At 48.5% G+C, this 57,671-nt stretch carries 46 protein-coding genes and 3 tRNA genes (2 of these 49 only partly in view); 11 read left to right on the forward strand and 38 right to left on the reverse strand.

The window, feature by feature from the left end; translation table 11 throughout:
* The 8 genes from OCV68_RS00545 to OCV68_RS00580 all read right to left on the reverse strand — a co-directional run.
* A protein-coding gene (locus tag OCV68_RS00545) for a YgiQ family radical SAM protein (RefSeq protein ID WP_262570096.1) crosses the window boundary here: on the reverse strand, window positions 1–988 show its 5' end (the start). Its footprint begins 1,031 nt before the window's first position; 988 of the gene's 2,019 nt are visible here — the first part of the coding sequence; its start codon is at window positions 986–988; the stop codon falls past the left edge of the window.
* A 20-nt stretch (window positions 989–1,008) separates the two neighbouring features.
* Window positions 1,009–1,650 (reverse strand): hypothetical protein, encoded by a 642-nt coding sequence (locus tag OCV68_RS00550; protein ID WP_022475635.1) that lies wholly within the window; start codon window positions 1,648–1,650, stop codon window positions 1,009–1,011.
* Window positions 1,651–1,677: 27 nt separating this feature from the next.
* Complete coding sequence (locus tag OCV68_RS00555) at window positions 1,678–4,443, reverse strand: FtsK/SpoIIIE family DNA translocase (RefSeq protein WP_262570099.1); 2,766 nt, start codon at window positions 4,441–4,443, stop codon at window positions 1,678–1,680.
* Between the two features lie 27 nt (window positions 4,444–4,470).
* A complete protein-coding gene (locus tag OCV68_RS00560; RefSeq protein WP_262570100.1) occupies window positions 4,471–5,352 on the reverse strand; it encodes an undecaprenyl-diphosphate phosphatase in 882 nt (293 codons plus the stop codon).
* A 46-nt stretch (window positions 5,353–5,398) separates the two neighbouring features.
* A complete protein-coding gene (locus OCV68_RS00565) occupies window positions 5,399–6,082 on the reverse strand; it encodes a ClpP family protease (protein ID WP_262570368.1) in 684 nt (227 codons plus the stop codon).
* A 388-nt stretch (window positions 6,083–6,470) separates the two neighbouring features.
* Window positions 6,471–6,863, reverse strand: coding sequence for a DUF1893 domain-containing protein (locus OCV68_RS00570; RefSeq protein WP_317259194.1), 393 nt, complete (start codon window positions 6,861–6,863; stop codon window positions 6,471–6,473).
* Between the two features lie 351 nt (window positions 6,864–7,214).
* The gene (locus OCV68_RS00575) at window positions 7,215–7,817 is read right to left on the reverse strand and encodes a precorrin-2 dehydrogenase/sirohydrochlorin ferrochelatase family protein (protein WP_262570101.1); all 603 of its coding nucleotides are present in this window, start codon (window positions 7,815–7,817) and stop codon (window positions 7,215–7,217) included.
* A gap of 4 nt (window positions 7,818–7,821) precedes the next feature.
* Window positions 7,822–8,943: a DUF3810 domain-containing protein gene (locus OCV68_RS00580; protein ID WP_262570102.1), complete on the reverse strand. Its 1,122-nt coding sequence runs from the start codon at window positions 8,941–8,943 to the stop codon at window positions 7,822–7,824.
* A gap of 37 nt (window positions 8,944–8,980) precedes the next feature.
* Between OCV68_RS00580 and OCV68_RS00585 the strand changes: the two genes are divergently transcribed.
* Window positions 8,981–9,502: a phosphatase PAP2 family protein gene (locus OCV68_RS00585; RefSeq protein ID WP_262570103.1), complete on the forward strand. Its 522-nt coding sequence runs from the start codon at window positions 8,981–8,983 to the stop codon at window positions 9,500–9,502.
* Window positions 9,503–9,505: 3 nt separating this feature from the next.
* Here the strand turns inward: OCV68_RS00585 and OCV68_RS00590 are convergent, their stop codons facing one another.
* From OCV68_RS00590 to OCV68_RS00620, 7 genes are all read right to left on the reverse strand, one after another.
* Window positions 9,506–10,108 carry an HD domain-containing protein gene (locus OCV68_RS00590; protein WP_262570104.1) on the reverse strand — a complete coding sequence of 201 codons (603 nt, stop codon included), beginning with the start codon at window positions 10,106–10,108 and terminating at the stop codon, window positions 9,506–9,508.
* 4 nt (window positions 10,109–10,112) lie between these two features.
* Window positions 10,113–12,602: a beta-mannosidase gene (locus tag OCV68_RS00595; protein ID WP_262570105.1), complete on the reverse strand. Its 2,490-nt coding sequence runs from the start codon at window positions 12,600–12,602 to the stop codon at window positions 10,113–10,115.
* Window positions 12,599–13,177, reverse strand: a complete 579-nt coding sequence (locus OCV68_RS00600) for a histidine phosphatase family protein (protein WP_262570106.1) — start codon at window positions 13,175–13,177, stop codon at window positions 12,599–12,601. Before OCV68_RS00600 ends, OCV68_RS00595 begins: the two co-directional genes overlap by 4 nt.
* Window positions 13,178–13,750: 573 nt before the next feature.
* Window positions 13,751–14,746 (reverse strand): YitT family protein, encoded by a 996-nt coding sequence (locus OCV68_RS00605; protein WP_262570107.1) that lies wholly within the window; start codon window positions 14,744–14,746, stop codon window positions 13,751–13,753.
* A 16-nt stretch (window positions 14,747–14,762) separates the two neighbouring features.
* Entirely contained in the window at window positions 14,763–15,482 is a 720-nt protein-coding gene (locus OCV68_RS00610) for a response regulator (protein WP_022474981.1), read from the reverse strand.
* Window positions 15,483–15,486: 4 nt separating this feature from the next.
* Window positions 15,487–16,560, reverse strand: a complete 1,074-nt coding sequence (locus tag OCV68_RS00615) for a sensor histidine kinase (RefSeq protein ID WP_147622393.1) — start codon at window positions 16,558–16,560, stop codon at window positions 15,487–15,489.
* A 108-nt stretch (window positions 16,561–16,668) separates the two neighbouring features.
* Complete coding sequence (locus tag OCV68_RS00620) at window positions 16,669–19,116, reverse strand: extracellular solute-binding protein (protein WP_262570108.1); 2,448 nt, start codon at window positions 19,114–19,116, stop codon at window positions 16,669–16,671.
* 257 nt (window positions 19,117–19,373) lie between these two features.
* Here OCV68_RS00620 and OCV68_RS00625 point away from each other — a divergent pair.
* Window positions 19,374–19,449: transfer RNA gene (locus OCV68_RS00625), tRNA-Thr, on the forward strand.
* A 56-nt stretch (window positions 19,450–19,505) separates the two neighbouring features.
* Window positions 19,506–19,581, forward strand: a tRNA-Thr gene (locus OCV68_RS00630).
* Window positions 19,582–19,632: 51 nt separating this feature from the next.
* Here OCV68_RS00630 and OCV68_RS00635 read toward each other — a convergent pair.
* The 11 genes from OCV68_RS00635 to OCV68_RS00685 all read right to left on the reverse strand — a co-directional run bounded on the left by OCV68_RS00635 (window position 19,633) and on the right by OCV68_RS00685 (window position 33,619).
* Entirely contained in the window at window positions 19,633–20,169 is a 537-nt protein-coding gene (locus OCV68_RS00635; RefSeq protein WP_022474984.1) for a peptidoglycan-binding domain-containing protein, read from the reverse strand.
* Window positions 20,170–20,187: 18 nt separating this feature from the next.
* On the reverse strand, window positions 20,188–21,585 hold the full coding sequence (locus tag OCV68_RS00640; RefSeq protein ID WP_262570110.1) for a peptidoglycan-binding protein: 1,398 nt from the start codon (window positions 21,583–21,585) through the stop codon (window positions 20,188–20,190).
* 20 nt (window positions 21,586–21,605) lie between these two features.
* The gene (locus OCV68_RS00645) at window positions 21,606–22,739 is read right to left on the reverse strand and encodes a hypothetical protein (RefSeq protein WP_262570112.1); all 1,134 of its coding nucleotides are present in this window, start codon (window positions 22,737–22,739) and stop codon (window positions 21,606–21,608) included.
* Window positions 22,740–22,902: 163 nt separating this feature from the next.
* Complete coding sequence (locus OCV68_RS00650) at window positions 22,903–24,234, reverse strand: MATE family efflux transporter (RefSeq protein WP_262570114.1); 1,332 nt, start codon at window positions 24,232–24,234, stop codon at window positions 22,903–22,905.
* A gap of 205 nt (window positions 24,235–24,439) precedes the next feature.
* A complete protein-coding gene (locus OCV68_RS00655) occupies window positions 24,440–25,792 on the reverse strand; it encodes an MATE family efflux transporter (protein ID WP_262570115.1) in 1,353 nt (450 codons plus the stop codon).
* Between the two features lie 13 nt (window positions 25,793–25,805).
* A complete protein-coding gene (locus tag OCV68_RS00660) occupies window positions 25,806–27,065 on the reverse strand; it encodes a glycoside hydrolase family 27 protein (RefSeq protein WP_022474990.1) in 1,260 nt (419 codons plus the stop codon).
* A gap of 4 nt (window positions 27,066–27,069) precedes the next feature.
* Window positions 27,070–28,053 carry a glycoside hydrolase family 25 protein gene (locus OCV68_RS00665; protein WP_262570117.1) on the reverse strand — a complete coding sequence of 328 codons (984 nt, stop codon included), beginning with the start codon at window positions 28,051–28,053 and terminating at the stop codon, window positions 27,070–27,072.
* A gap of 1 nt (window position 28,054) precedes the next feature.
* Window positions 28,055–30,016 (reverse strand): excinuclease ABC subunit UvrB, encoded by a 1,962-nt coding sequence (gene uvrB / locus OCV68_RS00670; protein ID WP_317259190.1) that lies wholly within the window; start codon window positions 30,014–30,016, stop codon window positions 28,055–28,057.
* Between the two features lie 76 nt (window positions 30,017–30,092).
* Complete coding sequence (locus OCV68_RS00675) at window positions 30,093–31,508, reverse strand: MBOAT family O-acyltransferase (RefSeq protein WP_262570118.1); 1,416 nt, start codon at window positions 31,506–31,508, stop codon at window positions 30,093–30,095.
* A 261-nt stretch (window positions 31,509–31,769) separates the two neighbouring features.
* Window positions 31,770–32,336 carry a class I SAM-dependent methyltransferase gene (locus tag OCV68_RS00680; protein WP_262570119.1) on the reverse strand — a complete coding sequence of 189 codons (567 nt, stop codon included), beginning with the start codon at window positions 32,334–32,336 and terminating at the stop codon, window positions 31,770–31,772.
* A gap of 80 nt (window positions 32,337–32,416) precedes the next feature.
* Window positions 32,417–33,619 (reverse strand): cation:proton antiporter, encoded by a 1,203-nt coding sequence (locus OCV68_RS00685; RefSeq protein WP_022474995.1) that lies wholly within the window; start codon window positions 33,617–33,619, stop codon window positions 32,417–32,419.
* A gap of 396 nt (window positions 33,620–34,015) precedes the next feature.
* Here OCV68_RS00685 and OCV68_RS00690 point away from each other — a divergent pair, with 396 nt between their 5' ends.
* The 3 genes from OCV68_RS00690 (at window position 34,016) to OCV68_RS00700 (ending at window position 37,169) form a co-directional block, all read left to right on the forward strand.
* On the forward strand, window positions 34,016–34,909 hold the full coding sequence (locus tag OCV68_RS00690) for a substrate-binding domain-containing protein (RefSeq protein WP_262570120.1): 894 nt from the start codon (window positions 34,016–34,018) through the stop codon (window positions 34,907–34,909).
* A 75-nt stretch (window positions 34,910–34,984) separates the two neighbouring features.
* Window positions 34,985–35,950, forward strand: coding sequence for a GGDEF domain-containing protein (locus OCV68_RS00695; protein ID WP_262570121.1), 966 nt, complete (start codon window positions 34,985–34,987; stop codon window positions 35,948–35,950).
* Between the two features lie 25 nt (window positions 35,951–35,975).
* A complete protein-coding gene (locus OCV68_RS00700; RefSeq protein ID WP_262570122.1) occupies window positions 35,976–37,169 on the forward strand; it encodes a C39 family peptidase in 1,194 nt (397 codons plus the stop codon).
* A 43-nt stretch (window positions 37,170–37,212) separates the two neighbouring features.
* On the opposite strand, the gene OCV68_RS00705 is transcribed toward OCV68_RS00700, so the two are convergent.
* Complete coding sequence (locus OCV68_RS00705; protein WP_262570123.1) at window positions 37,213–38,511, reverse strand: sensor histidine kinase; 1,299 nt, start codon at window positions 38,509–38,511, stop codon at window positions 37,213–37,215.
* Between the two features lie 2 nt (window positions 38,512–38,513).
* Complete coding sequence (locus OCV68_RS00710; protein WP_022474999.1) at window positions 38,514–39,266, reverse strand: LytR/AlgR family response regulator transcription factor; 753 nt, start codon at window positions 39,264–39,266, stop codon at window positions 38,514–38,516.
* A gap of 244 nt (window positions 39,267–39,510) precedes the next feature.
* Between OCV68_RS00710 and OCV68_RS00715 the strand changes: the two genes are divergently transcribed.
* Window positions 39,511–41,019: a glycoside hydrolase family 43 protein gene (locus OCV68_RS00715; RefSeq protein WP_262570125.1), complete on the forward strand. Its 1,509-nt coding sequence runs from the start codon at window positions 39,511–39,513 to the stop codon at window positions 41,017–41,019.
* A 101-nt stretch (window positions 41,020–41,120) separates the two neighbouring features.
* On the opposite strand, the gene cysK is transcribed toward OCV68_RS00715, so the two are convergent.
* The 4 genes from cysK to OCV68_RS00735 all read right to left on the reverse strand — a co-directional run bounded on the left by cysK (window position 41,121) and on the right by OCV68_RS00735 (window position 44,100).
* Window positions 41,121–42,053, reverse strand: a complete 933-nt coding sequence (cysK, locus tag OCV68_RS00720) for a cysteine synthase A (protein WP_022475001.1) — start codon at window positions 42,051–42,053, stop codon at window positions 41,121–41,123.
* 647 nt (window positions 42,054–42,700) lie between these two features.
* Window positions 42,701–42,776, reverse strand: a tRNA-Thr gene (locus OCV68_RS00725).
* Window positions 42,777–43,006: 230 nt separating this feature from the next.
* The gene (locus OCV68_RS00730; RefSeq protein ID WP_262570126.1) at window positions 43,007–43,690 is read right to left on the reverse strand and encodes a PHP-associated domain-containing protein; all 684 of its coding nucleotides are present in this window, start codon (window positions 43,688–43,690) and stop codon (window positions 43,007–43,009) included.
* 14 nt (window positions 43,691–43,704) lie between these two features.
* Window positions 43,705–44,100 (reverse strand): DUF3783 domain-containing protein, encoded by a 396-nt coding sequence (locus OCV68_RS00735; protein WP_262570127.1) that lies wholly within the window; start codon window positions 44,098–44,100, stop codon window positions 43,705–43,707.
* A 233-nt stretch (window positions 44,101–44,333) separates the two neighbouring features.
* On the opposite strand from OCV68_RS00735, the gene OCV68_RS00740 reads away from it, so the two are divergent.
* The 3 genes from OCV68_RS00740 (at window position 44,334) to feoB (ending at window position 50,208) form a co-directional block, all read left to right on the forward strand.
* Complete coding sequence (locus tag OCV68_RS00740) at window positions 44,334–46,367, forward strand: Ig-like domain-containing protein (RefSeq protein WP_262570130.1); 2,034 nt, start codon at window positions 44,334–44,336, stop codon at window positions 46,365–46,367.
* 163 nt (window positions 46,368–46,530) lie between these two features.
* The gene (locus OCV68_RS00745) at window positions 46,531–48,018 is read left to right on the forward strand and encodes a Y-family DNA polymerase (RefSeq protein WP_262570373.1); all 1,488 of its coding nucleotides are present in this window, start codon (window positions 46,531–46,533) and stop codon (window positions 48,016–48,018) included.
* A gap of 54 nt (window positions 48,019–48,072) precedes the next feature.
* Window positions 48,073–50,208: a ferrous iron transport protein B gene (feoB, locus tag OCV68_RS00750; protein WP_262570131.1), complete on the forward strand. Its 2,136-nt coding sequence runs from the start codon at window positions 48,073–48,075 to the stop codon at window positions 50,206–50,208.
* Between the two features lie 139 nt (window positions 50,209–50,347).
* Here the strand turns inward: feoB and OCV68_RS00755 are convergent, their stop codons facing one another.
* From OCV68_RS00755 to OCV68_RS00780, 6 genes are all read right to left on the reverse strand, one after another.
* Complete coding sequence (locus OCV68_RS00755) at window positions 50,348–50,803, reverse strand: GNAT family N-acetyltransferase (RefSeq protein WP_022475007.1); 456 nt, start codon at window positions 50,801–50,803, stop codon at window positions 50,348–50,350.
* 232 nt (window positions 50,804–51,035) lie between these two features.
* Window positions 51,036–51,470 carry a hypothetical protein gene (locus OCV68_RS00760; protein WP_022475008.1) on the reverse strand — a complete coding sequence of 145 codons (435 nt, stop codon included), beginning with the start codon at window positions 51,468–51,470 and terminating at the stop codon, window positions 51,036–51,038.
* 77 nt (window positions 51,471–51,547) lie between these two features.
* Entirely contained in the window at window positions 51,548–52,582 is a 1,035-nt protein-coding gene (locus OCV68_RS00765; protein WP_262570133.1) for an AEC family transporter, read from the reverse strand.
* Window positions 52,521–54,272 carry an ABC transporter ATP-binding protein gene (locus OCV68_RS00770; protein WP_262570134.1) on the reverse strand — a complete coding sequence of 584 codons (1,752 nt, stop codon included), beginning with the start codon at window positions 54,270–54,272 and terminating at the stop codon, window positions 52,521–52,523. The genes OCV68_RS00765 and OCV68_RS00770 overlap by 62 nt, the downstream gene beginning before the upstream one ends.
* 88 nt (window positions 54,273–54,360) lie before the next feature.
* Window positions 54,361–55,989 carry an InlB B-repeat-containing protein gene (locus tag OCV68_RS00775; protein WP_262570136.1) on the reverse strand — a complete coding sequence of 543 codons (1,629 nt, stop codon included), beginning with the start codon at window positions 55,987–55,989 and terminating at the stop codon, window positions 54,361–54,363.
* Between the two features lie 18 nt (window positions 55,990–56,007).
* A complete protein-coding gene (locus OCV68_RS00780; RefSeq protein WP_262570137.1) occupies window positions 56,008–57,099 on the reverse strand; it encodes a FecR domain-containing protein in 1,092 nt (363 codons plus the stop codon).
* A gap of 218 nt (window positions 57,100–57,317) precedes the next feature.
* Between OCV68_RS00780 and OCV68_RS00785 the strand changes: the two genes are divergently transcribed.
* A protein-coding gene (locus OCV68_RS00785; protein WP_262570139.1) for a CCA tRNA nucleotidyltransferase crosses the window boundary here: on the forward strand, window positions 57,318–57,671 show its 5' end (the start). Its footprint extends 975 nt past the window's final position; 354 of the gene's 1,329 nt are visible here — the first part of the coding sequence; it begins with the start codon at window positions 57,318–57,320; its stop codon lies beyond the right edge, outside the window.

The following is a 57,671-nucleotide window of genomic DNA, read 5'->3' on the forward strand; positions in this document are numbered from 1 at the left end:
CCTTGCTTCTTACGGAAATTCGCCTGCCCTGGTGGAGTGCGATGGAACAGAAGTTGCAGTTTCCGAAGCACCCTCTGTTGTGGGTGATGGAGAATTCCACTTCCTTTATTCCGGGAACGCCGCCCTCCGCCTCGTAAATGGGGTGATAGGTTCGCATATAGGGCAGCTCGTAAACGTGGTCAAGCTCGGGCGTGGTAAGGGAAAGGGCAGGGGGAAGCTGAACGAGCATTTTTGAGGTCTGGCGCTGGATAACAGTCTTGCCGTAAACCTCGTCCTGCCAGTCGTATTGTATCTTGCACGCCTTGGCGTATTCTTCCTTATTTTCCCTGCACAGCGCCAGTGAGGGACATTCCGCAGCGCCTAAGGGAGTATCCTTTGGGTCGCACAGATATGCTGTTCCACGGATATCACGCAGGTCATGGATATTCTCGCCCTTTGCAAGGCGGTTGCATATCTCAACTATCTGGTGCTCGCTCATGCCGTACATCAGCAGGTCGGCACCGCTGTCCTCCAGAACGGAGGGGCGGACTGCGTCGTCCCAGTAATCATAGTGGGCAAACCGCCTGAGAGATGCTTCCAGACCGCCCAGCGCCACGGGCATATCATCGCCGTAAATGCGCTTTACCGCCTTGGAATACACTATAGCCGCACGGTCGGGGCGCTTGCCTGCCTTGCCGCCTGCGGTATATGCGTCGTCAGAGCGCTTTTTCTTTGCGGCGGTGTAATGAGCCACCATGGAGTCGATATTTCCCGCCGTTATAAGGAAGGCGTATTTTGGCTTGCCGAGCTTTGTGAAATCCCTGTCGCTGTGCCAGTCGGGCTGAGAAATTATTCCCACGGTAAAGCCCAGGTCTTCTATTATTCGGGAGATTATGGAAATTCCGAATGAGGGGTGGTCAACATAGCTGTCGCCCGTGATGCAGATAAAGTCAAGGGTATCAATACCCCGCTCCTGCATATCGGCTTTTGAAATTGGTAGAAATGGCATATTATCACCCTTTTTTCAAATCAGATTAGGATATCATAATTTACAAAAGCTATTGATACATATACAAAGCCTGCTACTGCCAATAAATACAGCCAGATATTCAGAACAAACATGAATTTCAGCATGATTGTAAACAGAAGATTTTCGCAGTCCGCTTCATATTTTTTCATTGCAATAAAGGAAGCAATACAGCCTCCTGCAAGGCTTAGAGAAATTGTCAGTGCTTTTAATACCGCACTGTGGCTTTTTATTGCCTTAGTGCATATAAACAGGGCAGCCGCATTTGCAACAATCAGCCAGATAAGCAGCTGACGATGACTTATATACAAAAAATACAGCAGGTATATCGAGACTTTGTTTATCAGCAATGTAACTGTTATGCACAGCACTGCTGCGGTAATGTAAACCCGTTTTCCGCCGAAAAAGAACTCTGTAATGGGGAGCCTGAAGCCTTCATCGGGCTTGCCCTCAAAATCCTTCAGCATCAGATGATTTAAAATCGTGGCTGTACTGATGACAACAATAAGCACAAAAACGAAAACAACCTTGCCAAGTACATTTTCAAAAGCATCTGCGTTAATGCTGTACGGTGAGGCTGCTGCTGCAAGTACAAGCAGTGTGATTATAAGAGTGCAGATAACAAGCTTTTTTGAATTGTTCATAATGTCTCCTATAAGCATAAAGCCGATTTATTCCTCAAACGGAAGCTCCTCTGGAACGCCCTCTGAGGGGTCAGCGGAATTGCTGCCCAGCTTTCTCTGTAAAAACATCTCTCTTGTCATAAGCACCTGACGGGGCTTTGCTCCCTCAAATGCTCCCACAACGCCCAGCTCTTCAAGCTCGTCCATAATGCGGGCGGCTCTTGCGTAGCCAAGCTTTAATTTTCTCTGGAAATAGGAGACGGATACACCTGCACCGCCTGCGTCAACGGCACATTCAATGGCTCTTTCGATAACATCATCGTCGGAGCCTTCATAGGTCTTGCCGTTGTCGGCGGGTTTTTCCTTTTCGCCCTTGGGCTGAGGAATGTTCTGCTCGATTTCCTTCATAATATCATCGCTGTAGGTAACGTCACCTGCGCCGTTCTTGATGAAGTTTACCACCGCAGTTACTTCCTTGTCGGAGGTAAAGCAGTTCTGCACTCTGACAGGCTTTGCGTAGCCTGTGGGGAAATACAGCAGGTCGCCGTTGCCCAGCAGCTTTTCAGCGCCTATCTCGTTGATGATAGAGCGTGAGTCGATGCCCGATGCGACCTTGAGCGCAATACGTGAGGGGATATTTGCCTTGATAAGACCTGTGATAACGTCAACGGTGGGACGCTGTGTGGCGATTATCAGGTGCATACCTGCCGCACGGGCCATCTGAGCCAGTCGGCATATGCTGTCCTCGACTTCGCCCGCAGCTGCCATCATCAGGTCGGCAAGCTCGTCTATAACAATGACTATGCGGGGCAGTGGCTCAACGCCGTCAGTCTCCGCAGCCATTTCGTTGTAGCCCTTGAGGTCACGGACGTTATTGTCCGCAAAGAGCTTGTATCGTTTGAGCATTTCCTGCACAGCCCACGCCAGCGCACCTGCCGCCTTTCTGGGGTCGGTGACAACGGGGATAAGCAGGTGGGGGATACCGTCATATATCTTGAACTCAACCACCTTGGGGTCAATAAGCACAAGCCTTACCTCGTCGGGGCTTGCGTTGTAGAGAATGCTCATTATAATGCCGTTGGTGCATACGGATTTACCTGAACCCGTAGTACCTGCGATGATAACGTGAGGGAGCTTAGAGATATCTCCCAGGATTATCTCGCCGTCAATGTTCTTGCCCACGGCAAAGGTGAGCTTGCTCTCGGCGTTCCTGAACTCCTCCGTGTCGATAACGTCACGGAGCGTAACAATGTCCTTTACTCGGTTGGGGACTTCTATTCCCACAGCCGCCTTGCCGGGGATAGGAGCCTGTATTCTTACGCCTGCCGCAGCAAGGTTCAGGGCGATATCGTCCGCAAGACCTGTGATTTTGGATATCTTCACGCCTGCGTTGGGCTGAAGCTCATATCTTGTAACGGTGGGGCCACGGTGGATATCGACGATACGTGTCATTACGCCGAAGCTTTTCAGTGTCTCCACCAGAGTGTCGGCGTTCTGCTTCATCTCGGCTTCCGCTTCCTCAGCATTAAGCTCGTTGGAGGACTTTTTCAGCAGCTCCATGGGCGGGAAAACATATTCAGCGGGAGCGGGGATATTTTCTGCAATCTCGTTCTGGATATCCTGAGCTGTGGTCTCGGGCATATCAAGATCTTCATCATCGCCGATCTTGTTGGAAGCAAGGGTAGAGCCTTTCTTGTCGTTGCGCTTGAAAATGGAAGCAGGCTTTGCGGCGCTGTTTGAAGCCGCATTTGGCGGAGCAATGCTCTGAGAAGTGTTTTTCTGAGCTTCCTCCGAGCTGCCTATGGGCTTTGTTACAGCCTTCTTTATGATAGAAGCCAGATCGTCGGGCTTTTCCGCCTCTGCCTTTGCGGCAGCCTTGGCAGCCTGCTTTTCGGCTTCCTTTTCTTCAATGGAGCGTGCTATTGCGTCAGCTTCGATTTCAACGGCAGACTTAGGTTTTTCAGGCTCAGGCTCTGCTGCGGGAGTGATATCAGCCGCAGGGTCAGGCTTTTTAGCCTTGCTCTTGCCGAAGGGCAGGGGAATGTCGATATTGAACTCCCTGCGCTTTTCCTCCGCAATAGGCTCGGGAACGTCCGCATTGGGGCAGGGCTTGGCAACAGCCTGCTTTGCAGGCTTCTTTTCGATCTTCTTCTGCGCTCCCGGAGGTGGAACAAAGTCCTGAGTTTCCTCATATTCGGGGCGTGCAGCATTGGCAGCCGCAAAAATATTCCTGATGCTCTTGAAAACATCTACGATAGTCTTGTTTGCAAGGAGCATAACAAAAACAAATGTGAGCAGGATAACTATTACCGCCGCACCTGTTTTTCCGAAAAGCTTCAGCAGAGGAACGCCTATTACTATGCTGAAAAATCCGCCGCCCCTGAAAACCTTGCCGTTTTCGTAAAGGTCGGTTATGAGCTTGCCCAGAGTGATATCGGGGTCAAGAGGCTCGGCAAAGAATATCTGTATCACCGCACAGCAGATGAGAATGAGTATGATACCCTGTATCACCTTTCCCGCAATGGTCTGGCGTGTCCTGTCGGCGGCTATCATTATTGATGCGTAGATAAGCACAAAGGGAACCAGCACAGAGGTTATGCCGAAAAGGCCCAGTATAAGATTATGTACCGCAAGCCACGCAGATTCGCCCTCAATGGCTGCAAATGCGGCAATAAGAACGCCCAATGCAAAAAGCACCGTTGACCACAGCACCTTGTCGTTGGCATTCTGTGCTTCCTGCTGAGCCTTTGTGGTCCTGGGCTTTGAAGCAGGCTTTTTTGATTTTGACCCTGTGGTTTTCTTTGCTGCCGCCACTTATAACATTCCTTTCAAAATTGAGAGTTATCCTATTACGATGAGATTTCCGCTGACGTGCTCGTAAATACCGCAGCCAAGCACGATGATTCCGAGGATAAGGGTGTATATCGAGAAGATTCCGAAACGGTCGGACTTCATTAGCCACTTTATGAGAGATATTGCCAGATATCCCGAAACAGCCGCTACTGCCATGCCTATCAGCAGGGGAACGAAGCTTATGCTCACATCGGAGCTGCCCATGTCGAGAAACTGGGAAAGAGCGCCTGCCAGTATTACTGGGATACCTAAGATAAAGCTGTATTCCACAGCGTCCTCTCGTTTCTGACCGCAGATAAGTCCTGCTGAAATGGTCGAGCCTGAACGGGAAACGCCTGGCAGCAGGGCGATACCCTGCATAAATCCGATGAAAAGTGCGTCCTTGACAGTGGTCTCTCCCGCAGTCTTGCCTATGCCCTTTTCACGGTTCTTCTTTGAGAGCTTGTCGCCGATAAAAAGGATAGCAGCAGTGTAAAGGAAGCATACGCCCTCCACTGCAATGTCGCTGTCCGATGCCACGGAGGAGAAAAAGTCCTTGAATATGTAGAAGATGAACAAAGGCAGTATGGATATGATTATCATCATTATCATGCGCCTGTTGGGGTTCATGGTGCTCCACTTGAATTTGCCCGTGAAGATGTCCTTTATCATGCTGAGAGCTTCAAGGATAAGCGCCCATATCTTCTGCCTGAACGCAATGAAAACGGCTATCAGCGTGCCTATGTGCAGTGCAATGGTGGTAAACACCGCTTCATCGCCGCTTACGCCGAAAAAGTGCTGGAAAAGTGAAAGATGACCCGAGCTGGATACGGGGAGAAACTCCGTAACTCCTTGGATAAGTCCCTGTAATATGGCTTCAAGAATTGTCATAATGTGTTTCCTTTCAGATGTTGTGTTTTTTATATGTATCCCCCTGTTATTTTTCGGGGGGGCTGTCGGGATATCTTGGCTCGCTCGTTTCGATAAGCCCGTAAAGCGCTTCAATAGCGTCGGATAAGCTTCCCAGCCTGTCAATAAGCCCTTCCTTTACGGCAGTTTCGCCGTCAATGACAGTGCCCATGTCAAGCACAAGCTCGCCTGTGTTCATCATCAGCTGAGAAAAACGCTCAGGGGAAATGCTGCTGTTGGCGCAGACAAAATCCGTTATCCGCTTCTGCATGGCCTCAAAATAGGTCAGCGTCTGGGGAACTCCAAGCACAAGACCGTTCATGCGTACAGGGTGTATCGTCATGGTGGCGCTGGGAACGATATAAGATATCTTCGCCGATACCGCCAGCGGAACGCCGATGGAATGACCTCCGCCCAGTACAACGGAAACGGTGGGAGTTTTCATGCCCGAGATAAGCTCGGCAATGGCAAGTCCCGCTTCAACATCGCCGCCCACAGTGTTGAGGATAATGAGCAGACCTTCAATGGAACGGTCCTGCTCAATGGCAACAAGAGCAGGCATGATGTGCTCATATTTTGTGGTCTTGTTCGATGGGGGGGCGGCATAATGCCCCTCGATCTGCCCGATGATAGTAAGGCAGTGGATAAGGTGCTTGGAATTTTCCGAAACAGACTGTCCTGTCCGTTCAATAAGCTCTGCTTTTTCGTTCATTTCGGAAGCGGGAGAGGAGTCCTTGTCCTCCGACTGTTCCGAAGAATAATAGTTATGGCTGTTCACAAAAATGCCTCCTGCGGTAATCATAGTATAATGATATTATAATTAAAATTCCCGCAGATATACGTTTTTGCAGCCCATGTGGCTTATTATACCTTAAAAAAGGCATTATTTTTATTATACATCAAATATTTATAAAAGTCAATTATTTTGAAAACAAGATTGCAAGCGGACAAAACGAAAAATTCGTGCTGTTAAGCGCAAAGGTAAAAAGTTTAGCCCACCTTTGTCGTCCTTGCCGCAGGCACGGACAAATTAAATATACCGCAAACAAGCAAGCATTCAGCCATAAAAAAACTGCGGCCGTATGACCGCAGTTTGGGTGTCAGTTGTTTTTCCTCATTTCCTGTATCTGATTGAAAAGCGCATTGTATCCCTCTTCGGGGTCGGAAATGTTTGCCACAGCAGCTTCCATGGGGCAGATGTTGTCACCTGTGCGGTTGATTATCTGCTCTGTCAGCTTGTCATAGCTGTGGGGGATATGATGTGCCTCCAGATATTCCGATGCCGCTTCCGACATGACTTTGCCGTGAACGGCGCATATCCCTGCTTTTACAAAAAGCATCGCCGCTGCCTTGCCGACTATCATGTCCGCTGCGGAATAGCCTTTCAGGTCTTTTCCCATGCTGATGAACTTCATCATGGGGGATATGCCCCTGCCGTCATCGGTGATGATATCTCCGCCAAACTTCTTTTCCGAAATAATCTGACATATTATGACCGTCTTTCTTTTTTGGTAATCATACTATAGCTGAAAATTTTTGATACATCTCTTAAAAAGTGTAAATATTCAGTTTATACTAAGCACCAATTAAAAACTGTACAAAAAATCAAGCATAATCTTGCATTTAGGGATCATGCAATGATTTTTTGTCTATAGTTTTATCGGTGATTAGTTTTAGAACCTGTCTTCACAAGAAATGTGTGCGGATTTTCGAGCATAATTTTGTCTAAGACAAGGCAAAAATCCGCAGGCGGGCTTGCCGCCCGGCAAGGATTTTTAACGCAGTCTAAGGCAAAATTTGCCGAAAAGACGTTCGCATACGCTTGTGAAGACAGGTTCTTATACTCATCTTGCGATTTCTATGAATTTTAGTATCTCTGTCTCGTCAGCGCCGCTTTTGTAGAGCTTCAGGATAACTTTCAGCATATTTTTCCGCTCATGCTCGTCGGATATCCATTCCATAAGGAAGCGGCGGTATTTTCTGATGAACTCCTCCTCGCCGCTGTCATATTCGGAGATAAGACTTTCCGCTTTTTCACGTATCTCCGAGGGTATCACGGGGCCTTTGTCAGCGATGGATATGCCGATTGTGATGCCGTTTTTCATTGCCACATCGGGAAACAAAAATCCGCTGCCCTCTCTGCTTCCCACAGCCTCGGCGGGAATGTTCTTTTCTTTGCACAGCTCTGCTATGCGCATATTGGTGAGCAGGTCGTCAGTGGCAGCTACCACCATAAAAGCGCCCTCGATGTCGCTGTCCTCAAAGGGACGGGCAATGCAGGTCACTGAGTCCATGGAAGATATCTCGCTCATTATGGCAGGGGCGATGACTGTTATCTGCGGCCCGAACTTCACAAGTGTGTTTATCCTGCGCAGTGCGGCAGCTCCGCCGCCTGCCACAACGCATTTTTTGCCGCCTATCTCAATGAAAAAAGGAAAATATCCCATATAATCACTTTCCCTCGATACAATAATGATATTCCAGCAGAAGATTTACCATTCTGCCGTAGCTCTTTTTTCCGTCGGATACACCGTTGAGTTTCAGAGATGCTTCCATAGCCTTGTTGGAAACTGCGCTGACTGTTTTTGTGGATATGACCGCCTTTTCCTCAACGTGCTGCCTGAATTCCTCGCTGACGAATGTATTGTCATAGGACACCATGGGGGATATCCTTGAACGGAGCCTGTTGACCTCGCTTGCAGATGCGTTTTTCCTTACCTCTGCGAAAAGGTAGTTCATGGCGGAAAGATATCCGCTGTACCTTACCTCGGGGATATCCGATTCAAGGCACGCCCTGTATGCGATAAAGCCAGCCTCGTCCTCACGGATAAAGCCTTTAAGGTGGCTCAGCTCGTGCATTGCGGTGCAGGGCACTCTTGCGGGGCTAAGCTCGCTGTTGATGTTTGCCTCCAGACTGAACGGGAAGTATATTCCCTGCAGGTCAAGCTGCGTCATGAACATGGAAGCCTTTATTTTCTTGGGGCTGGGATATTCGCCTTTCAGCTGGGGATATTCCTCCGCCAGCTTGTTCATAACCTTGTAGGCTTCCTTTTCAAGATCATCGGGAACTATCATGTTGCCGTCATCGTCACGGCTGACTATTGCCGCCAGCTCATTTGTCTTTTCAATGGTCTCCTCGCACATCTGTGTCAGCTGCTCCACCGTAAAGCCCGAAGCCCCTGCACTGTGGTGATACTTGGCGGAAAATTCAGTGGTATGGTAAAGCATGAAGCAGTTTATGGTCTCAAGGAAGAACACGGCGATTATCACCCATATGTAAAATATCCCAAGACCCTTGACAAGCCTGCGTTTTTTTCGGATAATAGAAGGTATGAAAATAAACGGAGCAGCCACGCCCATAACTACCCATGAGGCTATCATCAGCTCGCCCAGCGAAAAGGGCAGGCTGCCTGTCACCATGGAGAAAATGTCCGACATAGGTGCGAATATGGCAGAGGCGTAAAAATCCGTAATGCCCGTGCTGAGCCATGAAACGGCGTTAAGTATGAGCATTGCAGCAATGACGATGATCATTGCGGCTGCATTTTTGGATATCTTCTTTTTTTCGTTCATTTCATCAAATCCTTTTGTTTTGTTCGGAGGCGTTATTTTGAATTTCTATGAAAAGCATTGCGAAAAATATCTGAGGCAGTATGAAAAAACAGAAAGCTTTTTCAGGGCTGACGAGAGAAGGATAAAGGCTTTGAAGCTGTTTTCAAAGCTGTCAACATACGCCGTTTATGCGGCATATGTTTTTCTGCTGGTATATCTTGCGGCAAACAAAGATATGCGCATCGTAAGGGCTGTGATAGTCCCTGCGGCGGCATTTCTGCTGGTAACTGCGGTAAGGAGCGGTCTTAACTTCCCCAGACCTTATGAGAAATACCCCATAAAGTCTTTGGTGAGCAAATCCACCAAGGGAAAATCCTGCCCCAGCCGTCATACAGCCTGCGCCGTTATAATAGCGCTGGCGTGTATGTACATAAGCCTGCCTTTCGGCATAGTTATGATGATAATTGCCCTGCTCATTGCCGCTTCACGGCCTGTTATGGGCGTGCATTTCCCGCTTGATGTGGTGTTCGGGACGGTATTGTCACTGGCTGTCGGCGTTGTTGGCTTCTGGGTGATATAGCGGTTATCTTTCAAGGAAATAGCTTGCTTCCATGTCCGCCGCATGGAGAGCATAGGCAAGGGGGAATTTCTCAAAGGCTCTGCCCACAAGGTTGATGTCCTCCGAGCCTGAAAAGCCCATATGGAAGCGGATAGCAAAGGCTTCTTCACGGGTAAGGCGCATAAAGCCCGTTATGATATACACCGATTTTTCCCCGTGACCGTAGGGGAGAGTATCGTCAATGGTGTAATACGGCACCTTTTCCCACACGCCCCGGTCGTTCTTGGCGTTGCGGTAGTCGGTCTTGTAGAAGTTCACCTTGCATATGTCATGGAGCAATGATATGAGGGCTATGGTCTCATCGTCTGCAGTGAGGTTATAAAGCTCCTTTACACGGGGGCGGTCCATATAGTCCCGCAGGCAGTCGTAAACGTTAAGGCTGTGCTGCAAAAGTCCCCCCTCGTATGAGCCGTGATAGCGGGTGCTGGCGGGGGCTGTGAAAAAGTCGCTTTTGGGAGAGAGCAGGTAGTCAAGAAGCTTATCTGCTCCCTCTCTTTTTATATTTGTTTTGTAAATATCCAGGAATCGCTGCTTTAAGGCGGCGATATCATGCTCTTCATTCTGCATCGGATCATTCCTTTCCTGAAAGGTGCAGTGCCTCGTAATATGAGACTATGCTGAGGTTTTCCTTGAATTTCTTTGCAGTGATCTTTTCGGGAAGATTTGCCTTGCTTGCATAGACCGTCACGCTGCCGCTGTGCATATCGAACCAGTTGTCCGAGAACAGGCAGTCGCCTTCCGTAAGGTCAAGGCACACGCCCTTTGCAAAGGCTTTGGCGTTAATGGTTATCTTAAAGCGCTTGCCTGCGTCCTCCACGTCATATGAAAGTGCAGGGTCAGCAAATCTGAACGCCTTGGGCTGAACATACAGGCAGGTGTTCTCGCTGATGATGCTGCCGTTTTCCGAGAGGGAGAACTCTATGTATGATGTGCTGCGCATATCCTTTGTGACTTTCGTATTTTCGGGAGTGAGCGTCACGAACATCTCAGCCGAAAGGGGAGATATTGTGATATCCTCACTTCCCTCGCAGATGATCTCGCCCGTGTTTTTTCGTGAGCACCAGTGTATCTTACCCTCAAAAGCCTGCTGCCTTTCGGAGGAAACATACAGGTTTATCTCGTCAAGATTTTCGCAGTCTGCGGAGATAAGCACGGGAGCAAAGAAGTGACGGGCACGGTAATGGAGCGCTTTCCAGCGGTGATAACAGTCTATTGACGACCATGAAATAACAGGGTTGGAGTCGTTGACCTGCCAGTAAAGGCAGCCCATGCTTCTGCCTCTGTGGCGGCGCATATGCTCCGCATTAAGGCGTACAGCGTCCGACTGCACCATCTGGGTGGCGTAGATAAGCCCCTTGAAATCATAAGGGTAGCGGGACATCTGAGCAAGGTAGTACATTATCTTTTCCGTGCCTGCCTCGCACTTCTGATGTGCTTCCATAACAGGGGAGCAGAGGTTCAGGTCATCTTCCTCCGCAAAGGTGCGTATCGTTTTTATGGAGGGCAGAGACTCGAAGCCGTACTCCGAGCAAAAACGGAAGTTGTATTTATAGTAATCGGTAAATGGCTTCAGACCGTGCCATACGTCCCAGTAGTGGGAATCGCCCCTGTTTTCGGCGCTGCTTTCGTCAAAGCTTCCGCCCGAAGAGGGGGAAGAAGGGTGATAATAGGTAACAGGGTCATAGTGGCGCAAAACCTTTGGGATAAGGGCTTCAAACAGCCGCAGATAGTCCGATTTGTACTTGGGGTCAGCATCAATGCCCCAGTACTGCCACATGGACTCTATCTCGTTGTTGCCGCACCACAGTGCCAGCGACGGGTGATTTCTTATGCGCTTTACGTTGTCTGCCACCTCGTTCATAACGTTCTCGCAGAAGTCTCTGTCAGCCTTATATACCGAGCAGGCGAACATAAAGTCCTGCCATACCAGCAGACCCATTCTGTCGCAGGCGGAATAGAAGCTGTCGTCGGGATAATATCCGCCGCCCCAGACACGTATCATGTTGAAGTTTGCAAGGCAGCACTGCTTTAAAAGTCTCTCTGTTTTTGAGGGGGAGCACTTGGGGATAATCTGATTTTCGGGAATGTAGTTTGCGCCCATGGCAAAAATTTTCAGCCCGTTTACCACAAAGGCAAATTCCTCGCCGTATTCATCGGGAGCGGTGCTGACGGTAACGGTTCTGAGACCTATCTCGCACTCATATTTGTCGGCTGTATTTTCGCCGTCAAGGAGAGTTACCGAAAGCTTGTACAATGGCTGCTCACCGTATCCTCTGGGGTACCAGAGCTTGGGGTCGCTTATATCAATATGAACGGAAGTGCGTCTGCTGTCAATAACTGCTTTCTCGGTCACGGCGGAGCCGTCGGGAGCAGTGATCTTCACCTCTGCTTCAAGCTCTCTGTCCGAGGTGTAGCCTGCGGTGATGTCAATATCCAGACCTACAGTGCCCTCGGATACCTTGCTGTGATCCTGTTTTACGTAAACGCCGTCAATAAGTCCGCCGTTTACCGCAATAAGTTCAACATCACGCCATATGCCCATGTCTGGGAGCTTTGGGCCCCAGTCCCAGCCGAACATATAATGCGCCTTGCGGATATGGGGATAGCCTGCCATGGTGGAAGCCACGCCCCACAGGGGAGTTTCGGCGTTCTTTTCCTCTATGTACTTTATGGGGGAGTATATCTTCACTTCAAGAAGATTATCCGTCTCTTTTGCTTTTCCCGTGATGTCAAAAACATATTCACGGTGCATATTCTCCGCCCTGCCCAGCAGCTCGCCGTTGAGGAAGATATCTGCTATGGTGTCTATCCCGTGGAATTTCAACAGCAGTGTCTCGGCGGAAAGCATTTCTTCCGTCAGCGGGAAACGGCGCTCATAAACGCAGTCTCCACGGCTGATATCGGTAGCCTTATACTCATTTTCACGGTAATAGGGGTCTTTCATCAGCCCGTACTTCATAAGTGTGTAGTACAAAGAGCCGGGGACTTTGGCTTTAAGGTCATATTTAAGCTTATCATCGGCGCCGTAAAGCCGCCAGATGCCGTTAAGAGACTGTTTCATATAATTTCATTCCTTTCTGTTCGGTGGGGGCAGGTCTCGGTTTCAAAGCTTCTCAGCTCGCAGTTGCCCATAAAAAAGCAGGAAAATTCCTTTCGTGTCATGTTTCGGTAATAGGTCTCGATTACCCTGCACACGCCGCCGTGGCATACCAGCAGGATAGTCTTATCTGCATATTTTTCACGCAGCTCGTCGATAAGACCATACACACGGCTCACCACGTCAAAAACGGATTCTCCTCTGTCGGGCATACGGCAGCCGAATTCCAGCTTTGCGTCCGCATAGCCCTCAGCGTCACGGGGTCTGCCCTCGTAGCTGCCGTAGTTCCATTCCCTGAGGCGGCTGTCGGTGACAGGTTCGATCTCCAGAGCAGCTCCGATGGGAGCGGCAGTTGCCATGGCACGCTTCATAGGCGAGCATATTATCATATCAATGTCACGGTGGTTCACAGCGATATCCGCCGCCAGAGCTTCCGCCTGACCGATGCCCCTTGCGGTAAGGCCGATATCGGTAGTTCCGCATATGACATCACGGCTGTTCCACTCGGTCTCGCCATGGCGGGTAAAATATATTTTCATAGGGTTCTCCTCTGTTTATTTATCACTTTTCTATAATTATTATTATACCTTTGGCGGCGGGCTTTGTCAATATCGGCAATAATATTTACTGCGGTAATGTGGGAAAATATTATGCTGATAAATTGGGTGAGGAGGGCTTTGGCGGCGTTAGAAATATACAGCCATAGCAAAATGAATTGGTAAGATAGTCCGTACCTGCGCCTTACGGCGGAAACCAAAATCGCCATTCCTGACGGAATGTCTCTTGGTTTCAAGCCGCCTGCATTTAATAGTTTTTTATCTGATTGAGATGAAACTTACATTCTGCTTGACTTTGAGTTTTCGGTGCAGGCGGCTTTAGGAATTTTTAATTAGTTGGCTAACGGTTTAATCATTCAAGCCTTTCGCAAACGGATTTCGCTGCTTGCGAGCAGCGACCAGATGGCTCTGCCCTCTGGACACCCGCAAGCCTTTCGGGAAAAAGGCTTGACCTAAACCCTTTACCTTTGTGCTTATTTATGTGGACTTTCTTGTTTTGTCCGCTTTACAAAAAATAGCTGCTGCATCTTGTGCAACAGCTATATGTTATATCTTTTATTTTTCGGTTATCTCATCGGGGAGCGCAGGCTCACTTTCTTTGTCAGCACTGCCGGCAACGGCTTCGGACGCATATACGGCGGAAACGCCGGGCTTATCGTCCGTAGGGCCTTTGGCTCTTACCGAGCTTCTCAGCACGTCGGAAATGTCGTTTATTGTAACATACGCATAGGGGTCAATGGACGAAACTATATCTTTGAGCTTTCCTATCTGGAAACGGTTGATTACAAAATATACAAGAGTTTTTTCGGTATTGAAGTAGTATCCGTTTGCCTTGATAAGCGTGATTCCTCTGCCGAAGCTCTCCGAGAGGCGGGCGCATATCTCGTTCGGCTTGCTGGTGATTATCATTGCTGCCTTTGCCTTGTCGAAACCGTCAACGATAAAGTCCACGGATTTAAGTGCGGCGGCATAGGTGAGAATTGAGTACATTGGAAGCACCCATGAGTTGCAAACTATTCCGATGATGATATACAGGAAAACGTTGTATATCATAACAAATGTGCCTACCGTTATTCCCATTCGCTTTGCGAATATAACGGACATAACTTCCACGCCGTCGATGGCCCCGCCGAACCTGATGGTAAGGCCGCTGCCCACGCCTGAGATAAGTCCGCCGAAGATTGCGCACAGCAGCAGGTCGGTGCCTGCAAATGGCGATGAGCTTGACACATCTATTGGCAGGATATTCGTTATCACGAACGAAGCCAGCGAATATATCAGCACGGCATAAATGGAGTATATGGTGAACACCGTTCCCTGCCGCTTATATCCGAATATGAAGAAGGGGATATTCAGCACCAGCAGGAAAACTGCCAGCGGAATGCCTGTTATCTCGTTGAAGAACATTGCCGTACCTGAAAATCCGCTGTCGAACAGGTTCACGGGGGCGAGAAAGAACACGATGCCTATGGCATTTATCGTGCCCGAAAGGGTAAGCAGCAGAAAGTTCAGGGGTTTGAGCTTTTTAAGCTCCTCTTTGAGTTTGCTCATTGACATACCAACCTTTTTAGTTTTTCGACGTTTCTCCGTCGGTCATTCTGTAGCCTACGCCCACCTCGGTGAAGATATACTTGGGTTCGGCGGGCTTTTTCTCGATCTTTCGTCTGATATTCGCCATATTCACACGGAGTATCTGGTTATCTGTCTTGGCATGGGGTCCCCAGAGCTGCTTTATTATGTAGTCGTAGGTAAGCACCTTTCCTGCGTTCTTGCCCAGGAGAGCCACTATCTTGAACTCGTTCTGGGTAAGGTTCGTGTCCTGACCGTCAACATACACACGGTACTTGTCATAGTCTATTTCCAGACCGCCTGTGCGGAAAACTCCCGTAACTGCGATCTGATTATCGGGCGATGTGGTGCGGGTGTGGCGGATAGCAGTTTTTATCCGTGCCAGCAGCTCCTGGGTGCCGAATGGCTTTGTTATGTAGTCGTCAGCGCCCAGCTCAAGAGCTGTTACCTTGTCCTTTTCGGAGCTTCTTGCCGACACCACGATTATCGGCATAGATGACCACTTCCGTACCGACCTGAGTATCTCGGTGCCGTCCATATCGGGCAGACCAAGGTCAAGGATAATCACATCGGGGCAGTGGGAGTTGATGACAGCGCAGGCGTCATTCCCCGTTACCGCCGATATAACATCATAGTTATTGGCTTTAAGGACTGTGCAGAGAAAGTTGCTTATTCTTCTCTCGTCTTCGATTATCAGCACTTTGTTTTTAATTTCCATTTTTTTACAGCGCCCTTTCCAGTGGAAGTGTAAATGTGAATTCAGCACCGCCCTCGGGGAGATTTCCTGCGGTCATTGTTCCGCCGTGGGCTTTTATTATTGTAAGGCAGACCGAGAGACCTATTCCCATGTTTCTCTTCACGTCTCCGCTCTGCTCTTCTGCGTGGATAAAGTAGCCGCTGAAAAGCATTGGCAGCTTTTTCTCGTTGATGCCGCTGCCGTTGTCCGCCACGGAAAATACTGCGTTTTCCCCGTCAGAGGAAAGCGTCAGCTTTATAAGGGTAGTGGTTTTTCCGTGGAGCACGCTGTTTTCCAGAAGATTTACTATTACCTGCTCTATAAGTATTGCGTCCATTGGTATGAGCATAAGCTCGTCGGGGATAGTTATTTCAACGGGAACATCATAGCGCCGCCTGAACTTCATAACAGCCTCGCTGATTATCTCCTCTGCGGCTTCGGGTGTTTTGCTGATAGTTCCCGTTTCCTCGCTTATGCGTGTGACGGTGAGGATATTTTCCACCATTCTTATGAGCCACTCCGCATCTTCCTTGATGTCGGTAACAAGGCTCATCATGCCCTGTTCATCAAGCTTGTCCTTATTTTCAAGGATTGCGGAGGCAGCGCCCGATATTGATGTAAGGGGAGTTCGGATATCATGGGATACGGCTCTGAGCAGGTTGCCTCTTGTTTTTTCCTTTTCCATTTCAGCCCAGACCTTGCTCTGCTCTTTCATCTGAGAGGTGAGCATTCCTATTATTACAGATACCAGCAGCATTGTGGCAAATGTAACAGGGTAGCCTGTAATACTGAAATTCAGCTTGAAGTAGGGATATGTGAATGCGTAATTTACGGCGAACATTCCCAGCAGCGATGAAATCAGACTGCACAGGTATCCGTTGGTGAACCGTGATATCACCGCCACAGCCAGTACGAATATGAGCTGTACATAGCTGCTGCCGTCAAAGTTTACCAGCAGTGCGCTCAGCACACACGCCACACCAAGCACAGCCAGCGTGAAGATGTAGTCTTTCCGCTCGGGCAAAGCGCCGAGCTGCTTTTTCAGACTGAACTTCCGCATATCCCTTCCTCCGTTTACAGTTGCTCTTTTAACATTATACCATACATTATTGCTAAATTCACGTTAAGAAAAACAGCGGGACGATACGCCCCGCTGCGGAAATTATTATCAGTACTGTTCGCTGAGGTAGATGCTTGCTCTGGACTGGATAAGAGAAGCGGTCTCGTCAACGGATTTTGTGCCCTTGAAGTAATTGTTTGCTTCTTCATTGATGATGTCTGTAAGGCTTTCATCGTATCTTGCAATGGTATCCACTGTGGAGAAGTAATCTATGAGCATATTTACCTCGTCCTGAGTGATGAGGTTTACCTTTACCTCGGTGTTGCCAACATAGTAGGTGTTGTCAACCTGCTGAACGGTTCCGTCAGTATCGGTATAGGTCTGGGGAATAGTCGCCTGCTGACCGAGTGCCTGGAGCTGGGATTTTACAACAGGGAGACCGTAGTATTGGGAAGTAATGCGCTTTACTGCTTCGTCAGCCGCTTCTGCAACAGATGCGTCGCTTGTAATGGCAACACCGTAATTGCCCGAATCCTGCTCGCCTACAGCGTTGTCAAGCACCAGCTTAATGAACTCCCATGCGCCGTCCTTGTACTTGGACTTGGAGGATACTGCGATCTCGGAGCCTGTGCTGATAACGGAGCCTGTAGCGTTTGCAGCGCCCGAACCGGGGAAGCCTACAAAGCTGATGTCCTCGCCGAAGTATGCGTCTCTGGTGTTGGTGTAGATGCTGAAATCGTTGAAATATACGCTGTAAAGCAGCGCTCTGTTCTCACGGCAGGCGGTCTCCTGCTCCATCCAGTAGTTGGGGTTATCGTTGTAGAGAGCGTCATAATCTATCTCAGCGGGATATTTCTTTGCAGTCTCCAGGATTGCCTTGAACTCGGGAGAATCAAAGTTGCAGGTTGCGTTTGTATAGTCAACGAAGTTGGAGAATGTAATGGCTGTGCTGAGGAAGTTAGAAGCAGTCATTGTCTGGCTGTCGTTTGTAAGGGTTGCGCCCTCGGGCATGGTAGCAAGTATCTGGTTTGCCTGATCCATGGTAAGGGAGGTAGCATCGCCTACCAGCGACTTCTTTGCGGCATAGGTCTGGACAGTGAAGGAAGGAGTTATCTCGTAAAGCTTGCCGTCCTTTTCCATAGCCTTCAGCACATTGGGCATAAATGCGTCTCTGTTATAAACGTCGTCCTTATCCATAAACTCGTAAAGGTCAGCGAAAAGTCCCTTGGAAGCGTAGCTGTTGTAGGGCATTCCGCTGCTGATAAGGAGGATATCGGGAACATTGCCCGCAAGTATCTCGTTATTGAACTTTGTGAGCGCTGCTGTATAATCGGAGGTGTCATTGGACTCGCTGTAGCTGGTAGCGTAGATGGTGTAATCCTCGTTTGTCTTGTTGAACTCAGCTATCTGGGAGCGGATATTCCAGTCGATGTAGAAGCAGCCCAGAGTAAGAACCTTCTTTTCCTTGACCTCGGAGGAGTCGATGGGAGTGATGAGGCTCAGAGTGGAGCGTGCAGTCATTCCGCTGTAGTCGTAGCCAACGGTAACAAAGGAGCCGTCGTCGTTTACAGCCATGGAGTTGATGTTTGAGTTGTCGATACCCAGATTAAGGAGGTTAAGAACGCTCTCAGTCTGGAGATTGTCAGCTCTTACGCCAACGATGCCTGTATCGGAGGAGCTGTAGCAGAGGTAATCGCCGCTGCCGCTGTAAATGGTGTTTATGCTGGAGCCAAGCTCGTACTCCTTGCCGTAGCCCTTGGCGTTCAAATCTATCTCCACCAGCTTTGCGGAGCTGCCTGTATCGCTGTAGGAATACTTATATACGGCAGGAACACCGTTGTTGGTGAAGATAAGACCGTTCAGCCACTCATTGTCGCCATTGGCTTCGGGAGTGGTGAAAAGCACATTGCCCGACTTGTCGCAAACTCTTATGCAGGTGGAAAGGCTGATGTAAATATTGCCCTGAGAATCTACTATATAGTTGTTGAAATATCTGTTGTTGTCATTATCTTCCTGAGTAACTACCTTGGAAAGATCGATAGAGCTTACCGGATTGCCTGTGCTGTCATAGGTGTAAAGGGTGTTTGAGCTTTCGCTGTTGCCTTCGTCATCGTACTTGTTATATGAAAGCACGAATGTGATGTTTCCCGCATCATCTGCATAAACATCGCCTGAGATATAGGCATATTCGTTGGGGTCAGTCTGCTTGAAAGCAGGGATAGTGAGCACGGTGTTTCCGGATGCGTCAAATACAACAATGCTGGAATCGGAGAAATAGTTGTCGCCTTCATTGTTATAAACGGTGGAAACACTGTAGAACAGATTGTTCTTACAGGTAACATTGCCGCTCAGCTCAAAATTTATGGGAACATCAGTTACCTTATATGCAAGAGTTTTAAGAGCCTCGCTCTGATCTACAACTGCGCTGTTGGAACCGCTGCCCTGATTTTTATCACCGCAGGCGGTAAAGAGACCTGTGGAAAGAGCCATCATACCCGCTGTAAGAATGCAGGCGGTACGCTTGGCTGCTGTTTTGTTAGACTTTAATAATTTCATATGTCTTACCGTCCTTTCTTTAACTTATGTCATTATATCATATCTCTTTCTTTTTTTCCATACCCCCTTTAAAACTGTAATAATTTGTTATCATTAAGAAATATTTTTTTGTCCTGCGATGATAATTTTGCCGTCATATCACGCAGGAAAGCGGCTAAAATGCACTTCATAAAAAATTTAAAATTAAATTTTGCGAAAACTCTTGACAGATGCCGTCGAAAAGTATATAATAATAAAGCACTTTGATTAGTGCGGTCGCTGATTTAGCTCAGTTGGTAGAGCACATCCTTGGTAAGGATGAGGTCACCAGTTCAAATCTGGTAATCAGCTCCAACCGTAATGCAGTCCGTTTTATGCGGGCTGCATGCATCGGTTCTAAAATCAAATATGCTGATTTAGCTCAGTTGGTAGAGCACATCCTTGGTAAGGATGAGGTCACCAGTTCAAATCTGGTAATCAGCTCCAAAACAAAGCCCCATGGTCCTTAGATCATGGGGCATTTTGGCGTTTATAGGCTCAGCAGTCCTCTGCGGCGGCGTTGAAAATGCGTACAATGGTGTTCCAGGTGCGGATATCCGTCTGCCCTGTGGGGGGAAGTCCCGACGCTGCCTGTATCTCCGACACGGCAAGGGCAGTGTTTTCGCCATAATATCCGTTCATGTCGTTCATGGCAATGTTTATGTGCATTCCCGCAATGGTGTTTAACATTGCCTGCAGCATAAGCACCGATGTTCCGCTGTCGCCCTCGGTCATTATCTCGTCAAGGGCGGGGAATGGGGTTATGCCCTCCTGCATATTTAGGTTGCGCCTGGCATCGTCATATGCGGCGAAAATGGCGTTCCAGGTGTCCTTGTTCACTTCTCCCGTTTCGGGAATGCCTATGCTGCGCTGAAAATCGGAAACTGCGTCCCTTGTGTGCTGACCGTATATCCCGTCGGGTATGACTGAGCGGACGTTTGCCCCACTCTGGTGTATCTCCCTGAGATATGTCTGTATATCCGAAATGTTCTTCCCATGCTCTTCGGGAGAAACGGGTATGATATTTTCCGTCATGCTGTCACCGTCCTTTCGTCATCTTATGGTATATCCCGGGAACTGACCCGCAGGCTTTACATAGCCGTACTTTACACGGCTATAGACATCGCCTATCCTGCTCCACGTTTCCGCTCCCACGCTTCCCGTGGGATTCAGCCCAAAGGTGCGCTGGAATGCGGTGACGGCGCTTTTTGTCACGGGACCGAAATATCCCGTGTCGCTTACCTGGGGTATCTGGGGATATTCCCTGTGTATCTCAGTCAGATATTGCTGGAGTATGCGCACATATTCGTTCTGCATACCCTCACGCTGCATTACTCCGGGGTATAGGGCTATCTCTTCCCTGAAACTGCTGACGGGAACACTGTCTGCTATGCCCTTGTAGGCACGGTAGATGTCCTCCCATGTCCTGCTGTCCGTCTCGCCTGTCTGTGGCAGACCGTAAAGCTGTTGGAAAGCGGATACGGCGTTTGCTGTTGCCTCGTCATAGGTTCCCGTTACGCTTATGGGCGGCACTGCGTCATAATACGCACCGATTACCGAAAGAAGATACTGGAGCGCACGAACATTTCCGCCCGAGTCGCCCATGACCAGCGCCTTGGGGAGATTAAGCCCCAGGTCGCTTATTGTAAGCCCCTCGGAGGTAAGCTCCGCCAGCTGGGTAACGCTTGTGAAGATGAAGTTTATCTTGTACCATGTGGCTTTATCCACCACGCCTGTTACGGGGAGGTTGAATATCCGCTGAAAGGCTTCCACAGCGTCGGCGGTGTTGGTATCAACGTAGCCTGTTACAGGCTCTATCTTAGGTATGGCAGGGTAATTTCCCGCTATCCTGTTTAGCTGTGTCTGGATACGTATAACATTGTCTCCCGCACTGCCTATCTGAATTGGCGTGCCGGGATATGAGGGGATATTGGGCGCAACGGGGGCGTTCTGCACGATGTCGATATTGTCTCCGTAATAATAGGTAAGTATCCGATAAGGGATATAGCCCTGCTCCGCCAGATCCACCGTTCCCCATTGCTTCAGACCCTCACACTGAGTTCTCACACCGTCGCAGTACGAGGCAAAAAGCGGCTCCACCGAGCCTTGCCTGCGGATATAATTGTTGAATATCTCGTCAACGATATCGCTTATGGGCTGGAAAATATCCCTGCCGTGGACGTAATACTGGTCGTACCGTGTGTCGTTGGTGATATCGAAATCATATCCTCTGGAGGGGTACCATTCGGTGTATATGCGGTTGAGCGCAAAGGAGATTATGGCGTAAAGGTTTGCTCTCAGGGCGGATTCTGGCCATGTGGGATAAAGCTCGCTGGAGCCTACGTTTTTGATGTAGTCCACGAAATTCACCGTAACGTTCATGGCGCTCCTGTCATCGGGTGCGCCAAGATGTACGGTTATCTTTTCGGGGATAAAGGGTTCTCCTGTCATTTGCTCCTCCTTTTAAGGTGTTATCCCACAGAGGGGGAGTCAGTTATGCTGTTGTCAGAGCTGTTTCTTGGCTGTATGCCGCCGTATTCGGGCAGAGGGATAAGGTCAATGGGCTGCACTGTCTTTACTCCCGCAAAAATGGGTATCTTTATGTCCCTGATGGTGTAATAGCCCTTAGCCCTTACAGTCACGCTGTATTCCGAGAATGGGCGGGTGGTGCTTCCGGGAGACTGGGAGAATGACCTTGACGGAGCGGGGAGAGCGATGGTCGCAGTGCGTCCGCTTCTGTTTGAGAAAAGTATCCTTACCAGACCCGAGCCTGAGGGCAGCTGCTTTGTTACAGTAACAAGTGCGCCCTGCACGGGATATGCGCCGCCTGCGGTGAAAACGTCGAACTGCAAAAATCCCCAGCTGTTGTCTCCCGTCATGGATACCCAGCCCATTGACGGCAGGAACGAGGCTATTGACGGCGCTGCTTCCGATGAGTCCGCAGGGATATCTGCGGGAAGAGGAAAATCCGGCATTATCTCCTGAGGGTTCTCGCTTTCCGAGGGCACTGTATATGTAGCTTCGTCGGGGGAGGAGTTGAGCATGATGCCGCTAAGTCCCGTATCCACCTGAACACGGCGGGAATTATCCGCAGCCTGACGGGTCTGGCGGGTGTCCTGCTGCTGAGATGAGCGTGGCTGTACCTGAGTGAAAGAATCCTGAACCACAGGGGGAGGGTTATCCTCGGGAGTGATAGGCAGCGTAACAGGCGTTTGGGCAATGCTGTTTATGATGCTCTCCGCCGTGGGAAAGCGGCATTCGCAGGAAACGGGGATATTGACTGTACCCTGAGAATTCTGATTTGCCGAGCCGAAAAAGCTTGCGTTAGGTACATTCGGCACGGGAGTTCCCGACATATCCCTTGTACCGCTTTGAGAAGAGGGACAGGGCTGAGAATGTGATGCCTGATAGCTGTTCTGAGCCGGGAAAGTCTGCATAGATGGGGAATTTTGCTGTGCCTGTGTCTGCTGACGTTCCTGAGGAGCGGAGAAGCTCTGACTGCCTGCCGTGCCGACTGCATTGTCGGAAGCTCCGCTTTTTTTGTAAAGGCGCATCATTTCGTCCTTGTAGCGCTGCGCCATGTTGTTAAGCTCGTTACCGTTCAATCTGCATACCTCCGATATTTATTGTTATGATACACTTTTGTGTGTCTGACAATATATATTCAGCACAGTATGGAGATATGCAAAAAGGAGCGATACACAAGGTACGGACAAATCAAAAAAGGCTGTCGCAGTTCAACTCTGCAACAGCCCATTTCTTTGTTATTTATGCGTAATGATATTTGTTTCGGTATTTGATAAGAAACGTTACCGTTACAGCCAGAGCCATGACCTCCGCTGCGGTAACAGCCAGCCATATGCCGTTTATTCCCAGGATAAGGGGAAGTATCAGCACGGATATCACCTGGAAAAGCAGCGTTCTGAGGAAGGATATGGCTGCGGAGACCGCTCCGTTTCCAAGGGCGGTGAACAGCGAGGAAGCATAGATGTTGAAGCCGCAGAGCAGGAATGACATGGAATAAAGTCTGAAACCGTGGCTTGTCATCTCGTAAAGCTCCTGATCATAGCCTACAAAAATTTTTGTCAGTCTGCCTGCCATGAGTATCGAAAGCAGCGTTATGATGACAGCTGCCGCCGCAAGTATTTTCAGGCTGGTGGCGAAGAGATTTTTCAGCTCGCCGTGATTTTTTGCACCGTAATGATATGATGTGACCGGGGCGCTGCCTATCGAGAAGCCGATATATATTGCCGCAAAGATGTATGCCGCATACATTATAACGCCATATGCCGCAACGCCGTCCTCACCGGCTATCTTCATCAACTGATAGTTGTAGAGCATATTTGCCAGCGACATTGCAATGTTTGTCATAAGCTCAGAGGAGCCGTTTATACAGGCATCGAGCAGCAGCTTCATATCAATAAGAGGCTTGCCGAGCTTCAGCAGGCTGGAATTTTTACGTGCAAAGTAGAACAGGGGAACAAGTCCGCCTATGCACTGGCTGAGAGCTGTCGCAAGAGCCGCTCCCTCTATGCCCCACTTGAAAACGGCGATGAAAAGGTAATCTCCCACAATGTTTGCGCCGCCTGCCGCAACCGTTACCGCAAGACCTATATGTGGCTTTGCGGCAGTGACAAAATAGCTCTGGAACACGTTCTGGAGCATAAAAGGCGTAAGCGCCAGAAGTATTATCCTGCCGTATGAAACGCAGTATTCAAGCAATTCCCCCTCAGCTCCCAGAGCTGCCGACAAGGGGCGCAGGGCAAGCTGACCTACCATGGTAAGAATAATTCCCAGAATTATAGCGGTATATACCATCAGCGAGAAAACGCCGTTTGCCTTTGCGTTATCGCCCTCGCCGAGAGTTTTTGCCGTAATGGCGCTTCCGCCTGAGCCTATCATAAAGCCCAGTGCGCTCATCATCATCAGTATGGGCATAATGAAATTAACCGCCGCAAATGGTGTCTTTCCGACGAAATTCGACACAAACAGACCGTCGATAACGCCGTAGATAGATGTGAATATCATCATCACCACTGACGGCAGAACGAATTTAAGCAGACGTTTGCAGGTAAAATGATCCGAAAGCTGTATCTTCATGCTGATCTTCCTTTCATGTTTTAATACTAATCCTGTAAATACAAAAAGCGCCCGATCAGGTACTTTTTTGTACCGTGACCGAGCGCACTCGACATCTTTTCCGACCGTTAAAGCTGCGGCTTTAAGTCCTCCGATGAACATAATAAGCAAATTATATACTAATGTATATATTATGTCAACAAATAAAATGTTATATACAAATGTATCAGATATTAACGGGCGTTTCAATGCTCTTTGATACCTTGTGTATGCAGTGAATGCACATGGGAAGCACGTACAGGAAAGCTGTCACCCATGCGGTCTGGTCGGCAAAGCATATGGCAGTGTAGCCTAATGTGCCCACAAAGCCCATGCTTACGATGATCCTTGCCGCCATTTCTATAATGCCCGAGATTATGGCTCTGCCCGAGAAGCCAAGTCCCTGAATGCTCATTCTTACAACGCAGAGGGAACCAAGGCACCAGTAGAAGAAGCCAAGACAGCGCAGATATTTTGCCGCTGCGTTAAGTATCTCCGTTTCGGAGGGGTCAATGAATATGAGCGACAGCGTTCTGCCCAGAAAAATAAGCACCAGTCCAGACACAATTCCGTAGGCAACAGCGGAAGCCACTCCCTGAAAAATGCCCTTTTTTATGCGGTCAGGCTTGCCTGCGCCAAGGTTCTGTCCGCAGAATACGGACACTGCCGTTGCAATGGCGTCAAAGGGACACATGGCAAACTGCTTTATCCTCATTCCTGCGGTAAATCCTGAGATATATACGCTGCCCAGACTGTTGTTTGCGGACTGCATCACCATGCTGCCAATGGCGGTTATGGAGTATTGCAGACCCATAGGCACGCCCATTGTAATGAGCTGCCATATCATTTTTCCGTTTGCCTGCCTGTCCTGAGGGGAAAGGGCAAGCTCGGGGAAATGCTTTTTTATGTAGATGAAGCAGAGTATCCCGCTGACTGCCTGAGCGGTTACGGTAGCTGCCGCCGCACCTGCGCAGCCCATTCGGAACACTACTATAAATAAAAGGTCAAGGAAGATATTCAGCACCGAGGATATTCCCAGGAATATAAAAGGCGTTCTGCTGTCTCCCACGGCTCTTAGTATGCAGGCAAGGAGATTGTACAGCAGTGTAAAGGGTATGCCAAGAAATATTATCAGCAGATAGGAATATGCGTCCCCGAAGATATTGTCGGGAGTGGAGAGCATATGGAGTATGGCTGTGCAGAAAACAGCGCAGACGGTGGTTATGATGACCGCCGCCCCTGCGGTGAGCAGTGCGGAATTGAATATGCAGCAGCGCATTTTGTCCCTGTCGCCCGCACCGAAATATTTTGCCAGCGGTATTCCGAAGCCGCAGCATATTCCCGTGCAGAAGCCCAGCACAAGAAACTGCACGCTCGATGACGCTCCCACGGCGGCAAGGGCGTTTGCTCCCAGCACTCTGCCCACAATGGCTGAATCTATTATGTTATAGGTCTGCTGCAGAAGATTTCCCAGCAGCAGTGGTAGGGCAAAGCTGAAAATAAGCTTCAAGGGATTGCCCTCGGTCATGCTTTTAGTCATAATAACACTTCTTTCAGCGGCTCAGGTAATATGCCTTTGCCGAATGGGGCGCAAGGTCGGCACTGATGTTATCGGCATGGAAAGCTTCATTGCTCCAAAGCTCGGTAATGTCCTTTGCCTCATATATCTCAAGCTCCGTAAGGGGGACTGATATGTCTGCCGCATTCTCGCCTATGTTGAAAAGCGCCGCATACTGACCGCCCTCTGCGTCAGCCGCAGTCCAGAGGACTATCTCGCTGCCGTTCATTTTTCTGCGCCATACCTGATGTGAGTGGCGGGCGTTTCGGTGCATTTTAAGGATACCCTCGTTTGTCAGCAGGCTCATGGTGAAATCATCGAATTTGGTCATTTCTCCGCCTATGATAAGAGGGGAGCGGAAGATGCTCCACAGGGTGAGCATTGTTACCTGTTCGTCCTTAGTGAACCGGGTGGTGATGTCGGGGGAGTAATCCTGCTTTATGTATCCTATGGGGAGCATATCGGCGTCTGCCCAGTGACCTGCGCCGTTGTGGGGCGCCCACTTTTCGCAGCGCTCGAACATATTGTAAAGCAGCTGCCAGTTATCCCAGAAATCGTCGGTAATGCGCCACATATTGGACACCTGCTTGTAAAGCTCGGCTTTTTCAAGGAGGGCAGGCCCGGGGGAAAGGCTGAGCACCATATCACGCCCGCAGTTTTTCAGGGAATCGCTCAGCATAATAAGCTCGCTTTCCTCCTTAGGAAGCTCTCTTGCAATGTCGTCGCACTTTACAAAGTCAACGCCCCATGAAGCATAAAGCTCAAAAATGCTGTCGTAATATTCCTTTGCGCCGGGCTTTGCAGGGTCAACGCCGTACATATCCGTGTTCCATGCGCAGATGCTGTCGGTCTTGGCAACATCGGCGGCAGTTTTGTCCGTGCCCTTTATTTTGGTGCGTTCATATACCGCCTGACGGGGAATGCCCCTCATAATATGTATGCCGAATTTAAGTCCCAGCGAGTGAACATATTCTGCCAGAGGTGCAAAGCCCTTTCCCCCTGCGGAAGATGGGAAGCGGTTCTCGGCAGGTATCACCCTGGAATATTCGTCAATGCAGAGCTTTGCAAAGGGAGTGTATTCGTGGGTCTTTACATTAGGTTCGTACCACTGGATATCCACGGTAATGTATTCCCAGCCGTATTTTTTCAGGTGCTTTGCCATAAAATCGGCGTTCTTTCTTACTATATCCTCGGTAACGGCAGCGCCGTAGCAGTCCCAGCTGTTCCAGCCCATGGGAGCGGTCATTGTTTTCATAAAATTATCTCCTTACCTTTGAGTAATCAACAAAGCTCATGTTCAGGTCAACCTCGCCCTCGATACCGTTTACCTTTCCGTCGGAGGCATACTGCCACATGGCAAATTCATAGGGAAATTCAGGCTCGTCACGGTATTCCGCCAGCCAGAAGTCAAAGCCTGCAAGGCGGCTCAGGTCATATTTGAGCAGTGCCATTCGCTTGACGCTGTATATCATGGGGATATATCCTCCACGGGCAATGGTGTTGCAGAACACCGATGCACATTCGTTCAGCTCTTCTGACGAAACCGAATTTGTGCGTGCTGTGTCATCGCCCACTATCTCCCAGTCAAAAACCACGGGATATGTAATCTTGTAGTCGGAAAGCTCGTTCAGTACAAACCTTGCTTCCTCCTCCGCTTCTGAGGCGTTTATTGCCTGGGAATAGAAGTAAACGCCTATTTCAAGCCCTGCGTCAACAGCGCCCTGCGCATATTCGTGGAAGCGCTCGTCAAGATTCAGCTGACCCGATTCATAGCCACGGTAGCCCAGCCTTATCATGGCAAAATCCACGCCGTCCGCCTTGACGGCTTCCCAGTCGATGTCCCCCTGATGATAGGAAACGTCGATGCCTGTGGTGTTCAGGCGCTCGCCGTTTTCGTAGTAGTGCTTATAGCCGTTTTCTGTCTCCACCTTGTCATAATCCAGCGTGTGGCGGGGCACATCGGTAAGGGCGGCAAGCCATGTGTCGCCGTAGGTGGGGTCATCAAGCTTGATAACGTCCTTTTTGCCGTAATACTCAAACACCCGTGAGGACTGGGCGGAAATGTACTGCTCATCGTCCTTCAGCGCATTTGACAGGCGTATCACATTGGCGGCAAGGATCACAACTGTTATCAGCAGGATAAATATGGCTATTGCCTTTATATCGGGCCTTCTGCGGCGCTTTTTGTACCTTGCGCCGTACTGCCCGCCCTGCTGTCGGGGGATATCCTTTAATTCTTCCATATCATTGACCTTTCAGTTCGTTTATCTTATCACGCAGATATGCGGCGTGCTCAAATTCAAGAAGCTTTGCGGCTTCCTTCATCTGGGCGGTGAGCTTTGCGATAAGCTCGTCCTTTTCCTTTTTGCTCATCTTCTTCTTGGCGGCCTTGTCATCGACTTCCGCCTTGGAGGATATCTCGATAACATCTCTGATATCCTTTATGATGGTCTTGGGTACTATGCCGTGCTCCTTGTTGTACGCCAACTGAAGCTCACGGCGGCGGTTTGTCTCGGTAATGGCACGCTCCATGGAGCCTGTAACGCTGTCGGCGTACATTATTACCTTGCCCTCCGCATTACGTGCGGCACGGCCGATGGTCTGTATAAGCGAGGACTCGGAGCGCAGGAAGCCCTCCTTATCCGCATCGAGTATCGCCACAAGGGAGACCTCGGGGATATCAAGGCCCTCACGCAGCAGGTTGATGCCAACAAGCACATCAAACTCGCCCAGACGCAGGTCACGGATTATCTCCATTCTTTCAATGGTGTCGATATCGTGGTGGAGGTACTTGACCCTTACGCCCATGCCCTGGAGATATGTGGTAAGATCCTCCGCCATTTTCTTTGTAAGGGTGGTGACAAGTACACGCTCGTTCTTTTCCGCCCTGATGTTTATTTCGCTGAGCAGGTCTTCTATCTGACCCGCAACGGGCTTGACGATTATCTCGGGGTCAACAAGACCTGTGGGACGTATTACCTGCTCCACTATCTGGGCGGATTTTTCACGCTCGATAGGTCCGGGAGTGGCGGAAACGTATATTGCCTGATTTATCTTTGAGTCAAACTCGTCAAAATTAAGGGGACGGTTATCGAATGCCGAGGGCAGACGGAAGCCGTAATCCACAAGCACGCTCTTTCTGCCCCTGTCGCCTGCGCTCATGCCCCTTACCTGCGGCAGGGAAACATGGCTCTCGTCAACGAACAGCAGGTAGTCCTTGGGGAAGTGGTCAAGCAGGGTGTAGGGAACGCTTCCCGGCGCTCTGCCCGCAAGTATGCGGGAATAGTTTTCTATTCCCTTGCAGAAGCCTATCTCTTCAAGCATCTCAATGTCGTACAGGGTGCGCTGCTTTATGCGCTGAGCCTCCACAAGCTTGCCCTGCTCCTCAAACCATTTTACACGTTCATCAAGCTCTTTCTGTATCTCCTGCACAGCCTCGTGCAGATGTGCCTTTGACACAACATAGTGGGAGGCAGGGTATATGGCTGTGTGGGCAAGGGTGGAGATGATATTTCCCGTTACCACCTGAATTTCCGATATTCTGTCTATCTCATCGCCGAAAAATTCCACACGTATAGCGTTTTCCGAAGAGCCTGCGGGGAATATCTCCACCACGTCTCCACGCACTCTGAACTTGTTTCGCACAAAGTTCACGTCGTTGCGCTCATACTGAATGGATACCAGCCGACCCAGAAGCTCCTCACGGGACATTTCCATGCCCTTTCTCAGCGAGATAACGTTGTTTCGGTATTCCTCGGGCGCACCAAGGGAATATATGCAGGAAACGGAAGCCACGATTATCACATCACGCCTTTCAGCCAGCGCAAGTGTGGCGCTGTGGCGGAGCTTGTCTATTTCGTCGTTTATGGCGCTGTCCTTTTCGATGTAAGCGTCGGTGGAGGGGATATAAGCCTCAGGCTGATAATAGTCGTAATATGAAACGAAATACTCCACGGCATTGTGGGGGAAGAACTCCTTGAACTCGGAGCAGAGCTGAGCCGCAAGTATCTTGTTGTGGGCAAGGATAAGGGTGGGACGGTTCATTTGTGCAATGATGTTCGCCATGGTAAAGGTCTTGCCCGAGCCTGTTACACCAAGCAGAGTCTGGTCACGGTAGCCTTTTTTTATGCCCTCCACAAGCTTGTCGATAGCCTGGGGCTGGTCGCCCGAGGGCTTATAGGGAGAAACAAGTTCAAATTTATCCATAATGACTGCCTTTCAGATAAACCACAGGCGTGCATTGCACGCCCATGAAAAATGTTTGTTGATAGTCCGACAGATATCAGAATCGGAAGTAAAGGAAAGGATTGTAGGTATCGCCCACAAGTGAAACGGTGGAAGCGAAAAGAATGAATGCCAGGAAAAGCATCTTTACTGCGCTTACCAGAGTAAAGCTTGCGGCAGATTTCTTTGCCAGCTTCTCGCCGAAAGCGGAAATGCCCTTGTAAACAGGCATACAGATGATGATAGCCGCAATAATGAGCCACAGGCTGCCTTTGAGCTGTGATTCTGTGAGCAGATCGGTGGCGGCAAGTCCGTTTTTGCCGAACATTGCGCCGAAGCAGGCTCCCATTTTTGAGGTATCGGTGAAATAGAATATCATCCAGCCGAATATCACCGCAATGAGCAGGTAAATGTGACCGATGATCTTAGGCACTTTTTCAAGGACTTTCAGCAGGAATGTCTTTTCGATGACCAGCAGAACGCCGAAGTAAAGGCCCCACATGATAAAGTTCCAGCTGGCGCCGTGCCACAGACCCGTGCAGAACCATACGATGGCGATGTTCAGCAGCTGATGCTTCCTGTTGCCGCCCAGGGGGATATACATATAGTCACGGAAGAATGTTCCCAGCGAGATGTGCCATCTGCGCCAGAAATCGGTTGCGGAAGCTGATATATAGGGGTGCTCGAAGTTTTCGGGAAAGTGGAAGCCGCACATAAGTCCCAGACCGATAGCCATATCGGAATAGCCCGAAAAGTCGTAATATATCTGGAGAGAATAAAGGATAACGCCTGACCATGCCGCAAGAACTGAGGTGGGAGCGGTATCAAAGGTCAGAAACTGCGTTGCCAGCTGACCCATGGAGTTTGCGATAAGTACCTTTTTGCCCAGACCGAAGATAAGTCGGGTGATACCGTCGCTGAATTCGTGTATCTTTACCGAACGGTTCTCTATCTCACGGGCAACGGTGTTGTAGCGCACGATAGGGCCTGCCACCAGCTGGAAGAACATGGAGAGATACAGCAGATATCCGAAGTAATTTTTCTGCGCCCGTGCCTTTTTGCGGTAAACATCGACCACGTAGGTTATGGACTGGAAGGTGTAGAAAGAAATTCCTATTGGCAGGTGGAAATCAGGCACAGGCAGGCTGAGCGACAGCAGAGTGTTTATGCCGTCAACTATCATTCCGCTGTACTTGAACACACCAAGTATTGACAGGTTTACTGCACAGGACACGATAACGCCCAGCACGGCGATCTTTTCGTCCTTGTGCTTGTCGATAAAACGACCGTTAAGAAAGTCAAATACCGAACTGAATATGAGCAGACCCACCCACACAGGCTCGCCCCATGCGTAGAAAAACAGGGAGAAAACTATCAGCACGGCGTTTTTGAGTTTAGTGTTCCGAGCGGCAAAGTAGCATATCAGAAACAGCGGCAGGAACACATACAAGAAGAATATATCAGAAAAAACCAAGCTCTCACGATCCTTTATAACATAGATACAAGTATTATACCACAGGAATGTTTTTTTTTCAACAGCGAAATACATAATATACAGAAAATTTATGAGCGCATTTTGCCATAAAATCGGCGCATCTGTCAAAAAGGCAGATGCGCCTGAAGCTTTATTGAACATGAACTGTCTGCGGGCCGAGGATAAGGTCATAGCTTTCGCCGTCAGCAGTTCGTCTTTGTCCTTCACTTGATATACAATCCTACAGGGCAAAATGTTACATCATTCACGAAGAATAAATATGGGTATAGGAGGACAGTTGGGGCGGTTGGAGAAATCCACGGTAATAACGGAATATTCGGCACTGTCGATGGTCTTTACAAATTCAAGGAGAGCTTCCTTTTCCTCAAAGCCCGTGTCCCTGCCGTAGTAAAGTATCATGGAGATAAGTCCGCCCTGCTTTATGAGCCGAAGAGCTTTTTTCACCGCTTCAATGCTGGTGTCCTTCATAGTGTGTACGGTGTGGTCGCCGCCGGGAAGCCAGCCAAAGTTGAAGGTGATGCAGGAAACTGTGCCCTCCTCCGCATAGCTGTCCATCTGTGTGTGGCTGCCGAGGATAAGCTCCGCACGGCTTGAAAACCCCTTTTCTTCAAGGAGCTTTGCGGTGCTGTCAATGGCTTCCTGCTGGATATCAAAGGCGATGATCTTTCCGCTTTCACCTGCAAGCCCGCAGAGATATGCGGTGTCGTTTCCTCTGCCTGCGGTAGCATCTATGCAGATATCCCCCTCATGGACACGGGAGGCAATGACCTTTCTTGAAATATCAAGTGCGTTGAATGTTTTTCTCATAATTATTCCTTCCCTGCGTATATACAAAAAATTCCGCCTGCCGATAAACAGGCGGAATTTGCCGCAATTTATTTTAATTATCAGACTGTCTGAGCCTCGGGCTTTGTCTCAGGCTCGCTTGTCTTGTCCTTGAAAACAAGCTTCAGCAGAACGGGAGTTACCACTGTGGTGAACACTACCATTATGATAACGGGAGCAAAGAACTTGTCGGACATAAGTCCCACAGCCTCGCCCTTGTTGGCAACGATAAGTGCCACCTCGCCTCGTGATATCATGCCCACGCCTATCTGGAGAGACTCTTTAGAGGTATATTTGCATATCTTTGCGCCCAGTCCGCAGCCGATTACCTTTGTAAGTGCAGCCACAACACAGAGGAGAACTGTGAAGAGAACGATCTCGCCGTTCATCTTTGGAAGCTCGACCTTAAGACCGATTCCTGCGAAGAAGATAGGGGAGAGGAGCAGGTAAGAAAGTGTATCAAATCTCTTGGAGATGTACTCGGATTTCTTTGTGCCCGAAAGAGCAAGACCTGCGAAGAATGCGCCTGTGATATCGGCAACTCCGAAGAATACCTCTGCGCAGTATGCAAGAACGAGGCAGAAAACAAAGCTGATAACAACATATCTTCTGAGCTTTACAGCACTGTTGTCTGTCCACTTCTTGAATGCGTAGTGGTAGCCCACAGCAGCAACAAATGTGAATGCGAAGAAGCCGAGGATCTTAAGCAGCACGATGCCGATGTTTACGCTTTCGTCAGCCATGCTTATAACTACTGTAAGGGCGATGATGCCGAGGATATCATCAATGATAGCCGCACCCAGTATTGCGTTGCCTGCACGGGTGGAAAGCTTGCCCATTTCTTTCAGTGTCTCAACAGTGATACTTACGGAAGTAGCTGTGAGAATGATGCCGATGAAGATATTCTGGAGCATAACGTTGGAATCGGTGCTGTCGTTAAAGAAGTAAGCAACTGCCGCACCGCCTGCCAGAGGAACCAGAACGCCTATGAGGGCGATAAGGAAAGAAGCCTTGCCCGAGCGCTTTAACTCGTCGATGTCGGTCTCAAGACCTGCTGCGAACATAAGTACGATAACGCCTATCTCAGAGAGATTGCTGAGCATCTCCGTTGAGTGGACTATGCCAAGACAGGCAGGTCCAAGAATAATGCCCGCAAGCAGCGCACCTACTACCTGGGGGAGACGCACTACCTTTGAAAAAAGACCCAGAACCTTTGTGCTGAGCAGTATCAGTGCGATAGAAATTAAATAGCTGTAATCCTCCATGACCATACATCCTTTCTCATCTTATATCCTTCCATACCTAATTACAATGTCCTTAAATACAACGATATGAATTATAGCATAATATATATTAACATTCAAGCGATATTTTTTAACGACGAAAATTCTCAAAATATGTCTATCATTAACGGGCTTTTTATGCTGACTTTGTGCAAAAGCTACATATAAAAATAATGCGCTTGGAGAAAATATATAATGGGCTTGTTATATATCTTGAAATGCAAATGAAAGTCAATAAAGATGAGAGTAAAATTTGTATGTAAATTTATCAAAAACGGCAAAAATGTTCATATATAATATGCTTTTTTAGGGTAAAATATATTTAATTGTACGTTTTGCGTTAAACCGGTCGTTTCAGGCATCAGAAGGAGACAGTTTATGACTGAAAGAAAGAAAATAGGGCTTATTATAGTAAATCCCGAATCAATATATCAGCAGCGTGTAATGAACGGCGTTTTCAGCAGATGCGATATGTACGGATATGATGTTGCAGTGTTCTGTCCGCTGGTAAATGCCAAGCATTATTACAGAAATTATCTGCTGGGCGAGCTTAATATTTTCAATCTGGCAGATTTTGATAAGCTGGACGGTGTTATCCTTACTCCACTTACTTATGATACAGAGGGAAACAAGGAGCAGACCGACCGCCTTGTGCAGCGCATAAAGGAAAGCGGTAAGCCTGCTGTGACCCTTGATCTGCCCATGGGCGGCTTTGAGATGATATGCACCGATGACCGTTCCGCAATGGCAGATATAACCGAGCATATCGTAGGTGTGCACGGCTGCAGGGACATTGTTATCCTTGCGGGTATGAAGGACTATTATGTTACGGACGAAAGACTTGAAGGAATAAAGGACACCTATGCCGCTCACAATATCCTCTTTGACGAGAGCAAGGTATTTTACGGCGATTTCTGGTACACAGGCGGCGAGGCTCTGGGGGATAAGATAATTTCTGGAGAGATACCCAGACCCGAAGCTGTGATATCCATGAGCGACCATATGGCTATGGGTCTTGCAAACAGGCTCATGGAAAATGGCATAAGAGTGCCTGAGGATATAATAATCACAGGCTTTGACTGCGTTCCCGAAAGTGCCATCAATACTCCCTCCATCACGTCATATGTGCCTGCGGCGGCTCAGGCTGCGCAGAAGGCTGTGGCAAGGCTCCATGAGCTTATCGAGAATGTGGGACCCGACCCCAATGAAAAGTGGGAGTTTGAAAAGGGTCTGTTCATCGGCAGCAGCTGCGGATGTCCCGAGAATGTTTAGCACGTCAAGGATTCCATCAACAGCCTGATTTATAATGTTAATGAGAATTTCGGCAGAAAAGATATCAACTTCTCCGTGGATATCGGCAGACTTGTCGAAAGCTATATGTTTGAAAATCTTACTGCTGTTGAATCGCCCGATGAATGTCTGGGCGAGATATTCAAGGCTACATATCTTATATCGCCCTATGAGAATTTTTACCTTTGCCTCGATGAGGACTGGCTGGATACCGACAAGCAGATAATAAGCGGCTATCCGGAAAAAATGAAGCTTATGCTTCATGCCATTTACGGCGATAGCGTTACAAAGGGTACATTTATGGACGTCGATTCCACTTCCTTTGATACAAAGCTAATGCTGCCCGACCTGTGGATAGAGCATGACAAGCCGTCTGTTTACTACTTTGCGCCCGTTCACTTCAGTGAGCATACCTTTGGCTACGGAGTGCTTCAATGTTCGCTGGAAAGCAAGACCAAGATAGGTATTGTTTTCAGGAACTGGATAAGAAATGTGAACAATGCCATAGAGCTTACCCGTGTGAGAAGCCGCCTTACCGCCTTTTCTCAGAGAGACGCTATGACGGGACTTTACAACAGGCGTGGAATGGAAGCAAGGATCAGAGAAATGCTTGAACGCCCCGGTGCCGATACCTGCCTTGCGTTTGTTATCGACATGGACGGACTTAAATATGTTAATGACCACTATGGCCATTCCGAGGGGGACTATGGCATCAACGCTATCGCCACCGCTGCCCGTCTCATTACCCGAAACGATGAGATATGCGTAAGGGCAGGCGGAGACGAGTTTTACATTATCGGCTTGGGTGATTATTGCGGAGCGGATATGCTTGCAAGGATAAACAAGTTCACAAACGCTATTGCCGAGGAAAACAAGACCTCGTGCAAGCCCTATGAGATATCCGCCAGCATAGGCGGCTGCTGTGCAGAGCTTACGGCTGATATGACAATAGAAGATGTGGTGCATAAGGCTGACGCAAATATGTACGAAAACAAGACAGCAAGGCAAAAGCTGCGCAGATGATATGCGCAGGAAAAGGAAAGATCAGATGAAGAGAACTTTTGCACGGGCGGGAGTATTCGTATTCTTTGCCACCGTGATAATAGTAAGCCTTGTGCTTATAAAAAAGGGTGATCCCGATTCGGTGGAGACGGTGAACACCATGCCCGAGGAGTACCACACTCAGTCGGACGTTATTTCCGAGCCTGAGGAGACTGATGCAAGGTACGGCCATGACATTGAATTTGAGGAGTATCCCGAGGAAGAGACGGAGACGGAGGTGCTCCCCGAGGAGACTGCCGATTATCCCGAAGCTCCCGAAGAAGCGGCGGAAGAGGCTGCCGAAACCACGGTAACATCAGTGTCACGCACCATAATCACCAGCCGTCAGCGCAAGGATTATGACAGCAACTCCGTTTACATTGATATGGAAAATATCCTGCAAAATCCTGAGCTGCCTGTGGGCTGCGAGATAACCGCACTTACAACTCTTCTGCGCCACTATGGATTTGACGCAGAAAAGACCGACATGGCAAAAAATTATCTTCCCACCTCATGGGGCAATGCCCGCACAGCTGATGGGAAGCTTTACAAAGACAGCTTTTTCGATTATTTCATAGGCGACCCTTTTTCAAGAGGCTACGGCTGTTTTTCGCCCGCCATTGAAAAGGCGGCAAACAAGTACATATCATCTCACGGCGGGGGATATACGGTTAAAAACATATCCGGCTGCCACCCTGATACATTGTACGAATATCTTATCGCAGGCACGCCCGTTCTCTGCTGGGCAACCGATGGCATGATAGAGCCTGAGTATTACGAAACATGGTACGACAATGCCACAGGCGAAAAGCTGGACTGGTACCTGAACGAGCACTGCTTTGTGCTGGCAGGCTTTAACATCGCAAATTCTACCGTTACCCTCAATGACCCCATGAAAGGCATTATCGACTACAATATCGATAAATTTGAGATACGCTTCAAGCAGATGTATTCTCAGGCGATAGTGATCATCCCCGACAGTGCCGAGGCAGTGACTGAGACTGCGGCGGTCGTTACCGAAACGGAAGAGCTGCCCGAGACCTCAGATGTATCTGCCGATATTTCCGAGGAAATATCTTCCGAGACCACTTCCGTAACGGAAGAGACCACAGAGACGGAAGAGACTGTCACTATCCCCTCCGAGACCGAGCCGCCCGCTGACGAATCGGATTTCTTTACGGGAAGCTTTATATACGACTGAAAAAGCTGCTGTGCCGAGATATCGGTGCAGCAGCTTTTAACTTTTAACCTATTGTCTTTTCGCTTACAGGCAGAACCACCATTGCGGTGAAAATTCCGTTTTCCGCAGTGTATTCAAACATACCCTTGTTCTCCTCTGCGGCATTCTTTGCAATGCTTATGCCCAGACCCTTGTGGATATGCCCCTTGCCTGCGGCAATTATATCGTTCTGGGCGTTCTCGTTGTAGTGATTTGTTATCCTTACGTTCAGGCAGCCTGCATTTTCGGTGATATCAACTGTTATTTCCCTGTCATTTTCATCTGCGCTGCCTGCGCCCTCAATGGCATTGTCCAGCAGATTTGCAAATATGGAGCTGAGGCAGTATTCGCTTACATCGGGATAATGCTTTACGCCTGTGGAATTTACCTTTATTGAAGCATCGTTATCCTTTGCCACCTGATATTTGAGCGAAAGAATGGCATCAAGCATCTGAATACCTGTTATATTGTTCCTGAAAGGAACGGAGGTGCGGGAGATGAGTGTTTTCATATAGCTGTCAAAGCGTTCTGTTTCGCCGCTTTTGTTAAGATAATCAAGGGCGGAAAGATGATTGAGCATATCGTGCTTTATGGTGCGTATGCTTTTTTCGGCAGACTTCTGCTGTTCCAGCTGCTGCTCCAGAAAGTCATTTTTCAGGTTGGAGTAGTTAAGCTCCGCTTCTGTGGAAAAGTACTTGCAAAGGTTAAAGAACAGAACCAGCACCAATATCATTACTATCATATATGATGAGCACATTACAACGACCTGAAGGTGGTCCAGTGCTGTGATAACTGTCGAGGTTATCTGACCGAAGAACAGATTTGCGAATGAAAGCAGCAGAAGTATGATATTAAGTATGATGCTGTATTTCAGAGGAACGTTGAAATCAAGCTTACGCAGGAAAAATGCACTGCAAATAACTACCGCCATGGCAAACAGCTTGGAGATTATTCCCAGCACCAGATATATCATGGAATCGGGTGTAACGACAGACATCATCGGCGTGCTTGCCGCAGCTGCGATAAGGTTTGCCGATATGATATCGCAGGCTATAAGCTCATAGCAGCCAAGCAATGATATCATAAGCGAGTTTTGCCATTTGATATCAAAAACACATAAGCAGGCTATTGTATATGCCGCAACTGTAAGAGTAGTTTTGATGTGCAGCGGCAGGTTTATTACAAGTATCGTGAATGCACTTGCAGCTGCTGTTCCGAGAATAAAACTGAGGACCGCTTTTAACCCCTTGAAGCGGGTCCTGAACATAATGAGAAACATTATAACGATTATAACAGCTTCCATTACGGTGAAAAGGTATAGCATTTTTAATCAGTACGCCCCTTAGACATAGAATAATCAGAGTATCTCTTTAAAAAATCCTTACGTCTGTGCTTGCTGACGGATATCTGTTTGTTAAGCTGATCTATATAAAGCTCTTCACCTGTAATTCTTGAAATGCAGTTCATATTGACAATGTAGTTCTGATGAGGAACGGCGAAAGGCAGTTTGTCGAATTTCTGGATTATTTCACGCCACAGACCGCATTTTATCCTGTAGCAGCCGCCATCAACGGTGTTGAGGTATGCCTTTTTCATGATACATTCCAGATAGGCGATGCGGGAATAATCGTAGTTCACACGCTCGCAGCGATTGTCCGATGTGAACACGCAGAGCTGGACGTAATCAGGCTCGCTGGCATTGATGTTGCCCAGTACTCTTATGATGTTATCCTCAAACTTTTCCGCAAGATTGTATTTTGAGAGAAAGCCGTTGGCGTTATAATCGAAGGCATTGACTATCTCGTCCTCGTGGGAGGTGAAGAAGATAAGCTGGCAGTTGGGATATGCTTTTTTCAGTTTTAAAGCGACCTGCTTGCCGTCGATTTCAGGCATATCTATATCAAGGAAAACGATATGGGGAACAGTCTCGCCCTTGTCGATAAGCTCCACAAAATCGCTGCTGCTCTTGAATTTTATACACTGATATTCAAGGTTATGCTTTGACATCACCCTGTTTGCTTCATCGAAAATGATATCAAGAAACACCGCCTCGTCGTCGCAAACTATGATGTTTACCATATATCTTTGTCACGTCCTTTATATCTGAAATACAATACACATATTTATTATACAAATTTATTATACAAAATTTTTCCGTTGATTTCAAGTGATATTTCAAAAAAAGTCGAAAAAAAGATGAAAATCGGTCATCTATCGTTTCCTGCACAAAAAGTCATCGGATACAGCATATAAAGATATTGAAAAAATGAATTATGTATGGTACAATAAAAATATGCAAATATACAGCGAAAGGAGAGCTTTTATGAAAAAATTACCTGCGATACTGTTTGCGGCTGCAGCAGCGATGGTGATGTGTTCCTGCGGTGATGCGGATATCTCTTCCGTTACGATGGAGGGGGAGAAGATAAAATCTGCTTCCAAGGGAGTAAAGATAACCGCCGTTACCGACAATATCACAAAAACTACGGGAAATCCCCTTATCTCCAATATTTTCTGCGCCGACCCTACGGCTGTGGAATATGAGGGCAGGCTGTATGTTTACGGCACCAACGATCAGCAGCAGTATGAGGCTGTGGGCGCCGAGGGCAGCAATACATATGAGCATATAAAGTCACTGGTCATGCTTTCCACCGATGATATGGTAAACTGGACATATCACGGCACTATCGACGTTGGTGAGATATCCCCGTGGGCAATAGCTTCATGGGCGCCGTCAGTGGTATCGAGAGTTGAGGAGGACGGCAAGACGCATTTTTACCTTTACTATTCAAACAGCGGCTGGGGAGTGGGAGTGCTTACCGCAGATTCTCCCACAGGGCCATGGACTGACCCTCTGGGCAAGTCTATCATTGACGGGAATACAAAGGGTCTGGACGGCTGCAAAACTCCCTTTGACCCGGGCGTTGTCATCGACGATGAGGGCACAGGCTGGCTCTCCTTCGGCGGCGGAGAGGACAGCGCAAGAATAGTCCGACTGGGCAGCGATATGATATCCCTGGACAGCGATATCAAGAAGATACCCTCGCCGTATCATTTTGAGGCAAGCGAGTTGAATTTCATCAACGGAACATATGTCTATACATATAACAACGACTGGAGCACCCACCTGAAATGGAATTATCCCAAGACTGAGCGTGCGCCTGCGTGCAGTATGGCGTATCTGACCACCAAGACCCCTCTTGATCCCGACAGCTGGGAGTATCGTGACTATTACTTCAAAAATCCCGGAGAAGCGGGAATGGAGTACAGCAACAACCATACTCATCTCCAGAAATATAAGGACAGATATTATTTGTTTTATCATTCGCTTTTCCTACAGAAAGCGCTGGGCACAGAGGGCGGCTTCAGAAGCCTGTGCGTAAATGAGGCTGTGGTCGATGAGGAGACTGTTACCATCGGCAGAGTGAATGCAGACAAGAACGGTGCAGAGCAGATAAAGCCTCTTGACCCATTTGCCGTAAATCAGGCAGAGACCGCCTTTTCCTCAGCAGATGTTTCCTATAACAACACGGACGTTGCGGGAAATATGACCGTTTCATCTTCTGCTGACGGCGGCAAGGCTGCTGTTGTATGGGTAAAGGGAGCGGATTTTGGCAGCGGAGCGTCCTCATTTGCGGTAAAAGCAAAGGGCAAGGGCAGGATAGAGGTGTATCTTGACGGAAAAGATACGCTTGTTGGTGCAGCCGAGTTTGACTGCAAGGATATGAAAATTGTCTGCGCCAAGCTCAAAAAGAAGATAAGCGGAGAGCATGATATTTATTTTGTTATTTCTCAGAATGCCGAGTTTGATGAGTGGCAGTTTGTGAAGTGACCATATAAGAAAAAGTTTACACCCTTACACAAAAATCGGCTGCCTCATACTCACATATGAGGCAGCCGATTTATATTATAGAAGACTTTTATGGCAATATCTTATTCAGCGAAGAGAGGAGTGGAGTAGTATCTGTCGCCGCTGTCGGGGAGGAGAGCAACAATGGTCTTGCCCTTTGCCTCGGGACGCTTAGCGATCTGGATAGCTGCGTAGAGGGAAGCACCGGAAGAGATACCTACAAGGATACCTTCCTTCTTAGCAAGGAGCTTTGCGGTAGCAAATGCGTCCTCGTTGGTGATAGGCATTACCTCGTCATATACGGAGGTATCAAGAGTGTCGGGAACGAAGCCTGCGCCGATACCCTGGATCTTGTGAGAGCCTGCTCTGCCCTGGGAAAGAACGGGAGAGTCGGAAGGCTCGATAGCTGCAACCTTAACGTTGGGGTTCTTGGACTTAAGGAACTTGCCTACGCCTGTAACGGTTCCGCCTGTACCAACGCCTGCGGTGAAGTAATCAACCTGACCATCGGTATCTTCCCAGATCTCGGGACCTGTGGTCCGGAAGTGCATCTCGGGGTTAGCGGGGTTAACGAACTGACCGGGGATAAAGCTGTTGGGGATCTCCTTTGCAAGCTCATCAGCCTTTGCAATAGCACCCTTCATGCCCTTTGCGCCCTCGGTAAGAACGATCTCTGCGCCGTAAGCCTTAAGGATATTTCTGCGCTCAACGCTCATTGTCTCGGGCATTGTGAGAATGGTTCTGTAGCCCTTGGCAGCTGCGATAGCGGCAAGACCGATACCTGTGTTGCCGGAAGTAGGCTCGATGATTACGGAACCGGGCTTAAGAAGACCCTTTTCCTCAGCAACTTCGATCATGTGCTTTGCGATTCTGTCCTTAACGCTTCCTGCGGGATTGAGATATTCAAGCTTAACGAGAACCTTAGCCTCAAGACCAAGTTCCTTTTCAATGTTTGTAACCTCAACGAGGGGAGTCTTACCGATGAGTTCAAGTGCGCTCTTATAAACCTTTGACATAATAAATTCCTCCTGAAAAATCATTTAAATTATATTTAGTATTTTTAGTTTTAAATTATTTGATTCTGAAACGGTGTGAGCTTATCAGCTTCAGCATCGTGCGATGCCGCCGTCAGCGGAAAATATATGCTTCATAACGTCGCCTCTCAATATCATACTTAATCTATATGATTAGTGTAATATTACTATACAACATAAATTCCTGTTTGTCAATAGGAATACAATTCTTTTGTAGATATGCACATATAATTTGGCTGAATGTGGTGTTGTCGATGTTGATGTTGCACAAGATATGCTTCGGATATCATATATTATATATGGTTATGGCGGGGTAGATAAAAAAATCCCTTTGTTTATACTTTAACAAATGGGATAGCTTTAATGAATGCTAAAATAGCATAACAAAAGCCGAAGAGCATATATTTGGTGAGCTTTTAGCTTGGTACGAAGAATACAAATAAAGGGTATGATCTCAACGGCAAATACTCAAAAATTTCTCGCTCTTTACGGGCGGAAGAAATTTTTGACACCCATGCTTGCAAAAAACTGAGCCAAAATGCCCTGCTTTGAGAAAGCAAACAAGCAAATATTAAAAATAAAAAGCCCCTCAAACCACGTATTATAGTGGTTTAAGGGGCTTTACTCTTTGGAGCTTGTGACGGGACTCGAACCTGCGACCTGCTCATTACGAATGAGCTGCACTACCAACTGTGCTACACAAGCATATCCAAAAGATATAACACATTATACCGCATTTTGAAAGCGATGTCAAGAGAAAATCCGATAATTTATGAAAAAGCGGACAGTATGGCAGCTGTCCGCTTCGGAGTTTCTTTTATACAATGTAATACTAAGAACCAATTAAAAATTATACAAAAAATCGAGCATAATTTTGCGTATATGGATTATGCGATGATTTTTTGTCTATAGTTTTATTGGTGATTAGTATAATATCAGTTTCTTCTTTCCCTGAGCTTCAGAGTGCCTGCCTTTACCGCACGGCAGTAGTCCATAACATCGTTGAACTTTTCTGGGGACTCAACTCCGCCGCCGAACCATCTGGTCGTGGTACTGTGAGCGTCCGAGCCTGCGGTCACGGGGAGATCGTACCACTTGGCATACTCAGCCGCACGATGATTGAAGTCGCTGTCTTTGGGGTGGGAGGCGTTGATTATCTCCACCGCATCGGTGAAATGGGGGCAGTGGGTGGTGCAGTGAATGTAATCGCGGTCCCTGAACGGGTGAGCCTGAACCACGAAAGCTCCGCAGGAGCGGGCATATTCAAGAAAGCGCCACAGCTCCATATCCAGTATGCCCTCGTTCTTTTTCAGCCACTGCTTGTCAAGACCGTATATAAGATAGTCGGAACCGCCGTCGCCGAACTCTATGCCGAAAAATACGTCCAGACCTATCTCGTCGCCCCTTGCCTTGGCGTGCTCGTAGCCCTTGCAGTAAAGCTCCACACGCTCTTCCCACGGCAGATCATGGGGTACGGAGCTGTTTCCGTTGAAAAAATGGTCGGTGATGATTATTCCCGTATAGCCCTCCGCCTTATATTTGTCAGCCATCTGAACGGCAGTGCACTCGGCGCAGGCGCTTGCTTCGGAGGTGTGCATATGTGTTTCGTAGATATACATTAGAACCGTTCCTTTCAGTTTTCCTCAGGGTGCAGTTTTTTGTGTTCCTTTTCAAGCTCGTCCATAAGCTCGGTAAGGGTCATCTTCTGATTGCAGGCGGTGACAGCTGCTTTCAGCGGGATATTTCCCAGTCCCGATGCACGCATGGAATCAAGCACCTTGTTGAGCTGCTTGCCGTCTATGCAGGAGAATATGACGCATCTGCCCTCACGCTCCAGCTTTTCGCCGCATGATGAAAAGCCCGAAAAGCCTGCAAGATAGCCCACCTTTTCACAGGCGCAGTCATGTGGAAGTTCGTTTATTCCTATTTTCAGCGGCTGTGCGCAGGAGCGGAACTTGTCTGCGTCCTCCGAACCGAAGCCGTAAAGAAGTATCTGAGCCTTGAGTGCGTTCATTATCCTTGATCTCATAAGCCTTTCCTTTCATGCTCAACAGATTTTGTAACCGAAATGTAATCTTCTGTATCTCCTTTGTTACTGTATTATAGCACATTTTTTATTGACTTTACAGCGGATAAATGTTAAAATTTAAATACAAAGCGGAATGACCCTCAATATCCGTAATACGGCGTGATTCAGGGAATCACAGCGTGTGTCGGAGGCAGGATCGTCCGCTAAAAAAACATATTTAAGGAGGAATATCTATGTCATCTGCTAAGAAGCTCAGATCAGCTGTCGCTCTTCTTCTGACACTGGTCCTGACACTTACAATGTTCACCTTCCCCGCAAGCGTATCCGCTCTGGGACTGAGCAAGACAAGCATAACGCTTACCAAGGGCTATGCGACCACCCTTACAGTTACTGGTGCAAACGGCGCATCTGTTTCATGGTCGTCCTCCGATAAGACTGTTGCAAGCGTATCAAGCGCAGGCAAGGTAATCGGAAAGAGCGTAGGCACCGCAACCATTTACGCAAATGTAAGCGGCACAAAGCTTTCATGCCGCGTAAAGGTAGTAGGCGGAAAGCTTGCTTTAAGCTCCAAGAACGTTACCCTGGACGAAGGCGAGTCCAAGTACATCACAGTAAGAGCCAAGGGCTCCCACGGTCTTAAGGTGGTTGCAGGCGATAAGAGCATCGTCGGTACAAGCTGGGTAAAGCCTTGGAAGAAAGATGATATCCGTCTCAAGCTTACAGGCAAGGCTTCCGGTTCCACAACCGTAAAGATCTATCTTACAAAGTATCCCGAGGTTTACACCACCATCAACGTTACAGTAGGCGACGGCAATGCTGTTCTTCTCACAAGCCAGTCTTCCGTTTCCACCAAGATCGATACCACAGCTTCTCTCGTTATCTACAGCGACAAGGACAATTCCGTTAACTACACTCTGTCCGACAACACCGTTGCAAGCGTGACCGAGGGCAAGTGGAAGGATCACTACTGCACACTTACCATCAAGGGCCTCAAGTCAGGCACAACCACCCTTACACTTACCCGCAAGGATAAGACTTCCGTAAAGAAGACTGTTTACATCACAGTTTCAGGCTCAGGCTACTACACCATTTCCACCACACAGCCTGCAAAGCTTACTTCCACCGATACTATCTACAAGTGGACAGACCCCAACACCAGGGTAACAAAGTATATGCTCCTTCCCTACGGCTATGACGCAGCTAAGGTAAATACACTTGTTGCTCAGGACAGCGGAGTTTACTCCTACTATGTAGTATATGACGCATCTCCCAAGCAGAAGGCATACGGCGATACTGTCAAGTCTTTCAACACAACAGTTAACAGCGCTACTGCTGTAAGATACGTTCTCGTTCCCAAGAACTACGACGTTCCCTCTTACAACACCGCTGTTGCAAACTACACCAAGAAGTTTGAGTACTGGACCATCTACAACACCAGCCCCGAGAACTACAAGCTCCTTTACACCGATATCGTAAAGAGCTGGACAAGAAATCTCAACGGCGTTCAGACTACCAGATACGTACTTCTCCCCATGAACTACAGCGAAGTAAGACTTAACGAGCTTATCGCTTCCGACTCCGGTTCTTCCGCTGACGGTTACTACACTGTAAGCACAACTCAGCCTGCATTCAAGGTTTCCACTGACCAGGTCATCACATTCCAGGCAATGGTAAACAACAACTACGTAACACTCTTTATCCTCGTTCCCCAGAATTACGATGAAGCAAGAGTAAACGACGCTATCGCAACCTACACAGGCAAGTTTGAGTACTGGAAGGTTTACACCATCGCTCCCACAAAGCAGCTCGCATATGATGTTATCCAGACATGGACAAAGGTAGTTGATTCTCAGACCACCACAAGATATATGCTCCTGCCCACAGGCTATGATGAGGCTCTCTTCCAGCAGTACAAGAGCCAGGATCTTTCCACCTCTTCTTCCGCTTACTACACCGTTTCCACTGCATACCCCACACTTCTCGCTTCCACCGACCAGGTATGGATGTGGTACAACAAGAAGCAGAACGTTACCAAGTATATGCTTCTCCCCGCAAACTTCGATGTTCTCAAGAGAAATGAGATCATCTACAAGGATACAGGCGTATTTGATTACTACACCATTTACTCCACCGTACCCACCAAGCAGCTCGATACCGATCAGGTCCTCGTTGCAAGCTACAACGGCGGAACAGTTTATATGCTGGTTCCCCAGAACTACGATCAGGACAAGGTAAACAAGGGTCTTGCAGGTCTTTACGTTTCATAATGTATCGTTCATTATGAACTGACCAGATAATAACAGGCGCACAGTCTGAGGGCTTAGTCTCACGGACTGTGCGCTTTTTTTGCTGCTGGGCTGTTTTTCGCCCACAAAATGTGGTATAATAATTACTATATGAAAGGAGGTAAGAGCTACGGACAGGACTTATATCGCAATAGACCTAAAATCATTCTATGCCAGCGTGGAATGTATCGAGCGCAGTCTCAACGCTCTTACCACAAACCTTGTTGTTGCCGATGAGAGCCGCACCGAAAAGACTATCTGCCTGGCAGTATCGCCCACTATGAAAGCCTACGGTCTCCCCGGGCGTGCAAGGCTTTTTGAGGTAATACAGAAGATAAACGAGGTCAACCGCAAAAGGCAGAACAGCGCTCCCCGGCATAAATTCACAGGCAGCTCATACGACAGCACCGAGCTTGCGGCGCACCCTGAGCTGTCGGTGGATTACATCATCGCTCCGCCCAGAATGGCGCATTATATGAAGTACAGCACAAGGATATACAAGATATATCTGAAATACATCGCCCCCGAGGACATACACGTTTACTCCATTGACGAGGTTTTCATGGACGTGACCGATTATCTGGCTACCTACCATATGACCCCCAGAGAGCTTGCCATGAAGATGATACGTGATGTCCTTGACGAAACGGGTATCACTGCCACCGCTGGCATAGGCACAAACCTGTATCTTTGCAAGATAGCCATGGATATTGTGGCAAAGCATATCCCTGCCGACGAAAACGGCGTCAGAATTGCGGAGCTTGATGAGGAAAGCTACCGCCGTATGCTGTGGGATCACCGCCCTCTGACGGATTTCTGGCGGGTGGGGCCGGGGTATGCCAAAAAGCTTGAAGCAAACTACATCATGACCATGGGGGATATTGCCCGCTGTTCTATTAAAAATGAGGACTTCCTCTACAGGCTTTTCGGGGTGAATGCGGAGCTGCTCATCGACCACGCATGGGGATATGAACCCTGCACCATTGACGAGATAAAAGCATATCGCCCTGCTGTCAACAGCATTTGTTCGGGGCAGGTGCTCCAGTGCGCCACGGATTTCAGGACCACACGCATCATCATCAGGGAAATGGCGGATATGCTTGCCCTTGACCTGCTGGAAAAGGGGCTTGTTACAGATCAGCTGGTGCTGACCGTGGGCTATGACAAGGAAAATCTCTCCGACCCCGAGCGCCTAAAGCATTACAAGGGCGAAGTGACCGTTGACCGATACGGCAGAAAAACGCCCAAGCATGCTCACGGCACTATAAATCTGAACAGGCACACATCTTCCGCAAAGCTTCTGATAAGTGCCGCAACGGAGCTTTTTGAGCGGATATCCGATGAAGCTCTGCTGTCAAGGCGGCTGAACATCACCGCAAATCACGTTATCCATGAGGGCGATGTGTCTGAGGAAAATGAGCTTGTTCAGCTGGACTTTTTCTCCGATTTTTCTGCCGATGAGGCAAAGCGTGAAGCAGAGGAAAAATCTCTTGAACGTGAAAAAAGCAGGCAGAAAGCCATACTTTCCATAAAAAACAGATACGGCAAGAACGCCATTGTCAAGGGCATGAACCTGCAGGAGGGCGCTACCGCCATGGAGCGCAACAGGCAGATAGGCGGACATAAGGCATAAAATTTTCCTCTCCGAATATACTTATATGATTATACTCGGAGAAAGGAAGATATTATGGGACTGACCTTTTCAAGCACAGGCAAAAGCCTTGCTTCAGATAATGATAACAGCTGCGGCGGGCTGAATATTGCTCTGGCAGGGAACCCAAATGTGGGCAAATCAACGGTTTTCAACGCCCTCACGGGAATGAACCAGCACACGGGAAACTGGACGGGCAAGACCGTTTCCACAGCCCGTGGAAAGTGCCTGCGTGGGGGAGTTGACATGACCCTCACCGACCTGCCCGGCACATATTCCCTTATGGCTCACTCGGCGGAGGAGCAGGTGGCAAGGGATTATATCTGCTTCGGCGGCACTGACGGCGTTATCGTGGTCTGCGATGCGTCATGCCTTGAACGTAACCTTAATCTTGTGCTTCAGGTCATTGAGATAACGCCCCGTGTTATCGTGTGCGTGAACCTGCTGGACGAAGCGGCTAAAAAGAAGATAACCGTTGATACGAAAAAGCTTGAAGAGCTGCTGGGCGTGCCTGTTTGCGGCGTTATTGCACGAAATGACAGCGGACTTGATGAAATGCTCATGCGTACGGAGGATATGCTGTCAGCTGAGGAAAAAAGCCCACTTGTTTATTACGGCGAGGCGGCTGAAAGGGCGATAGGAATTATGGGCGGTGCCCTTGCGGAGCTGCTTGGCGGAAAAATATCCCTGAGATTTGCGGCTCTGCGTATCCTTGAGCGGTGCGACGACCTTATAACTGCCATTGACAGTATGTGCTGCGGCGAGCTGAAAAGATCTCTCAGCGACAGCGATACCGACATCGGAAAGGCTTATGCGGAAGCGGTCAGGATACTGGAGGATGACGGAATAGATACCGCCGCTCTCCGTGATATGTCCGTCACAAGGATAGTCCTTACCGCCGAGCAGATCGCAGAGCAGGCGGTCACAAGAGAAATCCCCGATTACTACGAGCGTGACAGGCGGATAGACGCAGTGCTTACCCACAGGATATGGGGTCTGCCCGCAATGCTGCTTATGCTCATGGTCATATTCTACATAACCATTGCGGGTGCAAATTATCCCTCGCAATGGCTGTCGGAGTCTTTCGGCTCGCTGGGAGAGGTGCTCCGAAATGGGCTGATATCATTATCAGCGCCCAAATGGCTTGAAAGCGTGCTTATTGACGGCATATACTGCGTGCTTACATGGGTAACTTCCGTAATGCTGCCGCCGATGGCGATATTTTTCCCCATGTTCACTCTGCTGGAGGACGTGGGCTATCTGCCCCGTGCGGCGTTCAATCTTGATAAGTATTTCAGCCGTTCCAAGGCGTGCGGAAAGCAGGCACTTACAATGGCAATGGGGCTTGGCTGCAACGCTGCAGGCATCACAGGGTGCAGGATAATTGACTCGCCAAGAGAACGGCTCATAGCAGTGCTCACCAACAACTTTATGCCCTGCAACGGCAGATTTCCTGCACTTATCACTCTGATAGCGGTGTTTTTTGCCGCAGGCGCATCTGGGGCAGTCAGCGCCGCAATGCTTACGGGATTGATAGTCCTGGGCGCAGCGCTCACATTTTTGTGGTCACGTATCCTGTCGGGAACGGTGCTTAAAGGAATGCCTGCTTCCTTTGCGCTGGAGCTTCCGCCATACCGCCGCCCGCAGATAGGAAAGGTGCTGGTGCGCTCGCTGCTTGACCGCACAGTCTTTGTGCTGGGCAGAGCCGTCACAGTCGCCGCTCCTGCGGGTCTGGTCATATGGCTTATGGCAAACGTCCACGCAGGTGACAGCACTCTACTTGCCATATGCGCCGATTTCCTTGACCCTGTGGGACGCTTCTTCGGAATGGACGGAGCAATAATACTGGCATTTATCCTCGGCTTCCCCGCAAACGAGATAGTCATACCGATCATGCTCATGATATACATGGGTCAGAGCACGCTTACCGAGGCAGGGGATACGGCAATGCTGGCGGATATTCTGGGCCGGAACGGCTGGACATGGGTAACGGCGCTGTGCGTAATGGTGTTCATGCTCTGCCATTTTCCATGCTCCACATCATGCCTTACCATAAAAAAAGAAACAGGCTCATGGAAATGGACTGCTGCGGCAATGGTCATACCCACAGTGACGGGACTTCTGCTCTGCGGCATTATTTCATGGACTGCAAGAATATTCGGGGTCATATAATAACAGCGGCTTGCAATCATAAACTGCAAGCCGCTGCTTTTGCGGCGTGTCGCCGCTTCCACCTTGTTGGAATATTTTGCATAAAACATTTCATTTGCGGCTCGGTAACGTTGGTTTGAAAAAGCCGTCAAATTGGAATTTATCTCGTTAAAACAAATCGTGTTACTTTAACATTTCCATCTATTTCACCAGATACTATTTCAAACCCGCATTTTTCTGTATAAAATTTTACATTTTCTTTTTTGTCTGTGGGCGTGATCAACGTAATTTTGTCCCAATCCTCGAAGTACGATGTTACAAATTTAATTGCCTGTGTTCCAATTCCTTTACCTTGATACTCCGGAACAACACACAAACAGCCAACTTCATATATTCCTGTTTCAACCTGTTTATACGAAACGCAGCCAACCGGCTTGTTATTAAACAGAATAATGAACTTAGGATAATTTATGATGGATCTCTCCATCATTTCTTTTGTTTTTCCATACGCAGGACATTCACCATATTTAATATAATCACTATAAAACGCAGAATTATAAATATCTATCAATAATTCTGCATCTGATATGTCCGCTTTCCTATATTCGATATTCATAGATAACAACTCCGCAAACAACGATTTGTCGAGCAGCTGCCCCGACCTATTTTATACATTATACCATACCCGCAGCAATATTACAAGGATTTATGAAGCAGTAAAAAAATCACAGCACCCCGTTATGAGTGCTGTGAGAGTGATTTGCGGCGACACGCCGCAAAATTCGGATTTGATGTTGTCTCAAACTAAAGTTACCGAGCTGCAAATGAGAGGTTTGTTTCTGAAAATCCTAACGAGGTGGCAGCGGTGACACACTGCAAAATTGAGCAGTAAAAATAAACGATATAATTATCAATATATGCAGGATAATGTGATATAGATCGGGAACATATCTTCCCTCTATGCTTATAAGAGAGATGCAATCTTTAAAGTACGTTATTTTGCTGTCAACGTTTCCCATAAACCCTTTACCGAACAGTGTGTACCATTCGTGACTGAGAAACTGGGTAACAAACCACATTCCGAGCCATATAAGATGAAGTATTTTTCCGATTTTCTTTGTGAAAAGCACCAGCAAAAAAGTAACAACAGGAATCAACATAAATATCCATTCATCTTTGAATGCACCTTTAACCAAATACTTATCTCCTATTTTCACCCCGACCATTGCAAGAAAATACCAAATCAATAACAGGATATTACTGCTCAAAAATCTTTTCTTCATAATATTATTCCTCCAAAAATTGTGATTTACCTCTGAATGTCCTAACGAGGTGGCTGCGGCGACACGCCGCCGTTTCATTATCCGATATATCCGAGATATTTCATCAGGAATATCCAGAATGTAAGCGTCACCGATGATAACAGCGTGGTAGCGGCAATAACACTTGACGTAAGTACGCCGTCGTTCTTCATGTTCTTCGCCATGATGTAGCAGGAGGGGGTGGTGGGAGAACCCAGCATTACAACCAGCGCCAGCATCGCTTCTCCGCTGAATCCTGCCTTTACTGCGGCAAATATGAACACCGCAGGGATTACGATAAGCTTTATCAGGCAGCAGACTATTGTGGGCTTTATCTTTGCAATAGCCTTTTTGCCCTCAAAGGAAGCACCTATAACGATAAGCGAAAGGGGCGTTGCCATTACCGAAAGGTTGCTGAGCGTTTTGGAGAACATAACGGGCATATAGTCGTATATCCTTATCAGCGAGCCTATGCAGCCTGCGATTATTCCAAGTATTATCGGGTTTGTGATAATGCCTATCGCTGCCTTTTTCAGCTTGGATCTCTTGTCGGTGTCAAGCTGAGCGTCCTCCGCTTCGAATGTGAGGACTGTAACGGCGTAGATGTTGTACAGCGGCACGCAGCCTATGATTATCATTGGCATAAGTCCCGTGCTGTTGTAGATGTTTTTCATAAATGCAAAGCCCATTACCGCAACGGAGCTTCTGTAAGCCGCCTGAACGAATGCACCGATAATGCTCTTGTCCTTGATGAAAAGCCTTGCGCCTATCCATATTGCGGCGAACATCACCGTTGTGATGACTGCGCTGAAAAGTACCAGCTTGCCGTCAAAGGAATCGGCAATATTTGTTTGTGAAAGGTCAGAAAATATCATTACGGGCAGGCAGATCTTAAAAATGAACTTGTTTGCGGCGGATATGAACCCCTCGTTGAACATTCCCATTCTGTTGAGCACATAGCCTATGACTATGACCAGAAATACGGGAACTGTTGCGTTAAGGCTGTATATCAAGCTTTCCGTAAATATCACCTCAATCCATAGTAAAACCGTTGTACAGACGGTTGTAGATGCCGCCCTGTGCCATAAGCTCATCGTGAGTGCCCTGCTCGGCGATGCCGTTTTCGGTTAGCACGAATATCACGTCCGCATTTTTTACGGTGGTGAGCCTGTGGGCTACGGTTATGGTCGTTCTGCCCTTTGCCAGGCGTTCCAGCGACTTCTGCACGATAAACTCACTTTCGTTATCCAGTGCGGAGGTGGCTTCGTCAAGGATAAGCACGGGAGGATTTTTCAGAAATACCCGTGCAATGGAGATCCTCTGCTTCTGACCGCCCGAAAGCTTAACTCCACGCTCGCCCACATATGTGTCGTATCCGTCGGGGAGCGAGCTGATGAACTCGTCGGCGCCTGCAAGCTTTGCGGCTTCTATGATATCGTCCCTTGAAGCGTTCTCAGCGCCGTAGGCAATGTTTTCCGCCACTGTTCCGCTGAACAGGTAAACGTCCTGCTGGACAACGCCTATGTTCTTTCGCAGGGATTTTATTGTAACATCTCTTACATCATGACCGTCAACCGTTACCTTTCCCTCGGTAACGTCATAAAAGCGGGGGATAAGGTTGCAGAGCGTTGTTTTTCCGCCGCCCGACTGACCTACCAGAGCCGCATGGGAGCCTGCCTTTATTTTCAGGTCAAGCCCTGAAATAACGGCGGTGTCGCTGTCGGAATAATGAAATCCCACATTCTCGAATGCAATATCGCCCTTTACGTTTGCAAGCTCCAGGGCATTTTTCTTGTCGGTAATGTCAGGCTCAACGTCCATGACCTCGAAAAATCTGTCAATGCCCGTCATACCTCTCTGGAACTGTTCAGTGAACTCCACTATCCTGCGGATAGAGGCAAGAAGTGTGGAAGCGTACAGCAGATATGCCGTAAGGTCGGCGGGGGATATCTCACGCTTCATCATAAAATAGCTGCCCAGTGCCACGACGATGATGTACATTATTCCGTCAAAGGCACGGGTGGAGCAGTTGAAAGCGCCCATATATTTGTAGCTCTGCTTTTTGATGTCAAGGAACTTGCTGTTGTCCTTTTCAAACTTTTCGACCTCGGTGTCCTCACGTCCGAAGGACTTTACCACACGTATTCCCAGCAGACAGTCCTCGGTGCGTGCGTTTATCTCGCCCAGCTGCGCCCTCTGCGAGCGGAACACCTTTCTCATGCTGCCGTTGAACTTGATTGAAATGACTATCATCACTGGCATTGCCGCAAACATTATCAGCGTCAGGGGAACGTTCATGGTGCAGAGTATGGCAAAGGAGGAAACTATCTTCAAGCCTGCAATGAAAAATTCCTCGGGGCAGTGGTGGGAAAATTCCGTTACGTCAAACAGGTCGGAGGATATCCTTGCCATTATCTGACCTATCTTGGTGTTGCTGTAGTAGGCAAAGGAAAGCTTCTGGAGATGTGCGAACAGGTCGGAGCGCATATCCGTCTCGATCTTTGCGCCTGTGATGTGACCAACGCTGCTCATGAAATAATAGGCGGCGCAGTCGGCGGCACGCAGTACCACATACAGCAGGGTTATTTTAATGATAATTGTAAGCGTAAGCCCCTCAATGTCGTTTATGCCCATATTGGTAAGGTAGCGGACCATAAGCGGCAGGACTATCTCGCAGATGCTTGTTATGCCTGCGCAGAAAAGGTCAAGCACGATAAGCGGCAGATATTTTTTATAATATGGCAGGAAACGCCGCAGGTTCCCTTTTTTGGCGGTTTGTGGCATATGATACTCCTTTTAAAAATCAATCTAAAAAATCAATCGACCGCCCCATAGGGAACGGCCGATGAATAGCTTTGGTAAAATGACTGAATTACAGAAAAAGTGCAGTAACTGTCAGGTCGTGGGTAACGTTGCTGAAATCGGTGTCCCAGCCGATAAAGGTCTGACCCCTGCTGTTGATGGTGGGGGAGACGGGGGCAACTGCGCTGCTTCCTGCGGAAACGGTTACGGGGTATGAAACTCCGTCAACCACGAATGTTACGGTGTAGGTGGTGGCGCTTGTGTCGGTAGTGCTTCCGTCGGGAACGAGAATTGCGGTGATGGTGCAGTTCTCGGTGATATTATCGGGTGAGCGGTCCCAGCCCATGAATACGTAGCCCGGGATATTTACCGCAGGGAGAACAGCGGAGCCGCCGTATGCTACCTGCTGAGTGGTCGCATTGCCGTTTACCACAACGGTAACGGTGAACATTCTTGAATCGGAAGTTGTGGTTTCGGTGGTATCAAAGGTAACAGAGGTAGATGCGGTGGTAACGGAAGCATCGTCCTCGAATATTGCGGAAATGGTGGTCTCCTCAGTGATATTGGTGAAGGAGCCGTCCCAGCCGACAAATTTCTTGCCCTCGACTACAGGGTCGGCAGGCTGAGTTGCATTGCCGCCGTAAGGAACTTCCTGCATTGTTATCTCATCATCGATGATGACATAAACGGTTATCATCTTGCCGCTGGCGGTGGAAGTGGTCTGTACGGTGGTCTGGGGAGCCTGAGTTGTGGCTGCGGTTGTAGTAGTGTAGGCAGTAGTTGTCTGAGCGGGTGTGGTGGTTGTAACGGTCGTTTCCTCGGAGGGGATAGTGGTCTCTTCGGTCTCGGAGATCTCGGGAACGGTGGTTACTGTTGTTTCCTCGGTAACGCTTTCCTCGGGAACCTCAGGCTCATCAGCGGGAGCCTCTGTGGGAGCAGCGTCATAAGCAGCCTTTATTTCGGCAGCTGTGAACGAAAGCATTCCGTCGTGGAATGCGGATATGGTCAGCAGCTCCTTTAAAGTGTCTGCATTGTAGGCAGAAAGGTCAGTTTTGATATTAAGATACTCAAAAGAGGGAACATCGCCGCTGCTTACTACCTTTGCGCTGAGACCCTCGCCCAGTACCTCGGGGGACTGGAGCTTAATGCCGTCTCTGTCAACAGCATTGCCCAGTGCGTCATAAAGCTGGATCTCGGAAGCTCCGCCGAAGGAAGCCGCCAGAGTGGTTGTTGTGCCATCGCCCAGCTCATATGCTATCCTCATAGCAGCGTCCTTGGTGGTAACGGAAGCGCTGGCTGTGCGGATAATGATATTCTTCTTGGACTTGTTGAGAGCGCTTACCATTACCGAACCTCTGTTAAGGTAAAGCTCGTCATCGGACTTGCCAGTGTATTTGCCTGTGGCAAGCACCTGAGTTGCAGGTTCAAGAACTATGTAGTTCTGGTCGTAATTGTCACGGGTGCGGTAGATAAGTGTGCATGAGCCGCCTGCGTTTACCGTAAGAGCATCGCCTGTTGCAAGGAATGTTTCGGCGGCAGCCTGAGTTGTGCCCTCGGCGTTGCTGATAACAACATCGCCCGAAACAGAGGATATGTACAGTCCGTAGCCGCTGCTGCCCGATGTAAGCACGATCACCGTGGCTATCACAGCGACAAGAGCAAGGGCTCCTGCGATTATTGCGGTTTTAAAGCTTTTCATATATCAGTGTCCTTTCAGTCAGCGGCTGTCACGTTCAGCCGAATTTATGATCTCCCACCATGGTATTGTGGGTGTGGTTGTCTGCGTGGTTTCTACAGTCGGTGCTGTGGTTTCGGAGACTGTCTCAGCAGAAGTTTGGGTTTCATAATAGGTTTCCGAAGCTGTGGTCTGTGATGATGTAGTTTCCGAAAATGTTGTTTCTGAAAACGTTGTTTCAAAAGTCGTTGCTTCGGAAATATCTGTTCCCGAAACCGTTGTTTCGGATATTTCCGTAACTGGCTCCGATACTGTTTCGGCAGTTTCCTCGCTTGGGGAAGTTTCGGTTTCGGATACAGTCGTTTCGGATACGGTAGTTTCCGCAATGCTTTCGGAAACAGCTTCCGATATCTCCGTTGCCGCTATATTTTCATCAAGCGCCAGATATGCACCGCCAAGGCTGTTGAGAGAGAACATCATGCTGCGCTGTGAAGCGATACGCATAAGGCTTTTCAGAGCGCTTTCGGGAAGAGCGGAAACCTCCGCCTCTTCCAGCGTGAGCGTTATTTCTCCGCTTGACGATGTTAGCCGTGCAAGACTGCCTGCCGCAAGCTTTTGAGCTGTGCCGCCGCCTGAGATATCAGCCTCGCCGTCAGCACAAATGATCTCTGCTGCATTATCGGTACGGCTTACCCTGAAAACAGAGCCGCTTGCCGTAACGATAACATTCAGCGCAGATACCTTTATATCGGCAGCTTTGTCAAGCCTAACCGCCGCAGCGCCCGTCAGCAGTTCAGCCCCGAAAGACTTGTCTTCCTTGCTGCGGGTAACAGTCACAGCCGAATCAGCCTCAGGATATATGTACCTGTCCCTGCCCAGCGTTATCCGTGCGGAGCCGCCTGACAGAACCTTTACGCAGTCACCGCTTTCCAGCCGCATACCTTGCTTGGCACTTATCTGCCCGCCGCTTCGCTCCACGATGACATTGCCATAGACCTCGTCAATGGCTATCCTGTTCCTGCCCGAGACAATTATCCATGCGGCGATAATGCCGATGATAATCACAGCCATCAGCACGGCGTAAAGGATAACAGTCGCCGAATGCTTCAATCGTGACCGAGCATTTATATTCATTTGTTTATATTCACACTCCGATGCTAAGAGAATTGTGAGCATTATTCCATATATTATATCATACTCTGCGTGATTTGTCAAACGGCGGCAGAAATTTCATTTTGATGATTTGTGCTGTTTTAAATCCTCTCACAAATTATTGCAATTTGCAGAAATATGTGTTATAATAATAAACAGTAAATTTTTCGCTTTGGGCGGCCAAGGGAGCAAGGCAGAAGATGACAATAAATATACCCGATAACATAAGTATCGTACTTGACAAACTCCATAACGCAGGCTATGAAGCCTATCTGGCGGGCGGCTGTGTCCGTGACGGGCTTATGGGCAGAGAACCGAGTGATTATGATATCACCACAAACGCTCTTCCCCGGCAGACTGCTGCCTGTTTCGAGGACTTTACCGTTATTGAAACTGGGATAAAGCACGGCACCGTAACAGTTGTCAGCGGCGGAGAAAATGTGGAGATCACCACCTACCGCATTGACGGTACATATGCCGATCACCGCAGACCCGATACTGTCTGTTTCACGCCCCGCCTGGAGGACGACCTTTCACGGCGTGATTTCACTATG

The sequence above is a fragment of the Huintestinicola butyrica genome, assembly GCF_025567215.1.
GTDB classification, from domain to species: domain Bacteria; phylum Bacillota; class Clostridia; order Oscillospirales; family Ruminococcaceae; genus Huintestinicola; species Huintestinicola butyrica.

Coding starts and splice junctions, on each gene's coding strand:
- OCV68_RS00710 (WP_022474999.1), bottom strand. CDS start 39,266: ATGGTAAACATCATAGTTTGCGACGACGAGGCGGTGTTTCTTGATATC.
- OCV68_RS00560 (WP_262570100.1), bottom strand. CDS start 5,352: ATGACAATTCTTGAAGCCATATTACAGGGACTTATCCAAGGAGTTACG.
- OCV68_RS00580 (WP_262570102.1), bottom strand. CDS start 8,943: ATGAACGAAAAAAAGAAGATATCCAAAAATGCAGCCGCAATGATCATC.
- OCV68_RS00730 (WP_262570126.1), bottom strand. CDS start 43,690: ATGTATATCTACGAAACACATATGCACACCTCCGAAGCAAGCGCCTGC.
- OCV68_RS00770 (WP_262570134.1), bottom strand. CDS start 54,272: ATGCCACAAACCGCCAAAAAAGGGAACCTGCGGCGTTTCCTGCCATAT.
- OCV68_RS00600 (WP_262570106.1), bottom strand. CDS start 13,177: ATGAAAATATATTTTACCCGCCATGGCGAGACCGAGTGGAACAGCCGT.
- OCV68_RS00755 (WP_022475007.1), bottom strand. CDS start 50,803: ATGAATATCGAATATAGGAAAGCGGACATATCAGATGCAGAATTATTG.
- OCV68_RS00715 (WP_262570125.1), top strand. CDS start 39,511: ATGAAAAAATTACCTGCGATACTGTTTGCGGCTGCAGCAGCGATGGTG.
- OCV68_RS00590 (WP_262570104.1), bottom strand. CDS start 10,108: ATGCAGAATGAAGAGCATGATATCGCCGCCTTAAAGCAGCGATTCCTG.
- feoB (WP_262570131.1), top strand. CDS start 48,073: ATGGGACTGACCTTTTCAAGCACAGGCAAAAGCCTTGCTTCAGATAAT.
- OCV68_RS00705 (WP_262570123.1), bottom strand. CDS start 38,511: ATGCTATACCTTTTCACCGTAATGGAAGCTGTTATAATCGTTATAATG.
- cysK (WP_022475001.1), bottom strand. CDS start 42,053: ATGTCAAAGGTTTATAAGAGCGCACTTGAACTCATCGGTAAGACTCCC.
- OCV68_RS00735 (WP_262570127.1), bottom strand. CDS start 44,100: ATGAGATCAAGGATAATGAACGCACTCAAGGCTCAGATACTTCTTTAC.
- OCV68_RS00605 (WP_262570107.1), bottom strand. CDS start 14,746: ATGAGCAAACTCAAAGAGGAGCTTAAAAAGCTCAAACCCCTGAACTTT.
- OCV68_RS00650 (WP_262570114.1), bottom strand. CDS start 24,234: ATGAAGATACAGCTTTCGGATCATTTTACCTGCAAACGTCTGCTTAAA.
- OCV68_RS00620 (WP_262570108.1), bottom strand. CDS start 19,116: ATGAAATTATTAAAGTCTAACAAAACAGCAGCCAAGCGTACCGCCTGC.
- OCV68_RS00575 (WP_262570101.1), bottom strand. CDS start 7,817: ATGGGATATTTTCCTTTTTTCATTGAGATAGGCGGCAAAAAATGCGTT.
- OCV68_RS00665 (WP_262570117.1), bottom strand. CDS start 28,053: ATGGAAGAATTAAAGGATATCCCCCGACAGCAGGGCGGGCAGTACGGC.
- OCV68_RS00615 (WP_147622393.1), bottom strand. CDS start 16,560: ATGCGGAAGTTCAGTCTGAAAAAGCAGCTCGGCGCTTTGCCCGAGCGG.
- OCV68_RS00595 (WP_262570105.1), bottom strand. CDS start 12,602: ATGAAACAGTCTCTTAACGGCATCTGGCGGCTTTACGGCGCCGATGAT.
- OCV68_RS00640 (WP_262570110.1), bottom strand. CDS start 21,585: ATGACAGGAGAACCCTTTATCCCCGAAAAGATAACCGTACATCTTGGC.
- OCV68_RS00690 (WP_262570120.1), top strand. CDS start 34,016: ATGACTGAAAGAAAGAAAATAGGGCTTATTATAGTAAATCCCGAATCA.
- OCV68_RS00635 (WP_022474984.1), bottom strand. CDS start 20,169: ATGACGGAAAATATCATACCCGTTTCTCCCGAAGAGCATGGGAAGAAC.
- OCV68_RS00780 (WP_262570137.1), bottom strand. CDS start 57,099: ATGAATATAAATGCTCGGTCACGATTGAAGCATTCGGCGACTGTTATC.
- OCV68_RS00610 (WP_022474981.1), bottom strand. CDS start 15,482: ATGGAAATTAAAAACAAAGTGCTGATAATCGAAGACGAGAGAAGAATA.
- OCV68_RS00765 (WP_262570133.1), bottom strand. CDS start 52,582: ATGAGCTTATGGCACAGGGCGGCATCTACAACCGTCTGTACAACGGTT.
- uvrB (WP_317259190.1), bottom strand. CDS start 30,016: ATGGATAAATTTGAACTTGTTTCTCCCTATAAGCCCTCGGGCGACCAG.
- OCV68_RS00685 (WP_022474995.1), bottom strand. CDS start 33,619: ATGGAGGATTACAGCTATTTAATTTCTATCGCACTGATACTGCTCAGC.
- OCV68_RS00680 (WP_262570119.1), bottom strand. CDS start 32,336: ATGAGAAAAACATTCAACGCACTTGATATTTCAAGAAAGGTCATTGCC.
- OCV68_RS00760 (WP_022475008.1), bottom strand. CDS start 51,470: ATGAAGAAAAGATTTTTGAGCAGTAATATCCTGTTATTGATTTGGTAT.
- OCV68_RS00660 (WP_022474990.1), bottom strand. CDS start 27,065: ATGAAAACAATGACCGCTCCCATGGGCTGGAACAGCTGGGACTGCTAC.
- OCV68_RS00700 (WP_262570122.1), top strand. CDS start 35,976: ATGAAGAGAACTTTTGCACGGGCGGGAGTATTCGTATTCTTTGCCACC.
- OCV68_RS00775 (WP_262570136.1), bottom strand. CDS start 55,989: ATGAAAAGCTTTAAAACCGCAATAATCGCAGGAGCCCTTGCTCTTGTC.
- OCV68_RS00655 (WP_262570115.1), bottom strand. CDS start 25,792: ATGACTAAAAGCATGACCGAGGGCAATCCCTTGAAGCTTATTTTCAGC.
- OCV68_RS00565 (WP_262570368.1), bottom strand. CDS start 6,082: ATGAACGAAAAAGCAGAGCTTATTGAACGGACAGGACAGTCTGTTTCG.
- OCV68_RS00550 (WP_022475635.1), bottom strand. CDS start 1,650: ATGAACAATTCAAAAAAGCTTGTTATCTGCACTCTTATAATCACACTG.
- OCV68_RS00740 (WP_262570130.1), top strand. CDS start 44,334: ATGTCATCTGCTAAGAAGCTCAGATCAGCTGTCGCTCTTCTTCTGACA.